Raw genomic sequence first — 57184 nt, 5'->3', positions numbered from 1 at the left:
TCGATCAGCTTGCCGGCGACGAACCGCCCGATGTCGTACTGCGCCTCCTGGGTCGATCCACCGACGTGCGGCGTGAGGATGACGTTGGGCAGCCCGCGCAGCACGGAGTGGAAGGCGTCGCCCTGCTCCTTGGGCTCGTCCGGGAACACGTCGACGGCGGCGCCGGCGATGTGGCCGCCCTCGATGTGGTCGCGCAGCGCCTCGTGGTCGACGACGAACCCGCGGGAGAGGTTGAGGAACAGGCTGCGCCGGCGCATGCGGGAGAACTGCTCGGCGCCGAACAGACCGGCGTTGCCGGCGCGCCCGTCGACGTGCAGCGTCACCGTCTCCGCGCGTTCGAGCAGCTCCTCCAGGCTGCCGCAGGCCTCGGCGTTGCCGAGGGCGAGCTTGTCCTCCAGGTCGTAGAACAGCACGCGCATGCCCAGTGCCTCGGCCAGCACCGACAGCTGGCTGCCGATGTTGCCGTAGCCGACGATGCCCAGCGTCCGGCCCCGGATCTCGTGGCTGCCCTTCGCGGACTTGTCCCAGATCCCGGCGTGCAGCGCGCGGTCCCGGTCGTTCAGCCGCCGGGCCAGGCTGATGATCTCGGCGATCGCCAGCTCGACGACGCTGCGGGTGTTGGAGTACGGCGCGTTGAACACCGCCACCCCGGCCGCGGCTGCCGCGACAAGGTCGATCTGGTTGGTGCCGATGCAGAAGGCGCCCACCGCCGCCAGACCCGGACTCCGCTTCACGACCTCCGCGGTCACCTGGGTCTTCGACCGGATGCCCAGCAGGTCGACCCCGTCCAGCGCGGCGGTCAGGTCGTCCTCGTCCAGCGCTCCCCGCCGGCAGTCCACCTCGTAGCCGGCCGCGGACAGCAGCTCCACCGCTACCGGGTCGATGTTCTCCAGCAGCAGGGCTCGGCGCATGTCCGACGATTCTCCTCACCGCCTCTGCCGGCCGAGTCACCGGTCCACGGCGGCTCAATCGACGTTGACGTCAACCGACAGCTCGGGCCATCCTGCGACGGCGGGCCCGCACAGCCGCGGTCCCCCGCTCGACCACCGCCCCGGGAGGCAATCGTGAGCGACCGCGCCGTCCGGATCGCCAACTTCTCCGGCTACCTCGGCGACCGGTTCACCGCCATCGAGGAGGCCCTCGCCGGCGATCCGGTCGACGTCCTCATGGGTGACTACCTGGCCGAGGTCACGCTGGCCGGCTTGGCGACCGGCTTCCGCCAGCATCCGGAGCGCGGCGGCTACGTCGGCTACTTCCTCCGGCAACTCGAGCCGCACCTGGCCACGATCGCCGAGCGCGGGATCAAGGTGATCAGCAACGCCGGCGGCTTCGCCCCCGACCGCATGGCCGACGCGGTGCGGGCCATGGTCGCCGCGGCGGGGCTGTCGCTGCGGGTGGCGCACGTGGAGGGCGACAACCTGATCGACCGGCTCGGTGAGCTGCACGCCGAGGGCCACGCGCTGGAGAACCTCGACACCGAGGCCCCGCTGAAGGACTGGGGCATGGAGCCGATCGCGGCGAACGCCTACCTCGGCGGGTTCGGCATCGCGGAGGCGCTGCGGGCCGGCGCCGACATCGTCATCACCGGGCGGGTCACCGACGCGTCGCTGACCGTGGGCCCGGCCGCCTGGTGGCACGGCTGGACTCCCGACGACGTCGACGCGCTCGCCGGCGCGGTCGTCGCGGGGCACGTGATCGAGTGCGGCGCGCACGCCACCGGCGGCAACTTCTCCGGCTTCCTCACCGTGCCCGGGATGGCCCGCCCGGGCTTCCCGATCGCCGAGGTGGCCGCCGACGGCAGCAGCGTGATCACCAAGCACGCCCGGGACGGCGGCATGGTCACGGTGGACACGGTCACCGCCCAGCTGCTGTACGAGATCCAGGGGCCGAGTTACCTCAACCCCGACGCCACCGTGCACCTCGACACCGTGCGGCTGACCCAGGCCGGGCCCGACCGGGTCGCGATCGGCCCGGTCACCGGGTCCCCGCCGCCGCCGACGGCGAAGGTGGCGGTGTTCGCCCAGATCGGCTACGAGATCTCGACGATGCTCTTCTGCACCGCGCCGCACGTGGCGGAGAAGGTGGCGCTGCTGCGCGAGCAGCTGGGGTTGCAGCTCGACGGGGTGGTCGACCAGCTCGACGTCACCCCGCTGGGCACCGCCGCGGTCGACCCGGCGTCGCAGTGGGAGGCCACGGTCCCGATCCGCGTGATCGCGACCGCCCGCAGCCGCGAGCAGCTGCGGGGCTTCCCGGCCGCCGTCGCAGGCCTGTACCTGCAGGGCTTTCCCGGCTTCCACCACGACGGCCATGCCCAGCAGGCGCGCGAGCCCTGGCCGCGGATCGACTACTGGCCCGCGCTGCTGGCCGCGGAGGTGCTTCCCCACCGCGCCGTCCTCGACGACGGCGCGGTGCGCGACGCCCCGCTCCCCTCCCGCTGGGCCACCCCCGAGGAACTGGCGCAGGACCGCTGCCCCGAACCGCCCCCCGCCCGGAGCAGCGGACGACGGATCGAACTGGGCGCCCTCGCGTACGCGCGCGCCGGCGACAAGGGCGGCAACTCCAACGTCGGAGTCTGGGTGCCGGACGCGGCCCACTGGGAGTGGCTGCGCGGCACGCTGTCCACCGACGGGCTGCTGGCCCTGATGCCCGAGGCCAAGGACTGCACCGTGGTCCGGCACGAGTTCCCGCACCTGCGCGCCGTGCACTTCGTCCTCAAGGGGCTGCTGGGCACCGGCGGGTCGTCCAACCTGCGCGTGGACCAGATCGGCAAGTCGGTCGGCGAGTACCTGCGCGCCAAGCACGTGCCGGCGCCGGAGGGTCTGCCCGGCTAGGGCACCAGGACGACCTTGCCCAGGACGCTCCGGTCGCGCAGCTGCGCCACGGCCTCCCCCGCCTTCTCCAGGGGATACGTCGCGCTGACGGGAGGATCCACGACGCCGGAGTCCAGGTGGGGGCGCAGCCGGTCCCACTCCTCGCGGAGGTAGCCCTTCCGCGGCATCGCGTACGCGCCCCAGCCGACGCCCCGGACGTCGACGTTGTTGAGCAGCAGGCGGTTCACCCGCACCGTCGGGATGTCGCCCGCGGTGAAGCCGAGCACGAGCAGCCGGCCGAGCGGTGCGAGACAGCGGAGGGAATCGGTGAACCGGTCACCGCCCACCGGGTCCACCACCATGTCGACCCCCCTGCCGCCGGTCAGCTGCAGGACGCCGTCCTTGAACCCCTCGGCCAGCACCGCCTCGTGCGAGCCGAGCCGCGTCACGAACTCCGCCTTCTCGGGCGACGACACCACCGAGATGACGCGGGCCCCCATGGCGACGGCCAGCTGGATGGTCGCCGTCCCGATGCCGCCGGCCGCGCCCTGCACCAGCACGGTCTCGCCCTCGCGCAGCTGACCTCGGGTGGTGAGCGCGAAGGTCATCGTCAGGTAGTTCATCGGGAGGCACGCCCCGGCGGGGAAGCCGACGGTATCCGGCAGCGGGAACACGTGGTCCGCCGCAGCGCTGACCCGTTCCGCGAAGGCGCCGATGGTGCTGGTCCCGGCGACGCGGTCCCCGGGACGGAACCCGGAGTCCGTCGGCGCCTCGAGCACGACCCCGGCGAACTCGCCACCGAGGACGAACGGCCGCTCGGGCTTGTACTGGTACTTGTCCTGGCTGAGCAGCAGGTCCGGGAAGTTGACGCCGGCCGCCCGAACCTCGACCAGCACCTCGTCCGGGCCCGGGGCGGGGTCCGGGATCTCTCCGACCTCGAGCGCCTCCGGCCCGTCCGCTCGCGTCACCCGCACTGCTCGCATCCGCTGCTGTCCTCTCGTTCCTCGGTGTCGGGGCCCTCTGGTGCGCCGGTGAGCGCAACCGTCGGCTCAGACCAGGTCCGTCGCAAGGGCGAGCGCGTGCTCGGCCGCGCCTCGCATGGCGCTCGCCACCGCTTCGGTGTCGATCTGCCCTCCCATGTGCCCGCCGGCGTAGCGATCCAGGACGCCGACGCTGATGCACGCCGAACGCCAGAAGGCGAACGCGCGGTAGTACGGCAGATCGGACAGGTCCCGGCCGGTGACCTCGGCGTACCGGGCCGCCAGGTCGACGCGCGGCGGGAAACCGGCGGAGCCGCTGGCGTTCATGTTCGGCAGCAGCAACGGCTCCCCGGGCTCGGCCCATCCCATGAGCAGCCACCCGAGGTCGGCCAGCTCGTCGCCGAGCGTCGTGAGCTCCCAGTCGAGGACGGCCCGCACCCGCCCGGCGGGCGAGGCGAGCACGTTGCCCAGGCGGAGGTCCCCGTGCACGATGCCGGTCCACCGCTGGGGCGGGATCGCCGCGGCGAGCATGCCCGCGACGCGGTCCAGCAGCGGCCGGTCGGCGCTGCCGGAGGTCTCGTACTGCCGTCGCCACCGGCGCAGCTGCCGCTCGATGTAGCCGTCGCGGCGCCCCAGGTCGCCCAGGCCGACCTCGTCCGGATCGACGGCATGCAGCGCGGCCATGACCTCGACGAGGTGCAGGCCGAGTGGGACCTTGGCCTCGCGCGGATAGCCGTCCGCGGCCTGCACCGAGCTGAGCACGGCGCCCTCGACGAAGTCCATGACGAAGAACGGCGCACCGATGACGTCCGGGTCCGCGCAGGCCCCGTGGATCGCCGGGACCGGGACGGCGGAGTGCTGCAGCGCCGCGTAGATCCGGTGCTCGCGGAGCACGTCGTGCGCGGTGGACAGGGCCTGACCCAGCGGCGGCCGCCGCAGGACGAAGGCGTGACCGTGGCAGTCGCTCACGCGATAGGTGAGGTTCGATCGGCCGCCGGCGATCAGCGTGGCGTCGTAGGGGCCGATCGCGCCGGGAACGTGCTCGTCGAGCCACCTCCGGAGAGCCGGAGCCCGCGGATCCAGACCCGCCGGTGCGAGCAACCCGCTCACGCCGGGACGGCCTGCGGGCCGCGGATCAGCCGGCCGGGCAGCTCGCCGGTCTCCGCGCCGTCGGTGTAGGTCTCGACGCCCCGGACGACGGTGTGCCGGTAGCCCTCGGCCCGCTGCAGCAGCCGTCGTCCTCCGCCGGGCAGGTCGTGGTGCACCTCCGGCCGCCGCAGCCGCAGCCGGTCGAGGTCGATGACGTTGAGGTCGGCGCGGTAGCCCGGCGCGAGCACGCCGCGGTCGGTCAGCCCGACGGCGGCGGCGGTGTCGCGGCTCTGCCGCCGCACGAGGAACTCCAGGCCGAGCGTGCCGTGCGCGCGGTCACGGGCCCAGTGCTGCAGCAGCGTCGTCGGGAACGAGCCGTCGCAGATCGAGCCGACGTGCGCGCCGCCGTCGGAGAGACCGGGCAGCGTGCACGGGTGCTCGAGCATCTCGCGCACCGGCTCGAGGCTGCGGTCCTCCCAGTTCGCCGTCATGACGTAGATCAGGCCGCGGCCGCCGTCGGCCAGCAGCACGTCGTAGGCGAGGTCGGCGGGCTCGCGGCCCTCGCGCCGGGCGCGCTCGGCGAGGGAGTCGGCCGGGTCCGGCTCGTAGTCCGGCGGGTCGGACAGCTCGTACATCAGGTGGTACTTGTCGATGAGCCGGCCGCCGATCAGGGCGGTCCTCTTCTCGCCGGTCTGTGCGGCCAGCACGGCCGCCCTCGTGTCCGGCCGGGCCAGCCGGGCGGCCTGCTCGGCGAGCGGGAGGGCGGCCATCTCCTGCCAGACCGGGTTGGTCATGAACGGGTGCAGGGTGAGCTCCAGCCCCATGACCAACCCGACGCCGCGCGCGGCCACCTGGGCCCGCATCGCCAGGCCGTCCGCCTGGGCCTCGGCGAGCCGCTCGAGCACCTTGCGGTAACCGGAGGGGTCGAAGTGGCTCTGCACCAGCGACGCCGACAGCGGCCGGCCGGACGCCTGCACCATCCGCCGCATGATGTCGACGTCCACGTCGACGTCGAGGAAGTCGGTGACCAGCTGCAGCACGCCGCGGCCGGTGGCGCCGACCGCGGTCGCGATCGCGATCAGCTCGTCGACGCCGGCGTCGTAGGACGGCGTCAGCTCGCCGTCCACGCTCTTGTGGTTCAGCGTCCGCGACGTGGAGAACCCCAGCGCGCCGGCCTCGACCGCGGCCGCCGCGAGGCGGGCCATCTCGGCGACCTCCTCGCCCGTCGCCGCGCCGCCGGCCACCGCCCGCTCCCCCATGACGTGCACGCGCAGCGCCGCGTGCGGCACCTGGGTGCCGATGTCCAGGTCGAAGCGCCGTCCGCCGAGGACGTCGAGGTACTCCGCGTAGGACTCCCAGTTCCACGGCAGCCCCTCGTGCAGGGCGGTCCCGGGGATGTCCTCGATGCCCTCCATGAGGTCGATCAGCCGCTGGTGGTGGGCCGGCACGACCGGGGCGAACCCGACCCCGCAGTTGCCGGCCACCACCGAGGTGACCCCGTGCCACGCCGAGGGCTGCAGCCGCGAGTCCCAGGTCGCCTGGCCGTCGTAGTGGGTGTGGATGTCGACGAAGCCGGGCGCGACCACGGCGCCCTCGGCGTCGATCTCGCGCCGCCCGCGGCCGGCCACCCGCCCCACCTCGGTGATGCGGTCGCCGGTGATCGCGACGTCCGCCGTGCGGCGCGGCGCCCCGGTCCCGTCCACCACCGTGCCGCCCCGGACCACCACGTCGTGCTCGGGCATGCGCCGTCTTCTCCCCGTGACCGGGCCACCCCGACGATGCGGGCTCTGGTCTCGGACAGTAGGGCCTCCCACAGCCCAGGTCACGCCGCGGCGTGGAGCACCCCGACCAGCTCCGCCGCGGTGAGCCGCACGGGGTTGCCCTGCATGCTGCTGGAGCGGGCCGCCTTCTCGGCGACCTCGGCGTACCGCTCCGGCCGCAGGCCCACCTCCGCCAGGGGCGGCACGTCCAGCGCGACGACGGTCGCGCGCAGCCAGGCCACGCCGTCCTCGACCGTGGCGTCGTCCCGTCCGGTCAGCAGCCGGGCGACCTGCGCGTAGCGGCGCAGTCCGGCGGAGCCCGGCGCACGCTCGCGCAGCGCGCGCAGGTTCGCCTCGACCACCGGTGCCAGGAGGACGGCGCAGACCGCGCCGTGCGGTGCGTCGACCATGCCACCGACGACGCCCGCGACGCCGTGCACCGCGCCCAGTTTGGCGTTGGCCAGCGCGATGCCGCCGAAGAGGCTGCACAGCGCCATCTCCTCGCGGGCCTCGGCGTCCTCGCCGTGCTCGTAGGCGCGCCGCAGGGCCCCGGCACCCCGCCGCAGCCCCTCGGCCGCCACGGCGTCGGTCGCCGGGTTGGCCCGTGGCGAGACGTACGGCTCCAGGCACTGGGTCAGCGCGTCGAGCCCGCTGCTCGCGGTCACCGCCGGCGGGCAGCTGAGCGTGAGCAGCGGGTCCACGAGGGCGACCGCCGCCAGCAGATGGGGGCTGCGGATGCTCGCCTTGAGGCCGTGCTCGGGTGAGCTGAGCACGGCGTTGGCGGTCGCCTCGGCACCGGTGCCCGCCGTGGTGGGCACCGCGACGTACGGCACGGCCGGGCGCTCGACGGGCATCCCGCGGCCCACCACCTCCAGGTGGTCGAGCGGATCGGTCCCGTTGCCGAGCAGCACCGCGACCGCCTTGCCCAGGTCCAGCACGCTGCCCCCGCCGATCGCGACGACCACGTCGGCGCCGGCGCGGCGCGCCTCCGCGGTCGCGGCACGGACGTCGCCGACCGTCGGCTCGTGCGGCACGGTCACCACGGCGACCGGGTCGACCCCGCCCAGCAGGTGGCGGTGGCGCGCCGGGTCCGCCCCCGTGCACAGCAGCACCCTCCGGCCCAGGGCGGGCAGCAGCCCCGGGAGCTCGGCGGCACGGCCCGGCCCGAACAGCACCCTCCGCGGAACGGCGAGGTCGAACCCGCTCACCAGCCGTCGTCCCCGGGAAAGACGGCGGTGAAGCGCGTCGAGGCGCGCGGCTCGGCCATCAGGCCGGCGACCGCGTCGCGCCAGCGCGCGTAGTGCGCCGTCCGCTTGTGCGCGTCGGCCGCCGCCTGGTCCACGTACACCTCGGTGAGGACGACGTGCCCGGCGTCGGCCTCGTCGTGCAGCACGTCGAAACGGCGGACGCCGGGCTCCTGCAGCGAGGCCGACGCGTTGCGCCGGGTCTCCGCCAGGAACGCCTCGGCGTCCTCCGGCCTGATCCGGACGTGCACGTGGACGACGAGCATCGGACGGTGTCAGCCCATCGTCTTCTGGCCGTCGATCGACTCCCGCAGGATGTCGGCGTGACCGGCGTGCTGAGCGGTCTCGGCGATGACGTGCAGGAAGACCCGTCGGGCCGACCAGCGCGCGCCCGGCTCGAACCACGGGGCCTCGGGCAGCTCGTGCTCGGCGTCGAGGTCCGGAAGGGTGGCGACCAGCTCATCGGTGTGCCTGGCCACCGCCTCGTAGTCGGACAGCACCCCCGCCAGCGTCTCCCCGGGCGCGAGGTGCCAGTGCCGGGCCAGGGCATCCGGACCCCAGTTGCGGTGCATCGCGTCCGCTCCGCCCTCGGCGAACCGCACCCATCCGGCCTCCGTGGCCGCCACGTGCTTGATCAGCCCGGCCAGGTTGAGTGCGCTGGCGGTCGGCCGCCGCAGCGCCTGCTCGTCGGTCAGGCCGCGGACGGTGAAGCGCAGGAAGGCCCGGTGCCGCCGCAGCGACTCGATCAGGTCGGCCCGCTCGCGCGTGAGTGTGGTCGTGCCGGTCATGGGATCTCCCCTTCCCGTCGTCCTCCGGTAGGACGGTGCCGACGCTAGGGGGAGCGAGTGCCGGATGGGACGCCGATCGGCGTCCGCAGATCGCAGACGATCAACCGCTCGCGTCGTGGGGGTTCAGGCGGACGGCGAGCACGGCGACGTCGTCGACCGGGTGGCCCGGGACGAGGCGGTGCAGGAGTTCGTCGCACAGCTGCGCCGGCGGCCGGTCCGCGAGCCCGGACAGCGCCTCCTGCAGCCGGGCCAGCGCGGCGTCGAGACCGATGTGGCGGCGCTCGACGAGCCCGTCGGTGTAGAGCAGCACGGTGCTGCCGGGCTCGACCGCCGCGGCGCCGTCCTGCCGGGGATGGCCCAGGCCGGGGCCGAGCATCGGTCCGGAGGCGCCGGTCAGCCAGCGGGAGTCCCCGGCCGGGCTCAGGACGGCGGGCGGCAGGTGCCCGGCCGACGACCAGCGCACCACGAACCCGCCGTCCGGCGCCCGCTCGAGCCGGACGACGGCCGCGGTGGCCAGCGTGTCGATGCCGAGCAGCCGCATCGCCCGGTCGAGCCTGGTCAGCACCGCGGCCGGCGTCGCGTCGTCGTGCGTGGTCGCGATCCCGCGCAGCAGGCTGCGCAGCTGGCCCATCGTGGCCGCCGCCGCGGTGTCGTGGCCGGTGACGTCCCCGATGACCAGCATCGTCGAGCCGTCGGCCTGCGGGAACGCGTCGTACCAGTCCCCGCCGACGGCGGCGGCCTCGGCCGCCGGCAGGTAGCGGACGGCGATCTCGGCGCCGTCGGGCTGCCGCGGAGCCGTGAGCATGCTGCGCTGCAGCTGCTCGGCGAGCTGGTGCTGCAGGTCGTACTGCCGGGCCATGCCCAGCGACAGCCCGGCGCGGTCGGCGATCTCCTGCGCTGTCGCCGTGTCCTCGGCGTCCGGTTCGCCGCCGTCGTAGAACAGGGTCAGGACGCCCAGGATGCGGCCGCCCGCGCGCATCGGCACGACCATCACCCAGGCCGGGGCCAGCGGGGCGAACAGCTCCCGCGCCCGGCCCGGCGGGAGGTCCTCGAGCGCGTCGGCGAAGCTCGTCTGCGCGCGGCCGCCGGTCTTCCAGGCCCCCTGCAGACCGGAGATGCCCGCGAGGACGGCACGTCGCTCCCTCGCGTACGCCTCCAGCGGGCCGCGGCGGGCGGGGTCGGCGTGCCAGCTGCCCAGGGCGTCGGGGACGCCCCGGCTGTCGATGACGGTCACGACGCAACCGTCGGCGAGCGCCGGGACGAGGAGGCGCGGCAGCCGTTCGGCGACCACGGACGCGTCCAGCGTGCCGGCGAGCTCGGCTCCGACCTGCAGGATCAGGCGCAGCCGGGCGGTCGCGGCGTCGACGGCGATGCTCCCCGGCACGCGCCTGAGGACTGGCTCGCGGGTCCGCTCGGCGGTGACGTCCCGGGCCGCGGCGAGCAGCCGCGTCGCCCGGCCGTGCGGGCCGCAGAGCGCGCGGCCGCGTGCCGAGATCCACCGCGTGTCGCCGTGCACTCCCTGGATCCGGCACAGCGTGTCGAAGTCGCCGCAGGTGTCGATCGCCGTCCGCGCCAGGAGCCGGAGCCGGGTGAGGTCCTCGGGGTCCAGGCGGGACTCGAAGGTCCCGACGTCCTGGGACCCGTGGATCCGCCGGTCGTAGCCGAACAGCGCGAGCAGCCGGTCGTCCCAGTCGAACTCGCCGGTGTCGAGGTCCCAGGTGAAGGTTCCGACCCCGGCCGACGCGACCGCCAGCTCCGCGGCCAGCGAGGTGGCCGGCCGCCGGTCCTCGCCGGTGCCGTCGGGATCGAGCGGCCTGGCTCCCACCTGTCCTCCCTCGCGGGTGCGACACGCGGCTGCGCCGGTCGTCCGACGGCTCCACGGCACCGGTACACACGCTACGGCGTGATTCCGGCCGAGTGCGCCTAGTCATCCACACCGCGCTGGACACGGGGAGCATGACCGCGACGACGGGGACGGTGCGGAACGGAGACGACATGAAGATCCGGATCGGGCTGGGCCTGAGCCCGCTGCACCCGGCGGACGACTTCGCGACCGTGGTCGGACGGATCGAGGAAGCCGGCATCGACTCGCTGTGGCTGTCCGAGCAGACCCAGTCGGCGCAGGTGGAGCCGATGATCGGGCTCGCGCACGCCGCGGCCCGGACCACCCGTCTGAAGGTGGGGACGTCGGTGACCGTCCTCCCGGGCCGGCACCCCGCCCTGGTCGCCAAGCAGGTCGCCTCGCTCGCGTGGCTGGCGCCGCGCCGGATCCTGCCGGTCTTCGGGTTGCAGCCGTTCCGCCCCGCCGACCGGGTGCTGTTCCCCGTTCCGGGCGGGCGTCGCGGCGCGGTCCTCGACGAGGCGATGCAGCTCGTCCGGCTCCTGCTGGAGCAGCCCACCGTGACCTTCCACGGCGAGTTCTTCGACGTTGACGGGATCGGCATCGGGCCGTTGCCGTCGCGCCCGCCGGACCTCTGGCTCGGCGGGTCGGCCGCCGGTGCGCTGCGCCGGGCAGGGCGGCTCGCGGACGGATGGCTCGGCAGCCTGCTCACGCCGAGCGAGTCCTCCGCCGCAGTGGCGACCATCGCCGCGGCGGCCGCGGAGGCGGGCAGGGCGATCGAGCCCGACCACTACGGGATGTCGCTGCGCGTCGTCCTCGACGATGCCGCGGACGCGGTGCTCGCGGAGACCCTCGCCCGGCGCCCGGACGCCGATCCGCTCGAGCTGGTCGCGCTGGGATGGGCCGGCGCGCGGGAGCTGGTGTCCCGCTACGTGGACGCGGGCGTCAGCAAGTTCGTGGTGCGCCCGGCCGCCCATCCCGGCTCGTGGGAGCGCCTCGCGACCGACTTCGCCGCGCAGTTGTCGAGCCTGGAGAACTGATCGGGCTGACCCGCGGTCACCGGTCGCCGGCCCATCCCGTCACGCCGACGACCCGGAGCACCAGCACCCGCGTGAAGGGCTGGTCCCGGTACTGCGGGTAGGCGCGCTCCAGCCGGGCGGCGAGCTCCGCCGTCCGGGCGGCCGCGGCGTCGCCCTGGCCCCGCAGCTCGGCGCGCACCCACCACAGCCGGGACCAGTCGGCGCGGTCCCAGTGCTCCACCAGCAGCGCGGCCCGCGGATCGGCCTCCAGGTTCCGCTCCCGCTGCAGCCGCGACGACGACTTCGGCTTGACCCGGTCGATGGGGACCCCGACCCAGCCGTCGTCGTCCACCACGTACACGACGGGCACCGCGTCGACGCCGCGCTCGGCGTGCACCGTGCACAGGACGCCGTGGTCGTGCGAGGCGAGTCGCGCACGCGCCTCGGTCTCGGTGAGCCTCATCGGGCCTACGCTTACCCGGGCGCCTGGGCGTCCGTTACTCGCTGTCACCTCAGCAGGTGGGTGTGCGATGAACGTAGCAGCGTGGGTGGAGCGCCACGGCCGACGGCGCCCGGACGCCCCGGCCCTGGCGGACGGCGACCGGGTGCACGCGAGCTGGCGGGCGTTCGCCGGCCGGACGGCCGCCGCGGCCGGCGGCCTGCGGGAGAGCTTCGGGCTGTCGCCGGGCGACCGGGTGGCCATCGTGATGCGCAACCGGCCCGAGTACCTCGAGGCGCTGTTCGCCGTCTGGCACGCCGGTCTCGTGGCCGTGCCGGTCAACGCCCGGCTGCACCGCGACGAGATCGGCTACATCCTCGGCCACAGCGGGTCGGCGGTCGTCGTGACCGACGACGAGCACGCCGAGGACGTCGAGTCGCTGGTCGGCGCCGTCGACGGGCTGCGGGCGGCGGTGCTCGCGCCCGGACCGCGGTGGAACCGGCTCACGGGGTCGCCGCCGGCGCCGCTGGCCGACCGGCAGCCGGGGGATGCGGCCTGGCTCTTCTACACGAGCGGCACCACCGGACGGCCCAAGGGAGCGACGCTCACGCAGCGCAACGTGCTCATGGCGTCGCTGAGCTACTTCGCCGACATCGACCAGGTGATGCCGGAGGACTGCATCCTGCACGCCGCGCCGCTGTCGCACGGCTCGGGGCTGTACGCGCTGCCCCACGTGGCGCGCGGAGCGGTCAGCGTCGTGCCGCACTCCGGCGGCGTGGACGGCGACGAGATCGCCGCCCTCCTGGGTCGCTGGCCCGGCATGTCGCTGTTCGCCGCGCCCACCATGGTGAAGCGCCTGGCCGGTGACCGTGCCGTCGCCGCCGCGGACCTGTCCCACCTGAAGACGATCGTCTACGGCGGCGCGCCGATGTACCTGGCCGACCTGGAGGACGCCCTCGGCGTCTTCGGTCCCCGCCTCGCCCAGATCTACGGGCAGGGCGAGGCGCCGATGACGATCACCGGCCTGTCCAAGGCCGACCACGCCGACCGGGACCACCCGCGGTGGCGGGAGCGCCTGCAGAGCGTCGGCTTCCCCCGCACCGACGTCGAGGTCCGCGTCGTCGACGGCGCGGACCGCGATCTCCCCGTCGGCGAGATCGGCGAGGTGGTGGTCCGGGGCGACGTCGTGATGGCCGGCTACTGGAAGCAGCCCGAGGCGACGGCCGAGTCGCTGCGCGGCGGCTGGCTGCACACCGGGGACGTCGGCAGCTTCGACGACGAGGGTTATCTGACACTGCGGGACCGGTCCAAGGACCTGATCATCAGCGGCGGGATGAACATCTACCCCCGCGAGGTGGAGGAGGCACTGCTCCGCCACCCCGGCGTCCGGGCCGTCGCCGTCGTCGGCCGGCCCGACCCGGAGTGGGGCGAGGCGGTGGTCGCCTTCGTCGTGGCCGCCGACGGCGCCGCGCCGCCGCCGACGGAGGACCTCGACCGGACGTGCCTGGAGCACATCGCCCGGTACAAGCGCCCCAAGGACTACCGGTTCGTCGACGCCCTGCCGACGAACAACTACGGCAAGGTCCTCAAGCGCGAGCTGCGCGAGCGGCTCCAGGCGGCCGGCGCCTGAGGGGGGCGACGCCCGCCCGGGGAGCTGTTACGGTCCGCCTCGGCAGGCGAGTCGGATGGCTCGGAGGTGCCACCCGACGACAGCGTCGGCCATCGAGGCCCGTGACCGCTCGGGAAGGACTCCCGCCATGAAGCTCGCCCTCTACCTGCCGAACTTCCGCGACAAGGTGACCGTCCAGGAGCTCGAGGACCTCACGAGCCTGGCCGAACAGCTCGACTTCGACTCGGTCTGGACCCTCGACCGGATCGTCGTCCCGGAGGCCTCCGACCGACAGGAGCTGCAGTACTCGTTCGGCATGATGGAGGAGTTCCCGAAGGCGCTGCCGGTCTCCTCCCGCGGCCAGTGGTACCAGGGCTGGCCGCTCATCCCGTGGCTCGCGGCCAAGACGTCGAAGGTGCGGATCGGGATGAGCATCACCGACACGCCGTACCGGGCTCCCGGCGTCCTCGCCACCGAGCTCGCCACGGTGGACCACCTCTCGAACGGCCGGCTCAACGTCGGCGTCGGGGCGGGCTGGATGCCGGAGGAGTTCGCCGCGGCGAGCGCGTCGCACATCTTCCCGAAGCGGCACACCCACGTGCGCGAAACGATCGAGATCATGCAGGGCATCTGGACGAACGACCTGTTCGAGTACCACGGCGAGTTCGCCGACTTCGACCGGTGCGGCTTCGGCGCCAAGCCCTTGCAGAAGCCGCACCCGCCGATCTACTTCAGCGGGCTCCGGGACCCGAAGCGGGCGGCCAGCCGCGTCGCGAAGTACGGCCTGGCGGGCTGGATCGGCATCCAGGACACGCCCGAGGAGCTCCAGCAGTGGCGGGGCGCCATCGCGCGCGAGCTGGAGGAGCAGCACGGGAAGTCGATCGACGACCTCGAGATCTCCAGCATGATCTGGTTCGTCATCACCGACGAGGAGACCGACCAGACGCCGCGCGGCAAGGGCACCAACCTGCTGGCCGGGACGGTCGCGCAGATCACCGACACGCTCAAGCGCTACCAGGACGTGGGGCTGACGATGCCCCTCCTCTGGCCGCCGTTCGCGGACGTGCCGGTCGCCAAGACCCTCGACGACATGAAGCGTCTCCGGGAAGAGATCATGCCGAAGGTGGACGCCGGGTAGCGAACGCCTCCAGGACCTGGTCGGCATAGGCGAGTGCCGCGTCCGGGTCGACGTCAGGAGACACGACCCGTGACGAGAAGTTGAGGTCGAGGAAGACCTCGGTGACACCCTGCGCGCGCAGCGCCGCGAGGTCGTCGAGCACCTGCTCGCGCGTCCCGTGGAGGGGCGGCCGCTGCCCGCCGGGGTCGTCGTCGACGAGGTCGACGAGGCCGCGGACGACGAAGCGCAGGGCCTCCGGGTCGCGGCCGGCCTCCCGGGCGCCGTCGCGCACCGTCTCGATGTCCGCGCCGATGCGGGTGAGGTCGTGCCGGCTGCTGCTGATCCAGCCCTGGGCGAGCCGCCCGGCGCGGCGCAGGGCGGGCTCGGCCGCGCCGCCGAGCAGCATCGGCGGGTGCGGTCGCTGCACCGGCGGGGGGCTCTGGTGCGAGCGCGGGACCGTGTAGAACTCGCCGGCGAACTCGGCCGGGTCCTGCGTCCAGAGTGCGGTCAGGCAGCGCAGGTACTCGTCCATCCGTGCGCCGCGCCGCTCGAACGGCACGCCGGCGGCGGCGTACTCCTGCCGCAGCCAGCCGATCCCGAGCCCGGCGGTGAGCCGGCCACCGGAGAGCACGTCCAGCGACGTCAGTGCCTTGGCGAGCAGCGCGGGTGCGGTGTACGGGGCGCAGATGGTCGCCGTCCCGAGTCCGATCCGGTCGGTGTGCCCGGCGACGAGCGCGAGCGAGATGAGCGGGTCGTGCACCGTGCGGTACGGCGCGTCGAGCTTGCCACTGGCGGGGTAGAGCACGCGCTGGAAGCTCCACAGCGACGCGTACCCGAGCTCCTCGGCGCGACGGGCGGTGCGCCGCATGTTCTCCGGCGTCGCCCAGCCGCCCGACACCGGCAGGCCGAACCCGAGCAGGGGCAGGTCACGCGTCACGCCGCACGACTCTGCCAGGTTCCGGGGAGTCTCTCAGCTCGTCCGCGGTCCGCCGGCTCACCGGCCGGCGCCGGCCTCTTCCAGTGCCCTGGCGGTGAGCACCCGAGCGAGGTGGGACCGGTAGGCGGCGTCGGCACGCAGGTCCGACGGCGGGCTGGTTCCCTCGGCCGCGACGGTGGCCGCCTGATCGGCGCCGGCGCCGTCGGTCAGCGCGCGTTCCGTGGCGTGCGCCCGCACCGGAACCGGCCCCATGTTGACCAGCCCGACGGCGTGCCCGTCGGCCGTCTGCTGGACGGCGACCCCGACGATCGCCCAGTCGTGGCTGCGCTGCCGGAACTTCTGGAAACTCCACGGCCGACCGGTCTGCACCGGTACGCGGATCTCCACGAGGATCTCCCCGGGCTCGGCGGCCGTCTCCCAGAAGTCGAGGAAGAAGTCGGAGGCAGCGAGCGAGCGCTCGCCGCCCGGGCCGCGCAGCACGAGCGTCGCGCCGAGCGCCAGGAGCACCGCCGGGACGTCGGCCGCCGGGTCGCCGTGCATCACCGCGCCGCCGATGGTCCCGCGGGCGCGCACCTGCCGGTCCCCCACGGTGGCCACCGCGGCGGCCAGCAGCGGCACGTGCTCGCGGACGAGGGACGAGAACTCGACGTCGCGGTAGCGCACGGCGGCACCGAGCCGCAGCACCCCGTCGGACTGCTCCAGGGTGCGCAGTTCGTGCACGCCGCTGATGTCGATCAGCACCTCGGGTGCCGCCAGCCGGAACTTCATCAGCGGGATCAGCGAGTGGCCGCCGGCGAGGAACGTGGCGTCGTCACCGTGCTCGTCCTTGAGCGCCGCGGCGTGCGCGAGCGAGTCGGCGCGCAGGTAGTCGAAGCGGGCGGGGATCATCGCCGACCCACCTCGGCGGCCCGCTGAGCGTGCGCGGTGGCCCGTGGTCCCGGGCCGCCGTGCTGCGCGGCCCACGCCACGGACTCGACGATCATCTGGTAGCCCGTGCAGCGGCACAGGTTGCCCTCGAGGCCCTCACGGATCTCCCCAGGAGTGGGGTCCGGGTTGTCGAGCAGCAGACCGGTGGCGGCGACGACCATGCCGGGCGTGCAGTAGCCGCACTGCAGGCCGTGGCGCTGCCGGAAGCCTTCCTGCACCGGCGACATCTGCCCGTTGGTGGCCAGGCCTTCGACGGTGAGCACCTCGCTGCCGTCCGCTGCCGCGGTGAAGACCGTGCAGGACTTCACCGCGACCCCGTCGAGCAGCACCGTGCAGGCGCCGCAGTTGGAGGAGTCGCAGCCGACGTGCGTCCCGGTCAGGCCGAGTGTCTCGCGCAGGTAGTGCACGAGCAGCTGCCGGGACTCCACGGTGTGCTGGCCGACGACTCCGTTGACGCGGAGCTCGACGTCGTGTCTCACGGGGTCACCTGCCCGTCGTCGGTGGGTCCGGCCGTCGCGTCGCGCATCGTCGTCCAGACCTTGAAGGGGGTCAGTGGCATGTCGATGTGCCGGACGCCGAGGTGCGAGAGGGCGTCGACGACCGCGTTGACCACGGCCTGCGGTGCCGCCGTCGCCCCGGATTCGCCCAGCCCCTTCGCGCCCAGCGGGTTGAAGCTGGTCCTCACCTCGAGGTGGTAGGTCTCCGGCCCGGGCACGTCCGGTGCACCGGGGACGGCGTAGTCGACGAGGGACGACGTGACCGGCTGCCCCTCGTCGTCGTAGACGACCTCCTCCAGCAGGGCCTGCGCGATGCCCTGGATCACGCCCCCCTCGACCTGGCCGCGGGCGGTGAGCGGGTTGATCACCGTGCCGCAGTCGTCCACGGCCACGTAGCGGAGGATGTGCACCTGCCCGGTGTCCCGGTCGATCTCGACGACGCAGGCGTGCGCGCCGCTCGGGAAACTGAGATTGGCCGGCTCGTAGTAGTCGGTGACGTGCAGGCCGACCTCCATGCCGTCCGGGCACCGGTGCGGCTTGTAGGCGGTCAGGGCGACCTCGGCGAGGGTCACCGCTGCTCCCGGGGTTCCCCGGACGCCGAACGTCTCGCCGTCCTGCTCGATGTCTTCCTCGGCGGCCTCCAGCAGGTGCGCGGCGATCTGCACCAGCTTCTGGCGAAGCTTGTCGCTGGAGCGCTGCACCGCCGGACCGCACACCACGACGCCTCGGCTGCCCAGCGTGCCGATGCCCTCCTGCACGGTGTGGGTGTCGCCGTGGAGGACGGTGATCCGGTCCATCGGGATGCCGCCGAGGGCGTCCGAGGCGATCTGCGCGAAGGCCGTCTCGTGGCTCTGGCCGTGCGGGCTCGTGCCCACGGAGACGACGACGGAGCCGTCCGGGTTCATGCGGACGGTGGAGGACTCCCAGCCGCCGATGAAGCCGAACTGCTCGGCGAGCGGGGTCGGTCCGACGCCACCGAGCTCGACGAAGGTGGAGAAGCCGATCCCGAGCAGCGGCCGGCTCGGGTCGTGCCGTCGCTCGTCGGCCTCCGCGCGGAGCCCGTCGTGGTCGAGGTGCCCGAGCAGGGTGTCGAGCAGCCGCGGGAAGTCGCTCTCGTCGTAGACGATCCCCGGCCACTGCGTCGCGTACGGCATCTCCTCGGGCTGGATGAAGTTCACCCGGCGGACCTCGAGCGGATCGCGGCCGAGCTCGTCGGCGACCACGTCGACCACCCGCTCGATGAGGAAGGCCGCCTCCGGCCGCCCTGCCCCTCGGTAGGCCGCGACCGGGGTGGTGTTGGTCGTGGCGCTCCGGAACGACGCCGCGATCGTGCCGATCTTGTAGCAGCCGCCCGACATGAAGCTCGTCAGCGTCGGCAACGTGGCCCCGGTGGGATTCGGCCAGGCCCCGCAGTCCTGGACGATGGCCAGGCGCATGGCCAGCAACCGGCCCTCGTCGTCGTAGCCGACGTCGACGTCCTGCACCTGCGCGCGACCGTGGGTCATGGAGACGAGGTTCTCGCTGCGGGTCTCGACGTACTTCACCGAGCGGCCCAGCCTCCGGGACAGCTCGGCGGTGAGCAGGAACTCCGGGTAGAAGCTCGCCTTGGCCCCGAAGCCGCCGCCCACGTCCGGGGCCACGACCCGGACCTGGTCCTGCCGCAGCCCGAACATCACCGCCAGTGCGTTGCGCAGGGAGTGGGGCGCCTGCACCGTCGCGTACAGCGTCAGGCCCGAGCTGTTCCAGTCGGCCAGGCAGCCGCCGGGCTCGACGGGGACGGGGGCCAGTCGCTGGTTGCGGATGCGCAGCGTGGTGCGGTGCGGGGCAGCGGCGAGTTCCGCCTCGGCGTCGTCCTCGGTCAGGGGCACGGTCATGACGACGTTGCTGGTCTGCCCCGGCAGGATCGGCGCCGCTCCCTCGGCCAGCGCCTGGTCGAGGGTGGCCAGCACCGGGAGGGGGTCGTAGTCCACGGCCACCGCCGCGGCGGCGTCGGCCGCCAGGTACCGGTCGGTCGCGACGACGACGGCGACCGGCTCGCCCACGAAGCGGACGGCGTCGGACGCCAGGCAGGGGCGCTCCATCCCGGGGAGCGAGGGGACCGGCGGCAGCTCCTCGAGGTCGGCCGCCGTCCAGATGCCGAGGACCCCTTGCCGCTCCCCCGCCTCCTTGGTGTCGATCGACAGGACCCGTGCGTGGGCCTGGACGCTGCGCACGAAGGCGAGGTGGACCATGCCCGGCAGGTGGATGTCGTCGACGAAGCGCCCCCGCCCCGTGAGCAGGGCCGGATCCTCCTTGCGGACGACGGCCGCCCCGACCATGGAGGCCATCACCGGGTCACCGGCCCGTGTCCGGGATCCCCGGGCGTCCGGATGGGATCGCAGTGGCGGAACAGTGGCGGCATCACGGCCACCTCCTCGGTTCGGCGTCCTGCCGGAGGTGGGGGTGATGGTGCCGGGTCACGCGGCCGAACAGCCCGGTCAGGACTCCCGGTCCGGGCCGCCCTGTGTGCCGTCACCGACCGCCATCGGGTCCCCGCTCTGGGGCAGGACGGCCGTCCGCGCCCGTCAGGGCCTGCTCACACGCCGGAGAGGTCGATCCGGAACATGCCGCGACCGTGGGTGACCGCCACCAGCGTCTCCCCCATCCAGATCAGGTCGTCGACGGAGCAGTTCGCCGGCCCCTCGTTGCTCGGTGACCACGTCGCCGCGGCATCGTCGCTGGCGAAGACGCCCACCTCGGTGCCCAGGTAGACGTGGTCGGACCGCCTGGGGTGCACGGCGACGGCCCGCACCGGGGCCGGCGGCAGGATCGACGACGGCGGCGCCCAGTCGATGCCGCCGTTCCGGGTGACCCAGACGTTGTCGCTCTGGTAACCGCCGAAGCCCACGTACACCGTGTCCGGATCGGCGGGGTCGACGGTGATGCAGGTGCAGTACCGCTGCGGCGTGAGCCCGGTCGGCCCGGTCGCGCCGATGCGCTGCCAGGTGGGCGTGGCCGACGTGCCGTTCGTCGTGCGGAAGACCATGCCGTTGCGGTGGCCGACCCAGACCGTGTCGGGATCCCCGGGGACGACGGCGATCGCGCTGATCTCCGATCCGGCGCTCGGCTTGATCGAGGCCCAGCGGGGCCCGGAGGTCGGGGTGTTCGGCGTCTTCGCGTCGTTCGTGCGCCACAGTTGCAGCCCGCCGGCCAGCAGCCGATCGGCGTCGTTGGGGTCGAGCACGAACGGGGCGATGAACAGCGCCGATCGCGACTGCGCGTCCGGGATCCGGAACGGCACCGGTTTCCAGTCCCAGTCATTGATGGCCGGGTTCCAGAACTGGCCGCTGATGTAGCGGTCACCGGTGGTGTCGTCCGTCGTGCCGCCGTCGGTGTTGCGGTGGATGTTGAGGAACACGTACTCGCCGTAGAAGACGTCCGGATCGCCGGGGTCGGCGGCGCACCAGCCGCCGTCACCGCCGAAGAACGTGGTCCAGCTCTCGGTGCCCGCCGCGGGGTCGTAGCACAGGCTGCCGTTGTCCTGCGCTCCCCCGACGATCTTCCCGGAGGTCGCGTTGCCGGCGGCGCCGTAGAACTGGGTCACGCCGTAGTTGTTCTCCAGCTCGGTCCAGCCCGTCGTGTACGGCGGCTGGGCCTCCGAACCGACCGAGGCGAGGTCGCCCCGGTAGACCCCTCCGTCGTTGCCGACGAAGACGATCTGGCTGCCCTCGCCGTAGCCCGGGGAACTCACGATCGCGTGGTTGTCGGCGTGGGCCGAGTCCGGTGACGCCCACCAGGTGCTGATCTCCGCCAGGGTGTCGCCGCCGTCCCGGCTGCGCCACAGCTCGATCCCGCCCACGACGACGTGGTCGGCATCGGCGGGGTCGCCCGCCCAGATCGAGTTGTCGTACCAGCCCTGGTCCCCGAGGTAGGGGGCCGGGGCGCCGGTGGCGTCGAGCGTCTTGCGCTGCTCGTAGCTCTCCCCGCCGTCGATCGACCGCCAGACCTGGCCGCTCGTCGCCTCCACGGAGGCGTAGACGGTGTCGTGGTCCGCCTCGGCGTAGGCGAGTTCCACCCGGCCCGACCAGGGCCCGTGCGCGGCGGCGGTCCACGTGGTCCCGCCGTCGCGGCTGTACCAGGCCTCCCCCACCCCGAGCGCGCCCGCGACCGCTCGCGAGCCGTCCTGGGGATCGAACCTGACGTCGCCGGTGGGGACGTCGTGGACCCGGGTCCAGACCGCGCGCGCCGGGTCGCTGCTGCGGAAGATCCCGGTCCCCGTGGCGGCGAGCACGACGTCGCCCGAGGGTGACACGGCGATCCGGTTCACGAAGTGGAAGTCGGTCCCGGTCGTCGACGGGAGCTGCGTCCAGTTCGTGCCGTCGGTGGTCAGGAAGATGCCCGCACCCCGGATGGCGTCGGCGTTGAGGAAGCCCTCCCCGGTGCCGGCATAGATCACCGAGGCGTCGGTGGGGTCCATGGCGAGGCAGGTGCAGGCGAGGTTGTCGAGGAAGTCGTCGACGGGAGTCCAGCTGCCGCCGCCGTCGTCCGTCCGCCACACACCGCCACCGGCGCTCGCCGCCCACATCCGGGACGGGTCGGCCGGGTCGATGACGATGCCGCGCGTCCGGCCACCGATGTTGCCGGGCCCGATCCACTCCCACGTCGCACCCTGCAGGCCTGCGGTCGGAGCTCCGGGGGACGGCGCGGCCGGCGCCACGGGCACCCCGGCGGCGCTCCGCCTGGCCGAGGTGGCCAGCATGAGAGCACGCCGCTGCGCGGCGGTCGCCAGGGCGTTCGGCGGGACCTCGCCGGCGTCGTCCGTCGCCTGCAGGAGCCGGAACTCCGCCCGCGCGCGCGGCAGGTCGGGGTAGCCGATCCGCCGGACGGCCCGTCGCAGCGCGGCCTCCGACAGCCCGTCGAGGGTGTCGTTGGTCGCGCCTCGGGTCGCCCGGAGCAGACCGACCTGCTCGACGCTGATGCCCTTGGCCTGGGCGAGGTCCTCGTCGGAGATGGGCATGGTCACCTCTCAGTGGGCTGGAACCCGGTATCAGGGACGCAGCGGCGGCGGGCGGCGCGGGGCCTGCTCGTCGACGACGACCTGCCACACCTGCGCGTTCGACGCCGCGTCCACCGCGCGGAGCACGACGTGCCCGGTGGCCGGCGGCGTGGCCAGTTCGAGGCGCAACGGCCCGAGCCGTCCGTGCTGGACGACGTCGGGCGCGACGCCGGGCGCAGCGGCCGGGACCGCCTCGGGGACGGCGGCCTCCGCGTCGACGGGCTCCACGGCCTGCACCGTGCGGGCCCGCAGATCGATGCGGACGGCGCCGGACACTCGGTGCGTGGAGTCCTCGAGCACGCGCCGGCTCGGCGCGGCGCCGCCCCCGTAGTGCGTCGCGATGGCCCAGCGGAGCACCACCCCGCCGTCCTCGACGACGCAGCTCAGCTCGACGGACGGCCGGTCGGCCGGCATGGCAGGTTCCGGCAGCCCGGCGGTCCAGAGCTCGTGTCCGTCCGTCGCGTCGAGGACGACGACCTCGGGAGGAGCGGGCGGGAGAGAGCGGAGCGCGACGACCGCGCCGGCCGTGACGGCGCAGGGCCGCAGTCCCCGCCCGGCACGCCAGCGGACGATCCCTCCCCCGGGATCGATGGCGACGAGTTCACCGCTCCGCGTACCGACGACGGCCAGGCGACCGTCGTCGGCCACGCCCAGCGGGATCGGCTGCACCATGCGCGCCTCCCCGTCTCGGCTCGGGCCGGAGCCTGGCAGAGAACCGTCACCCCTGCGTCACCGTTGCGCCTCGTCCGGTCCTGGTCAGGAGCCCTCCGCCGGGCGTCGCCGGGCGGCCCGGTAGTCCCGGCGGGCGAGGAGTCCCGACGCAACGGCCGATCCGGCGAGGACGAGCACGAGCCACCACTCGGTGGCGCCGCTTCCGGCATCCGGTTCGACGCCGAAGAGGGACTCGATCCAGGTCGGCCAGACGAGGGTCACGACGGCGAGAATCCCGGTGACGACCGCGAGAGTCGTCTCGATCCGAGCCTTCAGCATCGGTTCTCCCTCCGACCGTCCGCTCGGCGTCCACCGAACGACGGGGGCACTCCTCGCGGGATCATGCGCGCCGGCCGTCACCCCGGCGTCACCCACCCGCCGTCGATCCCTCTCAATAGCTTCGCGGGAGGCCGAGGACGTGCGAGCCGAGGAAGTTCAGCACCATCTCCTGGCTGATCGGCGCGATCCGGGTCAGCCGCGCCTCCCGGAAGTAGCGGGCCACGTGGTACTCCTCCGAGTAGCCCATGCCCCCGTGCGTCTGCAGCGCCCGGTCGGCGGCTTCGAAGCCGGCGTCCGCGCAGAGGTACTTGGCGGTGTTGGCCTCGCGGCCGCAGGGCAGGCCCTGGTCGTAGAGCCAGGTCGCCTTGCGCAGCATCAGCTCCGCGGCGTCGAGGCGGGCGAGGGAGTCGGCCAGCGGGAACTGGATGCCCTGGTTCATGCCGATCGGCCGGCCGAACACCTCCCGCTCGTTCCCGTACCGGGTGGCCCGGCGCAGGGCGGCCCGGCCGATGCCGAGCGCCTCCGCCGCGATCAGGCACCGCTCCGGGTTGAGGCCGTCGAGGAGGTAGGTGAAGCCCCGTCCCTCCTCCCCCACGCGGTGCTCCTCGGGGATCCGCAGGTCGTCGATGAACAGCTCGTTCGACGTGACCGCGTTGCGCCCCATCTTCGGGATGGGCCGGATGGTGACGTGGTTGCGGTCGAGATCGGTGAAGAACAGCGTCAGGCCGTCGGTCCTGCGCGGTGAGTCCTCGTACCTCGTCGACCGGGTCAGCAGGAGGATCTTCTCGGACTCCATCGCCTTGGAGATCCAGACCTTCGCGCCGTTGACGACGTAGTCGGAGCCGTCCCGGCGGGCGAAGGTGGTGATCCTGGTCGTGTCGAGGCCGGCGCCGGGCTCGGTCACCCCGAAGCACACGTGCAGGTCGCCGCTGGCGATGCGCGGGAGGTTCTCCCTCTTCATCTCCTCCGAGCCGTGCACGATCACCGGGTGCATGCCGAAGATCGACATGTGCATCGAGCTGGCGCCGTTCATGCCGGCACCCGAGGCGGCGACCTCCTCGAGCAGCAGTGAGGCCTCGGTGATGCCGAAACCGTGCCCGCCGTACTCCTCGGGGGTGGTGATGCCGAGCCAGCCCGCCTGGGCGAAGGCGTCGTAGAACTCCGTCGGGAACTCGTGCGCCTGGTCCTTGCGCATCCAGTACTCGTCGTCGAAGCGCGAGGCCAGCTCGGCGACGGCCTTCCGGATGGCCTGCTGGTCCTCCGACAGCGCGAAGTCCATGAGGGTCCCCTCACCGATCAGGCTGTCGCTGGTGGAGCATGGCCAGCTCCCGCAGGGCGGCGGCTCGGATCTTCGTCCCGTTGGTCCCCGACGTCGTCGGCATGCGGTCGATGACGTGCACACGCGTCGGAACCTTGAACGCCGCCAGGCTCGACGCGCACCACTGCCTCAACTCCTCCTCGCCCGGCTCCGAAGAAGGCTCCGGGACGACGAAGGCAACGGCGACGGTGCCCCCGCCTCCGGGGCCCGGCACGCCCACGACCTTCGCGAGCCGGACGGCCGGATGGGTCACGAGCCGACTCTCGATCTCCGCGGGCTCGACGAGGAAACCTCGCAGCCGCAGGACGTCGCCCATCCGGCAGGTGTACTGGAAGGTGCCGGGTGCGACCATCCGGCCCAGGTCCCCGCTGCGGAACCACCCGTCCGCGGTGAACGCCGTCGCGGCGACGTCGGGGGCGCCGAGGTAGTCGTCCACGACGACCGGGCCGCGGAACTGCAGCTCGCCGTCCTCCCCCTGGGGCAGCGGCCGGCCGGTGGCCGGATCGACCACCCGGACATCGATCGAGGACATGACGACCTGCCCACCGCCGGTCCAGCGCAACGGCGAGGGGCGCTCGGCCGGCCAGGAGGCGGTGAGGGCGAACAGCTCCGAGGAGCCGTACAGGCCGGTCGCCGTCGCCCCCAGCTCGGCCTCGGCCCAGGCGCACAGCTCCTGGGAGCGCCCTTCGAAGTCCGCGATGCCGACCCACCGCACGGAGAGCGCCGGCCGGTCCTCCCTCCAGGCGTCGGCCACCCGGCCGAGGAGATCGTCGCCCGCCGCCACGTGGGTCACGCCGTGGTCGGCCATGTCGGCGAGCACCCCGCCGGCATCGAACGTCGGCTCGAGGAGCACCGCGGCGCCGGCGAGAAGTGCCGCCATCGCGGCGTTGAAGCCGAAGACTCCGGAGAGCGGTAGCGCCCCGAGCACCAGATCGCCTGGTTGCATCCCCATGCGCCGGCCCGCGGCCAGGGCGTGCTCGACGAGCGCTGTTTCGCTGTGGGCGGCGAGCTTGGGGCGACCGGTGGAGCCGGACGTGGTGAACGCGGCGGCAAGTGCCGCGGTCTCCGAGGGATCCAGCCGATCATCCGGGGACGCCGACGGGAACGGGGCGGCGCCGCCTCCCACGTCGTAGGCCGATACGTCGGCGAGCGGCTCGGATCCGGGGGCAGCGACGACGAGCGTGCTGGGGGCCTCGGCAGCGGCCGCGTCGACGGCCGCCCGGTAGCGGCCGAGCAGGTCCAGACCGTGGAAGCCGTGCGCGATCACGACCACCCGGGGCCGCGACATCGCCAGGACGTGCGCCACCTCGTCGACGTTGTAGCGGGTGTTGACGCCGATCACGTGCGCCCCGACCGAGAGCGCAGCGAGCTGGACCGCCACCGACTGGGACCAGTTCGGCAGCCAGACGGCGACACAGTCGCCGCCTCCGACCCCCCGGGCACGAAGACCCTGTGCCGCCCCTGCGGCGAGGTCTCTCAGTTGCCGCCGGGTGACCGGAAGGGCCGGCGCGCGGCCGGCGGAAGCATCCAGGAGCGCGGTGGCGGCCGGATCGGCGTCGACGAGCTCGTCGAAGATGGTCAGCAGCCGTCGAGCGGTCATGGCCCCGTCCTTTCGGCCCGAAGAGCCCGCCGAGCCGGTGGGCCCGTGGGGATCCTCCAGCGTTCCGCGGCGGACGCGCACGTCGACCGATGTCGGCCACCGCAGCTGGTTCGACGACCAGCCCGGGCCGCCCGGCGGCTGCTCGGCGAGAGCGAGCTCGACGTCGTCGGCCTGGTGCGCGCCGTGCTGCGGACGGCGCCACCACACGGCTCGTGGCCGAGCGGCCCGCCCCGAGGTCCAGCGCCGTGTCAGGCGACCTTCGCCCTGTCGTCGGCTCGCCGCCGGCCCCGTGACGGCCCAACCGCGCCGATGCCGCCGGATGTCGGATCGTGGTGGTCTCGGGGGCGCGCGACACCACCACGAGTCGACACCCGGTGGCGTCGGCAACCGAGTCCCGCCCCCGTGCCCGGGCAAGGGGTGGAGGTCGCGGTACTAGCCAGCTCCCGTCACCACCGGGCGCGCGAGCTCGGCCGCGGCGCGCGGCCAGGTCCGGTGCAGCGTCGCGTCGCGCCAGCCGCGCAGCGAGCTGACGACCGCCACCGCCTGCGCCCGGTCCAGGTCCGCCGGCCGGAGCACCCGCTCGCGGAGCAGCCCCAGGTCCAGCAGGCGCGCCCGCTCGACGCCGGGGAGGCACCCGGACTCCACCGGCGGCGTCCACCACCGCCCGCCGAGCTGCAGCGCGAGGGTGGCGCGGGTGACCTCCGCCAGCTCTCCCCGCGTGTTCATGATGATCACGTCATCGACGTCGGGGCGCCGCTCACGGCGCCGGTCGTACGGTTCCCGCACGGTCGTCTTGTGGTAGAGAGCCCGGTCCTGCGGATCGACCGGCTCGTCGTCGACGGCGAGCAGGACCCGGCCGGAGAGCTGCGGCGGCAGCGGCTCGACATCCACGGCGAGCGCCCCCCTGCGCGCCAGCCGGAGCCGGACGCGTGCGGCCCGGCCGCCGTCCGACCGGGAGCTCAGGAGCTCGCGCGCGGCCACCGGGTCGAAGCGGAATCCCAGGTGCTCGGCGGACTCGGCCAGGCGCCGCAGATGGCGGTCGCGGTTCCGCAGGCCGCGCTGGGGGTCGTAGCGCATCGTCTCGAGCAACTCGAAGTCCCGTGGCCGGGCCTTCAGGACCGCGGCCTTGGTGAGCACCTCGGCGTGCTCGGCCCCGGCGTCCGAGCTCCACGTGATGCCACCCCCGGTGCCGTACACGGCCTCGCCCGTGGCCGTGTCCACCACGGCGGTCCGGATCGCCACGCTGAAGCGGGCCCGGACCGGCGCGTCCGGCGGCCCGACCAGACCGATGGCGCCGCAGTAGACCCCGCGGGGATCGGTCTCGACGGAGCGGATGATCTCCATGGAGCTCGCCTTGGGCGCTCCGGTGACCGAGCCGCAGGGGAACAGCGCGCGGAACAGCTCCACCAGCCCGGTGCCGGGCCGCAGCCGGGCGGTGACGTCGGAGGTCAGCTGGAGGACCGTCTCGTAGCGCTCGACGGTGAACAGCGCCGGCACGTCGACGCTGCCGATCTCCGCGACGCGGGCGATGTCGTTGCGCATGAGGTCGACGATCATGACGTTCTCGGCTCGCTCCTTCGCGCTGGCACGGAGCTCGTCGGCCAGCCGGCGGTCCTCGTCCCGGTGCCGTCCCCGCGGCGCCGTCCCCTTCATGGGGCGCAGCAGCACGTGGTCGCCGCGGCGCTCGAAGAACAGCTCAGGGCTGGCGCTGGCCACGACGAAGCTGCCGAGGTCGAGGTAGGCGTTGTGGGCCCCGCGCTGGCCGAGCGCGAGGCCCCGGTACACGGCGAAGGGGTCGCCGGGCACGTGCCCGGCCATGCGCACGGTGAGGTTGCACTGGAAGGTGTCCCCGGCGGCGATCCGCTCCCGGATCACGGCGACGTCGGCAGCGTGCTCCTCCGCCGTCCACGTGGGCTGCCACCGGACGCCGGTCGGCGGCTCCGTCTGCGCCGCGTCGAGCGGCGGCACCGGGATCGGCTCGTCGCAGATGCCGAACCAGGCCAGCGGCATCCCCATGGGCGTTGACGGGTGCACGGCGAGCTGCGGATCGAGCCCGGCGGCCGCCTCGTAGGCGACGTACCCGAACGCCCACCGGCCGGCGTCGGTGGCCCGCTCGACCTCGGCCAGCACGCCGACGACCTCACCGGGATGGTCGGCCACCAGGATCCGGTCCGGCGCGGGGCACCGCACGGCCGTTCCGGTGCGGAGGTCGTCGAAGCGGGCCCAGGTCGCTGTCCCGGTCGCCATCGGACCCACGGCGGCCGGATCAGCGGAAGACGACCGTGCTGTGGCCGTTGAGCAGCACCCGCCGCTCGCTGTGCCAGCGCACGGCCCGGGACAGCGCGAGCGCCTCGGCGTCCTGGCCGACGGTGGCCAGCGCACGGGGATCGAAGGTGTGGTCGATGCGGATGACCTCCTGCTCGATGATCGGCCCCTCGTCCAGGTCGGGGGTCACGTAGTGCGCGGTCGCGCCGACCAGCTTCACGCCGCGGTCGAAGGCCTGGTGGTAGGGCTTGGCGCCCTTGAACCCCGGCAGGAAGGAGTGGTGGATGTTGATCGCCCGGCCGTGGAGCGCGGCGCACGCCTCGTCGGAGAGCACCTGCATGTAGCGGGCCAGGACGACGAGGTCCGCCCGGTGCTCGTCGGCCAGCTCGAGCAGCCGCTGCTCCGCCTCGCGCTTGGTCGCCGGCGTCACCGGCACGTGGACGAACGGCAGCCCGGCGGCCTCCGCCATCGGGCGCAGGTCCTCGTGGTTGGAGACGACCGCGACGAGCTCGGCGCCGAGGCTGCCGGCGCGCCAGCGGAAGATCAGGTCGTTGAGGCAGTGCCCCAGCTTGGACACCATGACCAGCACCCGCTGCGGCTGGCCGCCGGTGACCTGGTAGCTCATGCCGAACTCGTCGGCCACCGGGCGGAACGCCGCCGAGAGGCGGTCGTCGTCGGTGTCCTCGGTGGAGACGAACGCGGTCCGGAGGAAGAGCTGGCCGCGGACGGCGTCGTCGAACTGCTGGTGCTCGACGATGTCGCAGCCGTGCTCGAACAGGAACGAGCTGACCGCGTGCACGATGCCCGGGCGCTCCTGACAGCTCAGCGTGAGGGTGTACGGGTGGGTCACGGGTGCCTCCTCAGCACTCGACGATGTTGAGCGCCAGCCCGCCCCGGGCGGTCTCCTTGTACTTGTCCTTCATGTCCGCGCCGGTCTCCCGCATGGTCTTGATCGCCTTGTCCAGCGGGACGTGGTGCCGGCCGTCGCCGCGGACGGCCATGCGGGCCGCGGTGATGGCCTTGACCGAGCCGACGGCGTTGCGCTCGATGCACGGGATCTGCACCAGTCCCCCGACCGGGTCGCAGGTGAGGCCGAGGTTGTGCTCGATGCCGATCTCGGCGGCGTTCTCCACCTGTTCCGGCGTCCCTCCGAGGACCTCGGCCAGGCCGGCGGCGGCCATGGAGCAGGCGGAGCCGACCTCCCCCTGGCAGCCGACCTCCGCTCCGGAGATGGAGGCGTTCTCCTTGAACAGCAGCCCGATCGCCGCGGCGGTGAGCAGGAAGCGCACCACCCCGTCCTCGGAGCAGGAGTCGACGAAGTCCCGGTAGTAGTGCAGGACGGCCGGCACGATGCCCGCGGCCCCGTTGGTCGGCGCGGTGACCACCCGACCGCCGGCCGCGTTCTCCTCGTTGACCGCGAGCGCGTACAGGGTGACCCACTCCATGGCGCGCAGCGGGTCGGTGTCGTCCGGGTGCTCCTCCAGCTGGGCGCGCAGCGCGGCCGCACGCCGGCGGACCCTGAGCCCACCGGGGAGGACGCCGGCGGTCCGGGTGCCACGCTCGACGCACTCCTGCATCACCGACCAGATGTGCAGCAGCCCGGCGCGCACCTCGGCCTCGCTGCGCCAGGCCAGCTCGTTGGCCAGCATCACGTCGCTGATCCGCAGTCCCGTCCCGCGGGTCCGGGCCAGCAGCTCCTCGCCGGTCCGGAACGGATACCGCACGGGAGTGGGGTCCTCGACGATGACCGGGTTGCCGGCCTCGTCCTCGTCCAGCACGAAGCCGCCGCCGACCGAGTAGTACTCGCGGCGGCGGAGTTCCTGCCCGTCGGGCCCGAGCGCCACGAAGAGCATCCCGTTGGTGTGGAAGTCGAGTCGCTTGCGCCGGTGCAGGACGACGTCGTCGTCCACGGAGAACGAGACGACGTGCTCGCCCGCCAGCCGGAGCTTGCCTTCGGTGCGGACGGCGTCGACCCGTGGTTGCGCGGCCACCGGGTCGACCAGATCGGGCTGCTCCCCCTCGAGCCCGAGGACGACGGCCTTGACGCTGCCGTGCCCGTGCCCGGTCGCACCCAGCGATCCGAACAGCTCGCAGCGCACCCCGGCGACGCGTCCGAGCAGGCCTTCGTCGCGCAGCCGGGTCGCGAAGGTGCAGGCCGCCCGCATCGGGCCGACGGTGTGCGAGCTCGACGGCCCGATCCCCACCTTGAACAGGTCGAACGCGCTGATGGTCATGCGTGGCCCCTCACCGGTCCGTGGTCCGCATGGAATCAGGTACACTACTGATATACCAATAGCAAACAAAGAGTATGTCTTTCCCCACAAGGAGGCAAGCCTTGTTGGCCGTCAGCGCCTACGATCCGAGCGTGACCGCCGTCCCGCTGGATCTCGACCCCGCAGCCACCACGTCCCTGGCGGACAAGGCCTACGTGGCGATCAGGGACCGGCTCATCATGCTCGCCATCCGGCCGGGCGATCCGATCGACGACGACGCACTGGCCGCGGACCTGGGCGTGGGCCGGACCCCGGTACGCGAGGCGCTGAAGCGGCTCGAGGGCGACCGGCTCGTCGTGTCCTATCCGCGGCGCGGAACCTTCGCGACCGGGATGGACATCTCCGATCTGGCGCACATCTCCGAGATCCGCGCGCAGCTCGAGCCGCTGGCTGCCCGGCGCGCCGCCGAGCGAGCCCTCCGCGCGGCACCCGGCGAGCTCGCGGAGCTGGCCGACCGGATCGAGCAGCTCGACGTCGCCCGGGTCGATCCGGGCGAGCTGATGCGGTGGGACCTGGCCGTGCACCGGGCCATCTACCGGGCGTCCGGCAATCCGCACCTCGAGGACGTCCTGATCCGCTACGACAACCTGGCGACCCGGATCTTCTGCCTGTTCCTCGACCGGCTGCCCACGGTGGACGAGCACGTCGGGGAGCACGTGCAGCTGCTGCGCGCCATCGCCGCCGGCGACGCCGACCGGGCCGACGACCTCGCCCGCGAGCACGTCCTGGGCTTCGAGCAGGCCATCCGCGCCGTGATCTGAGAAAGGGCCACCCTTCCCCCCACGCCTCGCACGCTCGGCGCGGGTCCCTGAAGGGTGGCCGTTCCCTCACGTCACCAGGCCGACCGCGTCGAGGATCGTCAGCGCGTCCCGGGTGGCCGCGACGTCGTGCACGCGCAGCACCGTGGCCCCGCGCTGGGCGGCGATGAGAGCTGCCGCCAGGGAACCGGACAGCCGGTCCCCCGTCGCCCGTCCGGTGAGCTGCCCGAGCATCGACTTGCGGGACAGCCCGACCATGATCGGCGCCCCGAGGCTGCGCAGGCTGCCGAGCGACGCCAGCAGCGCGACGTTGTGCGACAGCGTCTTGCCGAACCCGAATCCGGGGTCGAGCACGAGGTGCTCGGCCCGGATGCCGGCGTGGAGGCAGGCCCGTTTCCGGTCGGCGAGGAAGGTGCGCACCTCGGCGACGACGTCGGAGTACCGGGGTTCCTGCTGCATGGTCTCCGGCGAGCGCTGCATGTGCATGAGGCACACCGGCACCCCCAGCTCCGCGGCGGCCTCCGGCGCGCCCGGCAGCCGCAGCGCACGGACGTCGTTGATCATGCTCGCGCCGGAGGCGACGGCCGCCCGCATGACCTCGGGCCGCGAGGTGTCCACGGACAGCGGCACGCCGACCTCGCGGACCAGCGCCTCGACCACCGGAACGACGCGGTCCAGCTCCTCGGCGACCGACGGCGGCCGGGAGCCGGGCCGGGTCGACTCCCCGCCGATGTCGATGAGGTCCGCCGCCTCGGCCGCCAGCCGGTGGCCGTGCTCGACCGCCCGGTCGAGGCTGTCGAAGCGGCCTCCGTCGGAGAAGGAGTCGGGGGTGACGTTGAGGATCCCGCAGACCAGCGGCCGGCCCTCGCCGAGCACTCGGCTGAGCGGGTGCGACGCGGTGGCGCTGTCCGCCACGGCGATGACGGTCATGACCGGCTCCGATCTCGCGGGGTCGGCGGGCGGGGCGGCAGGGGCAGGACCGCCCCGCCCGGACGGACGGGCAGGGGCTAGGAACGCGCCGCCCGGATCGTGTGCTGCCGGAGGAACGCGGTGGTGACCGGGCCGACACCGCCGGGCACCGGGGGGCCCGGCGACCCGGCCGGTGACCGAGGCGGCGTCGACGTCCCCGACCAGGCCGCCGCCGGACGTCGGAGCGGTGCCGACGTCGATCACGATCGGGTCCTCGGCGACGTGCTCGGCCGTGAGGAGGTTCGGTCGGCCGACGGCCGCGACCAGCACGACCGCGGCCCGGGTGAGTCCGCTCAGCCGCGGATGCGGGTCATGTCCGGGTCGACGAGCGGCTCGGCGGCCACGGTCGCGCCGATGCGGGTGCCGAAGTACTCGATCTCGACGGCCGTGCCGACGGTCGCGGAGGCCGGCAGCCAGGCGTAGGCGATCGGCCGGCCGACGGTGTGGCCGAAGGCCGCGCTGGTCACGTAGCCGGCGGGGCGGCCGTCGACGAGGACCGGCTCGTGGCCGAGGACGACGCTGTGGCCGTCGTCGACGGTCAGGCAGGTCAGCCGGCGGCCGACCGAGTCGTTCCCGATGCCGGCGAGGGCCTGGCGGCCGACGAAGTCGTCCTTCTTCTGGGTGCGGACGGCGAACCCGAGACCGGCCTCGTAGGGGTTGTGCTCGGTGGTCATGTCGTGGCCCCAGGCGCGGTAGCCCTTCTCCAGCCGCAGGCTGTTGAAGGCGGCGCGGCCCGCGGCGATGACGCCGAGGTCCTGGCCGGCGGTCCACAGCACCTCCCACAGCCGCCGGCCGTTGTCGGCGCTGGTGTAGATCTCCCAGCCGAGCTCGCCGACGTAGGACAGCCGCATCGCCGTGACGGGCACTCCCCCGATCCGCGCCTTCTTGGCGCGGAAGTACTTCAGCCCCGCGTCGGAGAAGTCGTCGGAGCTGAGCCGCTGGACCAAGTCGCGGGCCTTCGGGCCCCACAGCCCGATGCAGCAGGTGCCGCCGGTGATGTCGCGGATCTGCACGCTGCCGTCGTCCGGCGCCTGGCGCTGCAGGTAGTCGTGGTCGAGGGGACCGTTGGCGCCCACCTGGAACAGCTGCTCGCCCAGCCGGGCGACGGTGAGGTCGCTGCGGATGCCGCCGGCGTCGTCGAGGGCGAGCGCATAGGTCACCGACCCCACCGACTTGTCCATCTCGCCGGTGGTCAGCCGCTGCAGGAGACCGAGGGCGCCGGGGCCGCTGACCTCGAGCCGCTTGAGCGGGGTCATGTCGTACATCGCCACGGCGGTGCGGGTCTTCCACGCCTCGGCCGCCGCGATCGGCGAGTGGAACCGCGCGCTCCACGGGTCGCGCGCCGGCGGGACCCACTCCGCCGGTAGCTCCGCCACCAGCCCGGCGTTGGCCTCGTACCAGTGCGGCCGCTCCCAGCCGGCCGCCTCGAGGAAGACCGCGCCGAGCTCCTGCTGCTGGGCGTGGAACGGGCTGACCCGCAGATCGCGCGGGGACAGCCGCGGCTCCAGCGGGTGGATCACGTCGTAGATCTCGACGAAGTTCTGCTGCGAGGTCTCGCTGACGTACTCCGGCGCGAGCTGGAACTGCTCGAAGCGGTGCACGTCGCAGCCGTGCAGGTCGATCTCCGACCGCCCGTCGACGAGGAGCTGGGCCACCGCGCGGCCTACCCCGGCGGAGTGGGTGACCCAGACCGCCTCGGCGATCCAGAAGCCCTTGACGTCGGCGGACTCGCCGATGAGGGGGCCGCCGTCCGGGGTGAAGGAGAAGACCCCGTTGAAGCCGGAGTCGATCTTCGACGTGCGCAGCGAGGGCAGCAGCAGCTGGCTCTGCTCCCACACCGGGGCGAAGTCCTCGTCGGTGAACGGCAGCATCGAGGGCATGGCCGACTCGCCGACGCCGTCCCCCTGGGGCAGCTCGCGCAGGTCCACCGGCATCGGCCGGTGCGCGTAGGAGCCGATGCCGAGGCGGTCGACGCGCTCGCGGTAGTAGAGGTCCTGGTCCTGGTGGCGCAGGATCGGCAGGCTCGCCTCGCTGAGGTCGTCGTTGCGGCCGACCAGATCGGGCACCTGCCCGGTCCAGACGAACTGGTGGGCCAGCGGCAGCAGCGGCACGTCCATCCCCACCATGCCGCCGAGCTCCACACCCCAGAAGCCGGCGCAGGACACCACGACGTCAGCGGGGATCACGCCGTCCGGGGTCCGGACGCCGGTCACCCGGCCGCCGGCCTGCTCGATGCCGGTCACGCGGGTCGAGCCCTGGAAGCGGGCGCCCCGGGCCTCGGCCCGGCGGGCCAGCGCGACGACCGCCCGGGTGGCCTTGGCCAGGCCGTCTTTGGGGATGTGCAGTCCGCCGACGATGCGCTCGGGGTCGACCAGCGGGTGCAGCCGCACGCACTCGTCCACGTCGACCACCTGCGCCTCGACGCCCCACGAGGTGGCCCAGCCCTGCCTGCGGTGCAGGTCGGCGAGCCGCTCCGGCGTGGTGGCCACCTCGAGGCCGCCGACCTGGTTGAAGCACCAGGCGCCGTCGACGTCGATGGCCTTGAGCTTCTCGACGGTGTAGCTGGCGAACGCCGTCATCGTCTTCGACGCGTTGGTCTGGAAGACCAGCCCGGGGGCGTGCGAGGTGGAGCCCCCGGTCAGCGGGAGGGGTCCCTGATCGACGACGGTGACGCGGTCCCAGCCACGGGCGGTCAGCTCGTCGGCGAGGTTGGCCCCGACGATCCCCGCTCCGATGATGACCACACGAGGGGTGGTGGACATTGCTTCGCTCCTGACGTGCCGGTGGATCCGGGGACTGCGGTCAGTTGTTGGTGGGGGTGAACTCGAGGGCCGCGTCGAGCAGCCAGTCGGCGAGGTAGCCGGCGAAGGAGGACCGGACGAGGACCACGTAGTCGTCGCCGGCGTCGGAGAGCGCGAGCAGCACGACGCCGGCCTGGCCGAGCGTCGTCTGGGCGCTGCTGCCCCGGCCGAAGACCCGCGGGTGCAGGTCGATGGAGCAGCCCTTGGCCAGCACGTCGCGCACCCGGGCGCCGGTCAGCCGCAGGCCGATCCGCTGGGCCGAGACGTCGGTCGCGGACCCGCCGAGCGGGTGGACGGCGGCGCGGACCCGGGTCTCCAGGTCCTCCGGTGCCTCCGCCGTGCTGCTGAGCAGCCACTCGTCGGGGCCCAGCCAGACCGCGCGACCGGCGTCTGTGGCCACCCAGGTGTTCGCGGTCGTCGGCAGCTCCACGCGGAGTGCGTCCCCCGACTCGGGGCCGACCTCGCCGAGCCGGACGTCGACCATCGCGACGTACGGCTCGGCGGTGATGCCGACGGTGCCGGGCAGGCGCTCGAAGGCGGCGGTCCACGCCTCGAGCGGGGAGGTGCGCAGCAGCTCAGCCATCGCGACGGGCTCCTTCGGGATCGACCAGCACCGAGCCGGTGACCTCGACCGGGACGAGGGTGCCGTTGACGGGGACGTGGACGGTCTCGCCGATGCGTTCCCGGCCGCCCTTGACCAGCGCGAGGGCGAAGGGCCGGGCCAGCTCGGCGCTGCGGTAGCTGGAGGTGACGTGGCCGAGCATCGGCACCGGCGGGGGCGGCAGCTGGCCGTCGGCGGCGAACTCCACGATCTGCGAGCCCTCCGGCAGCACGGTCTGCCGGTCGACCGGCAGCAGCCCGACCAGCTGCTTGCGCAGCGGGTCCTGGTTGGCCTGGCGGGCGAAGGAGCGCTTGCCGACGAAGTCGGGCTTCTTCTTCGACACCGCCCAGGCCATGCCCAGGTCCTGCGGCGTGACGGTGCCGTCGGTGTCCTGGCCGATGATCGGGTAGCCCTTCTCGGCGCGGAGCACGTGCATGGTCTCCGTGCCGTACGGCGTGATGCCGTAGGGGCGGCCGGCCTCGAGCAGGCGTTCCCAGACCGCGACCGCGTACCAGGGATTGACGTAGACCTCGAAGGCCAGCTCGCCGGAGAAGCTGATCCGGGCCAGCCGGACCGGCACCCCGTCGAGGCTGGTGTCCCGCCAGGTCATGAACGGGAACGCCTCGTTGGCGACGTCCACGCCGGGGAAGACGGCGCCGACGACGTCGCGGGAACGCGGGCCGACGACCGGGAAGGTGACGTACTGCTCGGTGACCGAGGTGCAGTGCACGCGCAGGTCCGGCCACTCGGTCTGGCCCCACTCCTCCATCCAGTCGAGGATCTTCGCCGCGCCGCCGGTGGTGGTGAGGACGAGGAAGCGGTCCTCGGCCAGGCGCAGCACCGTGCCGTCGTCGATGACCATGCCGTCGACACCGCACATGACGCCGTAGCGAACCGAGCCGACCTTCAGGCTGCTCATCAGGTTGGTGTAGAGCCGGTCGAGGAGGGCGGCGGCGTCCGGGCCCTGGACGTCGATCTTGCCGAGCGTGGAGCCGTCGAGGATCCCGACGCCGGTGCGGGCGGCGGCGCACTCCCGCAGGACGGCGGCCTCCATGTCCTCGCCGGGCCGCGGGTAGTAGCGGGGGCGCTTCCACTGACCGACGTCCTCGAACACCGCTCCGGCCGACACGTGCCACTCGTGCAGCGCGGTGACCCGCTCGGGGTCGAACAGCCGCCCGCGGTCGCGGCCGGCCAGCGCGGCGAAGGCGACCGGGGTGTAGGGCGGCCGGAACGTCGTGGTGCCGGTGTCCTGCACCGGGATCCCGAGCAGCTCCGCGACGATCCCCGAGGTGAGGACGCCGGAGGTCTTGCCCTGGTCGTGCGCGGTCCCGATGGTCGTGTAGCGCTTGATGTGCTCGATGGAGCGCAGGCCGGCGTCCACCGCCCGTGCGATGTCGGCGACCGTCGCGTCCCGCTGCAGGTCGACGAACGAGGTGCTCCCCTCGGCGCCGGAGGTGTCCGGCACCCGCCACAGCACCAGGGGCGCCGCGGGGGCGACGGGCTCCGGTGCGGCGGGCAGCCGGTCCTCGCCCGCCGGCGCGATGGCCAGCGCGGTCAGCGCGGCGCGAGCCGCCCGCTGCCCGTCGGCCAGGCATCCGGCCAGGTCGAGCACGCCGGCGGCCGAGCCCGAGACAGCCAGGCCGTCGAGCTCCTCCCCCGGGAGGAAGGCGCCGAGGCCCTCGTCGTAGCGGAGCCGGCCGCGGGCCTGGCTGAACAGGTGCACCGCGGGGTTCCAGCCCCCGCTGACCAGGAGCAGGTCGCAGGCGATCGCGCTGCCGGCGCCGACCTCGCCGCCGGCGAACGGGGCGACGAGGGCGTGCGTGACGCGCTCGACGCCCTGCGTGCCGGTGACGACGGAACCGGGGAGCACCCGGATCCCGGCGCGCTCGCACTCCGCGCGCCGGAGCGGGGAGCCCTCGGGCCGTGCGTCGACCACCGCCTGCACGCGCACCCCCGCGCGGTGCAGGTCGAGGGCGGCGTCGTAGGCGCTGTCGTTGGTGGTGAAGACGACGGCCTCGCGGCCGGCCAGCACGCCGTAGCGGTGCAGGAACGTGCGGGCGGCGCCGGCGAGCATGATGCCCGGGCGGTCGTTGTCGCCGAACACGACCGGACGCTCGTGCGCCCCGGTGGCGACGACGATGCGGCGGGCCCGGATGCGCCACACCCGCTGGCGGGGCAGGTGCCTGGGCGCGGCGGCGCCGAGGTGGTCGGTGCGCCGCTCGAGCGCGAGGACGAAGCCGTCGTCGTAGCTGCCGAACGCGGTCGTGCGTTGCAGGTGCAGCACCTCCGGGTGAGCGGCCAGCTCGGCCACCGCCGCGGCGACCCAGGCCGGCGTCGGGGCGTCGTCGAGCTGGTCGGTGCCCGACAGCAGGGAGCCGCCGGCCTCGGCCTGCTCGTCGACCAGCGCGACCCGGGCGCCGGCCCGGGCGGCGGTGAGCGCGGCGGTCAGCCCGGCCGGCCCTGCCCCGACGACCAGCACGTCGACGTGGTGGTGGACCGCGTCGTAGCGGGCGGAGTCGGGGATCTCGGCGAGGCGGCCCTGCCCCGGCAGGCCGTGGGCGACCAGCCCGTCGAAGAGCTCGACGGTGGTGGCCAGCAGCATCGGCTCGGGGAAGGGCTCCTCGATCTGCACGAGGCCGCCCGGGTCCTCCGCCCAGGCCGCGGCGATGCCGCGTGGGCGGCCGAGCTTGATGCTCGTCGCGATCGAGTGTCGGCCGGCGGCGAGCAGCGCCGAGGCGAGGGTGTCGCCGGGATGGCCGGTGTAGGTCTGCCCGTCGAAGGTGAACTCGAGGGTGGTGGCGCGGTCGATGCGGCCACCCTCGGCGGTGCGGAAGCTGCTCGTCATGAGATCACCGGCTTCGGGTTCTCGAGGCGGTGGACGCGCTCGAAGCGGTAGGTGGTGGTGTCGCGGATCGCGTTGAACCAGCGGCGGCAGCCGGCGCTGTGCGACCAGCGCTCGGCGAAGCGGCCCTTGGTGTTGTCGCGGAAGAAGACGTAGTGCGCCCACTCCTCGTCGGAGAGCTCGGCGGGGTTGTCCGGATAGGGGACGTGGGCCTGGCCGCCGTAGTGGAACTCGATCTCCTCGCGGGGGCCGCACCACGGGCACTCGATGAGCTGCATCGCAAGAACTCCCTGAGTCAGTGGGCGACGGCGGCGGCGCCGTGCTCGTCGACGAGCGCGCCGGTGACGAAGCGGTCGAGGCTGAACGGCGCCACGGTGGGGTGGGGCTCGCCGTCGGCGATGGTGGCGGCCAGGCACCAGCCGATGCCCGGCGTGGCCTTGAAGCCGCCGGTCCCCCAGCCGCAGTTGAGGTAGAGGTTGTCGTACGGGGTCCGCCCGACGATCGGCGAGGCGTCCGGGCTGACGTCGACGATGCCGCCCCAGCTGCGCAGCAGGTGCGCCCGGGCGAACACCGGGAACAGCTCCACCGCGGCGGCCATCTGCCGCTCGATGATGTGGAAGGCGCCGCGCTGCCCGTAGCCGTTGTAGGAGTCGACGCCGGCGCCCATGACCAGCTCGCCCTTGTGCGCCTGGGAGACGTACACGTGCACCGCGTTGGACATCACGATGGTCGGGTGCACGGGCTCGAGCAGCTCGGAGACCAGGGCCTGCAGCGGGTGGCTCTGCACCGGCACGCGGAAGCCGAGCATGTCGGTGAGCACCGTGGTGTGCCCGGCGGCGCACAGGGCGACCTGACCGGCGGCGATGTCGCCGCGCGTCGTCCGCACGCCGGTGACCCGGTTCCCCTCGGTGGTGAACCCGGTGACCTCGCAGTCCTGGATGAGGTCGATCCCGGCCTCGCTGGCCCGCCGGGCGAAACCCCAGGCGACGTAGTCGTGCTTCGCGATGCCGGCGCGGGGCTGGTACGTGGCGCCGAGGACCGGGTAGCGGATGTCGGTCGAGGTGTTGACGATCGGGCAGATCTTGCGGACCTCGTCCGGCTCCACCCATTCGGCGTCGATGCCGTTGAGCTTGTTCGCCTCGACCCGCCGCACGCTGTCGCGGACGTCCTGCAGGGTGTGCGCGAGGTTCAGCACGCCGCGCTGGCTGAACAGGATGGGGTAGCCGAAGTCTTCCTCCAGTCCCTCCCAGAGCTTGAGCGACTGCTCGTAGATGGCCGCGCTCTCGTCCCACAGGTAGTTGGAGCGGATCAGCGTGGTGTTGCGGGCCATGTTGCCGCCGGCCAGCCACCCCTTCTCGAGCACCGCGACGTTGGTGATGCCGTGGTTCTTGGCCAGGTAGTGCGCGGTGGCCAGGCCGTGCCCGCCGCCGCCGACGATGACCACGTCGTAGGAGCGCTTGGGCTCGGGGTTGCGCCACAGGAAGTCGGGGTGCTCGGGCATGTCGGCGCCCGGGGTGCGGGGGCTCATCGGGAGACCTCCGTCAGGTCGGGGTAGAGGGGGTGCCGGTCGGCCAGCCGGGTGACCCGGGTGCGCAGCTCGGCGAGCTGCTCCTCCCCCACCGAGGGCCGCAGCGCGGTCGCGATCACGTCCGCGACCTCGGCGAAGTCGTCGAGGCCGAAGCCGCGGGCGGCCAGCGCCGGGGTGCCGATGCGGACGCCGGAGCTGACCATCGGCGGGCGGGGGTCGAAGGGCACCGCGTTGCGGTTGACCGTGATGCCGATCGCGTGCAGCCGGTCCTCGGCCTGGCGGCCGTCCAGCTCGGACTCGCGCAGGTCCACCAGGACCAGGTGGACGTCGGTGCCGCCGCTGACCACGTTGATGCCGGCCGCGCGGGAGTCGGCGGCGAGCAGCCGCTCCGCGAGCAGCCGGGCGCCGGCGAGGGTGCGCTCCTGGCGCTCCCGGAACGCGGGCTCGCCGGCGAGCTTGAAGGCGACGGCCTTGGCGGCGATCACGTGCTCGAGCGGGCCGCCCTGCTGGCCGGGGAAGACCGAGGAGTTGAACTTCTTGGCCAGCTCCGCCGTCGCCAGGATGACGCCGCCGCGCGGGCCGCCGAGGGTCTTGTGGGTGGTCGAGGTGACCACGTGCGCGTGCGGGACGGGCGAGGGGTGCAGCCCGGCGGCCACCAGCCCGGCGAAGTGGGCCATGTCGACCATCAGGTAGGCGCCGACCTCGTCGGCGATCCGGCGGAACCCGGCGAAGTCCAGCTGCCGCGGGTAGGCCGACCAGCCGGCGACGATGAGCCTGGGCCGCCGCTCGTGGGCCAGCCGCTCGACCTCGGCCATGTCCACGCGGTGGTCGTCGGCCCGCACGTGGTAGGCCGCGACGTCGTAGAGCTTGCCGGAGAAGTTCAGCTTCATGCCGTGGGTCAGGTGGCCGCCGTGGGCCAGGTCCAGCCCCAGGATGGTGTCGCCGGGCTGCAGGAGCGCGGACATCGCCGCGGCATTGGCCTGCGCCCCCGAGTGCGGCTGCACGTTGGCGTACTCGGCGCCGAACAGCTCCTTCAGCCGGTCGATGGCCAGCTGCTCGACCACGTCGACGTGCTCGCAGCCGCCGTAGTACCGCCGGCCCGGATAGCCCTCGGCGTACTTGTTGGTCAGCACCGAGCCCTGGGCCTGCATCACCGCGACCGGAGCGAAGTTCTCGCTGGCGATCATCTCCAGCGTCGTCTGCTGCCGGGTCAGCTCGGCGGAGATCGCCGCGAAGACCTCCGGGTCGGTGTCGGCCAACGGGCGGTCGAGCACCTGATCCGTGACGGCCGGCTGCGCTTGTTCAACCTGGACGACCATGCCGGGGGTTCCTCCTGCCATGAAAGATTGGCGAGGACTGGTATATCAGTCGTCCAACACCGTAGGGTGGCCGCCGGGCGGGGTCAAGAGCTGTCGGAGAACGGGCCCGCCCGCACATCCCCGAGAGGAGATCGAACCGCCATGGCATACGAGGTGAAGGGCGTCGTCGCCCGCAGCAAGGGTGCCCCGGTGACCGTCGAGACGATCGTCGTGCCCGATCCCGGCCCCGGTGAGGCGGTGGTCGACGTCCAGGCGTGCGGCGTCTGCGCCACCGACCTGCACTACCGGGAAGGCAACATCAACGACGAGTTCCCGTTCCTGCTCGGCCACGAGGCCGCCGGCGTCGTCTCCGCGGTCGGCGAGGGCGTGACGAACGTGGCCGTCGGCGACTACGTGATCCTCAACTGGCGGGCGGTGTGCGGGCAGTGCCGCGCCTGCCTCAAGGGCCGGCCGCAGTACTGCTTCAACACCCACAACGCCGCGCAGAAGATGACGCTGACCGACGGCACCGAGCTGTCCCCCGCGCTGGGCATCGGCGCGTTCGCCGAGAAGACCCTGGTGCACTCGGGCCAGTGCACGAAGGTCGACCCCGCCGCACCCGCGACCGCCGCGGGCCTGCTCGGCTGCGGCGTGATGGCCGGCGTCGGCGCGGCCATGAACACCGGCGCGGTCCAGCGCGGGGAGAGCGTGGCGGTCTTCGGCTGCGGCGGCGTCGGTGACGCGGCGATCGCCGGCGCACGGCTCGCCGGGGCGACGACGATCGTCGCCGTCGACATCGACGACCGGAAGCTGGAGTGGGCCAGGAAGCTCGGTGCCACCCACACCGTGAACTCGAAGGACACCGACGCGGTCGAGGCGGTCAAGGCGGCGACCGGCGGCTTCGGCGTCGATGTCGCCATCGACGCGGTCGGCCACCCCAAGGTCTTCGAGCAGGCCTTCTACGCCCGCGACCTGGCCGGCCGGGTGGTGATGGTCGGCGTCCCCGCCCCGGACATGACGATCGAGCTGCCCGCGATCGAGATCTTCGGCCGGGGCGGCGCGATCAAGTCCTCCTGGTACGGCGACTGCCTGCCCTCGCGCGACTTCCCGATGCTGATCGACCTGTACCTGCAGGGCCGCTTCCCGCTCGACGAGTTCGTCACCGAGGCGATCGGCCTGGACGACGTCGAGGAGGCCTTCGACAACCTGCGCCAGGGCGAGGTGCTCCGCTCGGTCGTGGTGCTGGACAAGTGATCACCCCGCGCATCGAGAAGGCGGTGGTCCCTGGGGTCGTCGGCCTCGACGGGCGGAGCTTCGACGTCGACAGCACGCCGTCGCGCAGCGCCGTGGAGACGGCGCTGCGCGGGGCGAGCTACGAGGTCCTGCCGCTGCGGAACGCCGAGGAGGCGGTCGTCGAGCACGTTCCGCGCACCGTGCCGCTGAGCATCACGACGACGGAGGCGAAGGGGCTGACCCCGACCATCGAGCTGGCCGAGCGGTTGGCCGGTCACGGGTTCACCGCCACACCGCATCTGGCCGCCCGGCTGGTCCGCGACAGGGCCCAGCTGACCGACCTCGTGGCCCGCCTGCGGGCGGCCGGCGTCAACGGCGTGTTCGTCGTCGCGGGCGACGCCGCCGAGCCCGCGGGGCGGTTCCCCGACGCGCTCTCCCTCCTCGAGGAGCTGGCGGCCGTCGGCCACCACTTCGAGCACGTCGGGATCGGCGGCTACCCCGAGGGGCACGGGCACATCAGCGCGGAGCTGATCGAGCGCGCCCTCGAGCGCAAGGCCCCGCACGCCACTCACGTCATCACCCAGCTGTGCTTCCACCCGCGCACGACGACGGCCTGGGCCCGGCAGGTCCGGCGGCGAGGCGTCGACCTGCCGATCCGGGTCGGGCTCCCCGGCGCGGTGACGCGCCAGAAGCTGGTGCGCATCTCGGCCGGCCTCGGGCTCGGCCCCTCGGCCCGGTTCCTGGCGAAGCAGCACAGCATGTTCTGGCGCTTCTTCCTGCCCCACGGCTATCGACCGGACCGGCTCGTCGAACGCCTCGCGCCGGCGCTCGGGCGTCCCGGGACCACCCTCCGGGGCCTCCACCTGTTCACGTTCAACGAGGTGGCGCGCACGGAGGCGTGGCGGCAGGCGTGGCTGGCCCGGCTCTCCGACCCCGTAACGAGGTAGCGGGATGCCGGCGGACGTGCGGTACGGCGGAGTCACGCTGCTCGCCTCGCCGGAAGGCGGCCGCTACCCGTGCGGCAACTCCCTGCTGATCAGCGGGACGGAGAGCAGCGTCCCAGTGGACACCGTCGACGACGGCGCGGTGCTCGACCCCGGCGGGCGCTCCGTGACGGTCGTCCACCTCCCCGGGCACACCGCCGGCCACTGCGGCCTGCTCGTCGAGCCGGACGGATTCCTCTTCCTCGGGGACGTCGACCTCACGTCGTTCGGCCCCTACTACGGCGACCGCTCCAGCAGCCTCGACGACTTCATCAGCTCGATCGAGCGCCTCCGCGACATCGACGCTCGCTGATACGGGACGTCCCACCGCAGGGACGAGACGCTGCCGCAGCTGCTACGGCAGCCACGAACGCTGGAGGGCGTCCTCGCCCATCGCCTGGTGTACCGGCCGCGCGTCCGGTTGCCGTTCGTCGAGGCGGTCGAACGCCGGACCGCGCTCCTGCACCTGGAACGGCTCGCTCGCCGGGGCCTCGTCGTCCCCACCGACGACGGCTATCTCGCCGTGTGACCCGGACGGACGTGGGCCGGCGGGGCCGGGAGGACGTCGTCCTCCCGGCCCCGCGCGACGGACGTCGGGCTCAGCGCGACAGGCGCTGCGTCAGCCACTCGTGGAACTCACCGATGTGGTGCTCCGAGGGCACCAGGACGCCGCCGTTGGCGTAGGCCCGCGAGGACATCGCGGGCTGGGTCCGCTCGCAGGCGGCGAAGTCCTGCTCGTTGACCCGGTGGAACAGCTCCACCGACCGCGTCACGTCCCTGCCCGACCCGACCACGTCGTGCGAGTACAGCCAGTCGCACTCCACGATCGTCCGGTCGGCCGAGACCGGGAACATGCGGTGGAAGATGACGTGGTCGGGGACCAGGTTGATGAAGACCGTCGGCCGGACCGTGATGGCGTAGTAGCGACGGTCCTGGTCCTCGTCGACGCCCGGGAGCCGGTCGAAGCCCTCGGTGCCGTCGACGGTGAACCCCTGGACGTCGCCCCCGAACTCCGCGCCGTGCCCGACGAAGTACTGCGCTGCGTAGCCCTCGGCGAACTCCGGGAGCACCTCGGTGAGCTCCGGGTGGATCGTCGCGCAGTGGTAGCACTCCATGAAGTTCTCGATGATGAGCTTCCAGTTCGCCTTGACGTCGTAGGTGATCCGGCGTCCCACCGACAGCGAGTCGAGCTCGTAGTGCTCGATCGCCTCCACGCTCCCGAGACGCTCCACGACGGAGGCCACGACCTCGTCCTCGAAGGACGGCGGGTCCTTCGCCAGGCACACCCACGCGTAGCCCAGCCATTCGCGCAGCGCCACCGGCACCAGGCCGTACTCGACCCGGTCGATGTCGGGCATCTTCGTCAGGTTGGGGGCCGCGACGAGCTTGCCCTCGAGGTCGTAGGTCCAGGCGTGGTACGGACACTGGAAGGCCCGCTTGACCGCCCCGGAGTCCTCCGTGCAGATCTGCGCACCCCGGTGCCGGCAGATGTTGAGGAACGACCGCAGCTGCCCGTCCCGGCTGCGGACGACGAGCACGCTCTCCGTGCCCACCTGGACCTTCTTGAAGGAGCCGGGCGTCGGCAGGTCGCTCGAGCGCACGGCGCAGAACCACATGCTCTCGAAGAGGTGGGACTGCTCCAGCCCGAAGACGGCCGGATCCGTGTAGTACTGGCCCGGCAGCGTGGAGATCAGGCTCGCGGGCAGGTCGGTGGTGGTCATGCGGCACCTCGGGATTCCGTCGGGCGATGCGAACGCGCCGGAAGTCGGAGAACGCGGGTCTGTGGCAACCACGGTCGTCGTCCGCCTGCGACCTCGATGACGACCGCTATGTGTTGCACATTACACATTGCGGTGCGTCCTGCGCAACAGTCATCCCGCGCGCAACGGCACCCAGGCAGCGTCGATCCGGCCCGCCTCGCTACCGGCGGAGCGGCTCGCCGCTCCCGGCGACACGAACCACGCCGGGGCGCACCGATCAGCTGAAGAAGCCCAGCCTTCTGCTCAGCTCGTCGGCGGCCGACACCACCCGCCGGGCGATCCTCGGGTACTCCTCGACGTCCATGCGGAAGGACGGGCCCGAGACGCTGAGGGCGGCGACCACGTCGCCGTGCGCGTCGCGCACGGGCGCGGCGACGGCGTTGAGCCCGACCTCGTACTCCTCGGCGGTCGACCCCCAGCCCCGCTCGACGATCCGGTCGAGCTCCCGGTGCAGCGCGTCGGGATCGGTGATCGTGGCGGGCGTGTAGCGCTGCAGCTCCCGGGACAGCACGCCCTTGCGGACGGCGTCGGCAGCGTGGGCCAGGAGCACCTTGCCGCTCGAGGTCGCGTGCAAGGGGGTGCCCTGTCCCACCCAGTTGTGCGTGCTGAGCGCCGCCGGCCCGCGGACCTGGCTGACGTTCACCGCGCGGTCGCTGTCCAGGATGGCGATGTTCACGGTCTCCTCGAGATCCGCGGCCAGCGCCTCGCAGATCCGCCGCCCCTGCTGGGCGATGTCCAGCTGTGCGGCAGCGGCGCCGGCCAGCCGCACGACACCGAAACCCAGCCGGTACTTGCCTCGATCGGCCAGCTGCTCGACGAAGCCTCGGCTCTCGAGCGCCGCGATCAGCCGGAAGGCCGTGGACTTGTGCACGCCCAGCTCGGCGGCCACCTCCGTGACGCCGGCCTCGCCCTGTGCCGCCAGGATCTCGAGGACGCTCAACGCGCGGTCCACGGACTGGACCGCAGCGACCGAGTTCCGCTCGCCGTTCTCCTCCTGCGGCCCACTCATGACCTCAGCGTAGGTCGCGGCCCGCGCAGTTCGGTCGCCGCTCTTGACGGCGCCGGCGTGCGCGACCATGCTGTTGCGCTATCGGCTAAGAGTTTTGATAGACGCAACACTCTCACCAGCCTGGAGCACCCATGATCCCGGTCTGCCCCATCACTGCGCTGCCGCCCGGCGAGGCGACCCGCGTCGAAGCCGACGAGCCCATCGCGGTCTTCAACGTCGACGGCACCCTCTATGCGATCGACGACACCTGCACCCACCAGGACGCCTCGCTTGCCGACGGTTGGCTGGACGGCTGCGCCGTGGAGTGCCCCCTGCACGCGTCCTGCTTCGACCTGCGCACCGGAAAGGTCTCCGGTCCCCCGGCGAAGACGCCGGTCCACACGCACCGGGTCGTCGTGCAGGACGGCATGATCTACGTGCAGGCCGCGGCCGACGCCGAGGACGTCGCATGAGCCCCACGGTCGCCGTTGTCGGGGCCTCCCTCGCCGGCCTCTCCGCGGCACGCGCGCTCCGGGAGCAGTCTTACGAGGGCCGCATCGTGGTCGTCGGCGACGAGGTCCACGCCCCCTACGACAGGCCGCCCCTGTCCAAGGAGTTCCTCGCGGGCACGGCCTCGCTGGAGGACATCGTCCTGGGCACGGAGGACGACGCGGACCTCGGACTCGAGTGGCGGCTGGGGGTCACCGCGGTCGGCCTGGATCGCCTCGGCCGCTCGGTGCTGCTGGGCGACGGCAGCGAGATCCGGGCCGACGGCGTGGTCCTCGCCACGGGTGCCCGCGCGCGACGCCTGCCCGGCAGCGAGGGGCTCGACGGCGTGCACGTGCTGCGCTCGCTGGACGACGCCCTCGCCCTGCGGGAGGACCTGGCCACCGCCGGACGTCTCGTCGTGATCGGCGCCGGCTTCATCGGCGCGGAAGTCGCCGCCACGGCCCGCTCGCTCGGGCTCGAGGTCACCGTCGTCGAGGCCCAGCCCGTCCCGCTCGCCGGCCCGCTGGGCGCCGAGATGGGCGGGGTCTGTGCCGGGTTGCACGCTGACCACGGCACCCGCCTGCTGGCCGGCACGGGGGTCGCCGGCCTGGTGGGCACCGGCCGGGTCGAGGCCGTGGAGCTGACCGACGGCACCCGCCTCCCCGCCGACGTGGTGCTCGTCGGGATCGGCGCCGTCCCGAACGTCGAGTGGCTGGCCGATTCCGGCGTGGCCCTCGGCAACGGCGTCCTCACCGACGAGCGCGGCGCCACCAACCTCCCCGGGGTGGTCGCCGTCGGCGACTGCGCCGCGGCGTGGTCGCGCTCCGCGGAGCGGCACGTCCGCATCGAGCACTGGACCAACGCGCTCGAGCAGCCGGCCACCGCCGTCGCCACCCTGCTCGGTACCGGAGCGACGGCGCCGGCGACGGTCCCGTACTTCTGGTCCGACCAGTACGGCGCCCGCATCCAGTTCGCCGGCTCGCGCCGCGAGGGCGACGTCGCACGGGTGGTGGAGGGCGACTGCGCCGACCGCAGTTTCCTGGTCGTCTACGAGCGGGACGGCGACCCCGTGGCCGTGCTCGGCATGAACCAGCCCCGCCTGTTCACGCGGTGGCGCCGACAGCTGCGCTCGGCCGTGCCGGCGTCGTCCTGACCCGCTGAGCCGGTCCCCTCGTCATCCCCGAACCGGACCGCCGCGGGTGCCGCTCGACACCCGCGGCGGCTGCCGTGCGTACTGCTCGCAGACGACGCGCAGGAACGCGTCGAGGTTCGGCGGCGGGCTGTCGGCCCACCAGGCCAGCCACACCGGGATGGGCGGGGCGTCCCGGACGAGCCGGTAGGCGACGCCGGGCCGGGGGTGCTGGGCGGCGGTGGCCTCGGCGGAGATGCCCACGGCCTCACCGGCGGCGATGACGGTGAGCCAGTCCTCCATCCCGCGGACGGTTCGGATGGCGGCGGGCGCCGCCGGCGGTGACCACAGCTCCTCGCTCGTGGTGCCGGTCAACGGATCGACGGCGACGGTCCGGCCGGCGAGGTCGTTCAGGCTCAGGCCGCGACGGCGGGCCAGCGGGTCGTCGGCTGCCAGGGCGGCGAACCGGCGTTCGACGCCGATCAGCGCGGTCCGCAGCCGCGGGTCGTCGACCGGACGGCGGAGCACGCTGACGTCGGCGGTGCCCTCCGCGAGGCCGGCGGTCGGGGTGTTGGCGTGGACGAACGCCAGCGCCGAGCCCGGGTGCTCCAGCGACCACCGGCGCTGCACCGCGGTGGTGTGCCGGCCGAGCGCCGACCAGGCGTAGCCGACGCGCAGGCCGCCGCCGGCCTGGTCGGCGGCGCGGCGGATCGCGGCGACCTCCTCCAGCACGCGGCGCGCGTGCCCGACGATCCCTGCCCCCGCCGGGGTCAGCGACACCTCGCGGGTGGTCCGCTGCAGGACCCGGGCACCCAGGGCGCGCTCCAGCGCGGCGACGGTGCGGGACACCGACGCCTGGGACGTGCCGAGGACGTCGGCGGCGCCGGTGAAGGTTCCGGCGTCGACCACGGCGAGCAGGGCCCGCAGCTGGCGCACCTCCGGATCCATACGGTCAGCGTATCGGTCCGTACGTGTCCGACATTTCCCTCGTGAGCCGTCCGTGCCCACACTCGGGCAGGTGATCAGCCAGGGAGGAACGGGCGGCGGACGGGCGTCGTCCCTGCTGCGCGGCGTCGGAACGGTGCTCGGCAGCGCGTCGAGCAACCAGGTGGGGGCCGCTCTCGGTGCGCACGCGTTCGCGTCGATCGGGCCGGCGGGCGTCGTGGCGACCCGGCAGGTGGTCGCGGCGGCCGTGCTCCTGCCGGTCGCGCGGCCGCCCTGGCGGCGGATGACCTGGGCGCAGTGGTGGCCGGTGCTGCTGCTGGCGGTCGTGTTCGGCTGCATGAACCTGTCGCTGTACACGGCGATCGACCGGATCGGGCTCGGCCTGGCCGTGACGCTGGAGTTCCTCGGCCCGCTCGCCGTGGCCCTCGCCGGCTCCCGCTCGCCGCGGGACCTGCTGATCGCCGTGGCGGCCGCGGCCGGCGTCTACGTCCTCGTCCTGCCCGGACCGTCGAGCGACTACCTCGGCGTCGGGCTCGGCCTGCTGGCCGCCGGCTGCTGGGCGGCCTACATCGTGCTCAACCGGGTCGCGGGAGCCCGGCTGCCGGGTCTGCAGGCGCCCGCGGTGGCCACGGCGCTGTGCGCGCTCGCCTATCTGCCGGTGCTCGTGCTCCTCGCCGGCTCCGGGCGGCTGGGCTTGGCGCCGCTGGGTTACGCCGTCGCGGCGGGCGTGCTCGCGTCGGTGGTCCCGTACGCGGTCGACCTGATGGCCCTGCGGGTGGTGCCGCAGCGCCTGTTCGGGGTGTTCATGAGCGTCCACCCGGTGATGGCCGCACTCGCCGGCATGGTCATGCTCGGCCAGCTGCTGGCCGGGCACGAGTGGCTCGGCATCGCCGTCGTGGTCCTGGCCAACGCCGCCGCCGTCGTCCTGTCCCGTCACGACGGCGGCCCGTCGACCGCCGTGGACGGCGCGGCAGAGGCGCCGAGGCCCGTGCCGGCCGGTGCTGGGGCGAGCCCCTGAGCCCGGCGCTCGGCGCGCGGCCGCCCGGCACCGGAGTCGGTTGTCGCTCCGGTGCCGGGCAGCCCGCCGGGCGGTGCGCTAGTCGCGCGGATCCAGGGGGCGGCCGACGACCTCGGGGGCGGCCTGACCCTGCTCGGGGATGGCGGGCCGTTCGGCCGACACGAAGTTGCCGCTCAGACCCACCGACCGCTGGCCGTCCTCCTCCGGGCTCGAGGGGGACACCCGCGCTGCCGGCGGGCCGGGAGTCCGCTCCACGACGAGTACGAAGTCGTCCCCGTGGCGGCTGATCCCGTCGACCACGGCCTGCTCGATCGCCACGGTGGCGTAGTTGCCGCGCAGGACCATGGGATCGCGGCGCAGGTCCTTGACCAGGCTCACCGCCATCGCGGCCATGACCAGTGCGAACGGCAGGGCCACGATGATCGTCAGGTTCTGCAGCCCCGTCAGCGCGGCGCCGTCCTCACCCAGCAGCAGCATGATCGCCGCGACCGAGCCCATGACCACGCCCCAGAAGATGACGACCCAGCGGCTCGGCTCCAGGGTGCCGCGCTGCGACAGCGATCCCATGACGATCGAGGCGGCGTCCGCACCGGACACGAAGAAGATGCCGACGAGCAGCATGACGACCACGGTCGCGGCGGTGGCCCAGGGGTACTGCTCCAGCACCGCGAACAGCTGCCCCTCCGTGGTGCCCTGCCCGGCGACGTCCAGCCCGCCGCGCTGGGCGGCGATGCCCGCACCGCCGAAGACGGCGAACCACAGCAGGCTGACCAGACTGGGCACCAGGAGCACGCCGGTGACGAACTGGCGGATGGTCCGGCCGCGGCTGATCCGCGCGATGAACAGCCCGACGAACGGCGTCCAGCTGATCCACCACGCCCAGTAGAAGACCGTCCAGCCGCGCAGCCAGGTGGCCATCGCGTCACCGCCGGTGGCCTCCGTGCGCGCCGCCATCTCGCCCAGGTCGGAGAAGTAGCTGCCGACCGCATCGGGGATGAGGTTGAGGATGAAGATCGTCGGGCCGAGGACGAAGACGAACAGCGCGAGCGCCAGCGCCAGGACCATGTTGATGTTGGACAGCCACTGGATGCCCTTGGCGACGCCGGAGACGGCCGAGGCGACGAACGCGGCAGTCAGCACCGCGATGATCCCGACCAGCACCGCGTTGCCGACGTCGCCGGCCCAGCCCAGGATCTCGACCCCGCTGCCGATCTGCAGCGCGCCCAGCCCGAGGGAGGCGGCCGACCCGAACAGCGTGGCGAAGATGGCGAGGACGTCGATGACCCGGCCGGCCGGACCGGTGGCCCGCCGCTCGCCGAGCAGCGGGATGAAAGCGGAGCTGATCAGCTGACGGCGGCCCCGCCGGAAGGTGCCGTAGGCGATGGCCAGCCCCACGACGGCGTACAGCGCCCACGGGTGCAGGGTCCAGTGGAACAGCGTCGTGGCCATCGCCGTCTGGATCGCCTCGGCCGACTCGGCCTGGCTCGTCAGCGGCGGCGGGGAGACATAGTGCGAGAGCGGTTCGGCGACGCCGAAGAACATCAGCCCGATGCCCATACCCGCGCTGAACATCATCGCGATCCACGAGATCGTGCGGAACTCCGGCCGCTCGTCGTCGCGCCCCAGCGGGATCCGCCCGTACTTGCTGGCCGCGAGCCAGATCACGTAGACCACGAAGGCCGACGCCAGCAGCACGAACAGCCAGCCGAGGTTGCCCGTGATCCAGCCGAGGACCGTGCTGCTCGCGGTGCCCAGCCCCGTGGGGCTGGCGAAGCCCCACGCCACGAAGCCCAGGGCCATGGCCGCGGCGACCGCGAACAGCACCCTGTCGACGGCCCAGTGCCGGTCGGCCACACAGGGCGGTGGCTTCGCGATCGCCGGGTGGGTCCCCGTCCCGGACTCCTCGACAGCGGGCTGCTCGTCCCGCTCCCGATGAATGGCCGTGCCGAGCGCCGGGTCCTCGCCGGCGTCGTGTGGTCGGCCGTTCAGCGGGGTGGAGGACGAGGCTGGCTCGCGACGCGGTCGCTCCATGGCAATCCCCAATCGTGTTGCGTCATGTGAGACTCGCTTCGCATGAGGGAACCAGAGGGGTCGCCGCAGGGCAAGGGTCTGCAGTGATTTTCCGCACAGTCGCCGCCGGTGGGCACCGACCGTGCGGGCGACGTGACCCTCCTCGCCGGTGATCTCTCGGCATCCAGCGGCCGCCCGGCGCTCGACGGTGGCAGGGACCGATCGCCCGACAGTGCGCTGAGCCATTCGACGATCCGGTCCGCTGCCTCCTCGGCGGTGTCGCCTGCTGCGCCGGGGTCAGGTGGTCGCCCCGTCGTCGTCGGCGTGGTGCGGATCGCGCAGCACGCCGGTGAGGGCGGCGCCGAGCAGAGTCGACGCCCACCCGATCTGCGCGTCCGGGGCCGTCGGGCCATGCCTGGTCCTCGATCTGTAGCGCTGACGGTGGCGGGACTGTGCACCTTCGTCAGCGCAGGCGGCCCAGCAGCCCGCGCAGGCGCTCGAGAGCCGCCTCGGTCGCCGCGGTCTCGCCCAGGCACACCTGCTGGAACACCAGGCCGTCGAGAGCCGCGAAGACCAGGTGCACCAGGTCCGGATCGTCGGGCAGACCGCAGGCCTCGAGTTCCGTGCGCAAGGCTTTCCTGTAGGCCTCGTAGAGGCGCTCCACGTGGGGCCGCAGCTCGGGTTGCCGGCGGGATTCCAGGATCAGCTCGTACTGGAAGACCGCGTCGTCGGTGTCCTGCTCGAACCAGGCGGGGACGCCGACGAACAGCGCCTCGACGTCGCCGCTGCCGGGTGCCGAGCTGAGCGATGCGATGCCGTGGTCGAGGGAGAACTGCAGAGCCGCCTCGATCAGTGCATCCCGCGTACCGAAGTGGTGGGCGACGAGCCCGTGCGCGACGCCGGCTTCCGCGGCCACCGAGCGATACGTCAGGTGCCGCAGCCCCTTCCGGGCGCCGACGCGCACGGCCGCAGCCAGCAGCGCGGCCCGACCCTCTCCGTACCTGGGGCCCGCACCCTGCGAGCGGGTCTCGACGGCGGTCACTGTCCTCGTACCTCCTGACGGTGAAGCCCCTGGCGAGAGCCGGTCGCGGCCGTACGGCCTGCCGGGACAGCCTCGCGGCCCGCGGGGGCATCGCCAAGCATGCCTGAAGAAAGTGCCGCTGTCCACTTGACCAGTTTCTCGGGTTGGTGCATCTTGTGTGCCACCGATCACAACTGTCCAGATGGTCAGCGCCGCTCCGGAACGCCGGAGCTGACCGCCGGCACCGACGCCGCATCCGCCCGCAGGCCGCCTGCAGAGGAGAACCCGTGACCACCAGCCACGACGCCGACGTGATCATCGTCGGCGCCGGCTTCGCCGGCGTCGCCGCGGCCCGCGAACTGCGCCGCCAGGGACACCGCGTCCTCGTCCTCGAGGCCCGGGACCGCATCGGCGGCCGGACCTGGACGGACTCCCGCCTGGGTCGCGACCTCGAGCTCGGCGGCACCTGGGTCCACTGGATCCAGCCGCACGTCTGGGCGGAGCTGACGCGCTACGGCCTCGAGACCGTCCCCTCCCCCACCCCGGTCGACGGCTACTGGCTCACCCGCGGCCGGCTGCACACCGGCAGCGCGGACGAGCTGCTCGAGCTCCTCGACCGCGGCATGACCGCGAGCACCGAGGAGGCGCTCACCTACTTCCCCCGCCCCTACGAGCCGCTGCTGCTCGGGGACCGGCTCGCGCAGGTGGATCGACTGACGATCCGGGACGCGCTGGACCGGCTCGGTCTCGACAATGACGAGTTCGACGCCGTCGAAGGCATGTGGGCCACGAACTTCAATGGTGACACCGCCGACGGCGGGTACGCGCAGGCGCTGCGCTGGTGCGCCCTCGCCGGCGGCAGCTGGCAGCTCATGTTCGAGGCCTGCGCGACCTACAAGATCCAGGGCGGTACCCGGCGGCTCATCGAGGCCATGCTCGCCGACGCGGACGCCGACGTCCGGCTCGACGCCCAGGTCACCCGGGTGACCCAGGACGCCGACACAGCGACCGTGACGCTGTCCGGCGGCGAGCAGCTCACCGCCGCCTCCGTGCTGGTGACACTGCCGCTCAACGTCCTGGACAGCCTCACCTTCGACCCGCCCCTGTCCGACACGAAGCGGCACGCCTCCCGCCAGGGGCAGACCTCGAAGGGCACGAAGGTCTGGGCGCGGGTGCGCGGCGAGCTCCAGCCGTTCGTGGCCCTGGCCCCGGGCTCGGCGCCCTTCACGCTCTGCCAGGTCGAGTACGTGCAGGACGGCACGACGACCGTCGTGGCCTTCGGTTCGGACAGCACCCGCATCGACGGGACCGACCGCGCCGCCGTCGAGGAGGCCCTGCGCAGGTGGCTGCCGGACGTCGAGGTCATCGACGTCGCCTGCCACGACTGGGTCGCCGACCCCCTGGCCGGCGAGACCTGGCCCATGCAGCGCGCCGGTCAGCTCACCGGGGCCCTCGCCGAGCTGCAGCGCCCGGAGGGCCGGGTCGCCCTCGCCGGCGCCGACTACGCCGACGGCTGGGCGGGCTTCATCGACGGCGCCATCGAGAGCGGGATGCGCGCCGCGCGCGCGGTCCACGACCTGCTGACCTCCGACATCACCACCGCCGCCGGCGTCCTGCCCGCGCCGGCGATCGCCCGCTCCTGACCCGACCACGCAGACCCCGGGAGACCACCGTGACCCAGCACCTCGTCGAGTTCGTCCACATCCGCGTGCACGAGGGCCAGGAGGCGGAGTTCCTCGCCAGCCGGCCCGGCGCCGTGGCCGCGGTGGCGGCCGCCATCCCCGGCTTCGTCGGCGCCCCGGTCATCGCCAAGGGCGAGGACGGCCTCTGGACCGACGTGTGGATCTACGACGGCGTCGAGCAGGCCGAGGCGGCCAACGCCAAGGCCGTCGACATGCCCGAGTTCGGCCGCATGGCCGCGGTCAGCGAGGTCGTGTCGATCGACATGGCCTGGATGCCCGTCCCCTGACCCGATCGACCACACCCATCCGAACCCGACCTCACCGAGGAATCGTCATGAACCACGCGCACGACGAGGTGGAGACCACCACCCCGCACCTGCACAAGACGCTGTCCTGGAAGGACGGCCTGGCGCTGTCCATCGTCAGCGTCAACGGCCTGTTCGTCGCCCTCGGCTTCGCGGTCGGGATCCTCGGCGCCTGGACGGCGATCACGATCTGGGTCGCCGCCACCATCGTCGGCCTGATGCAGAACCGTCTGTTCGCCGAACTGGCCTCCATGTTCCCCGGCAAGTCCGGCGGCGTCGCCCGCTACGCCATCGAGGGGTGGAAGCGCTACTTCGCTCCGCTGGGGGCCATCGCCTCGTTCGGCTACTGGATCGGCTGGTCGCTGTCGATCGCGGTCACTGCGTCGGCGCTGGGCGGCATCATCCAGGCCGAGTGGTTCGCCGACTCGACAGCCACGGTGGACTTCCTCGGCAACACCCTCGGCGTCGGCCACCTGTTCGCCCTGGTCGCCATCTGGGCCGCGTGGGCGGTCAACTACGTCGGCATCCGTCTCGCGGCCACGATCAACAAGATCGTCGGCGTGATGGTGACCGTCGCGCTCGCCGTCGTCGTCATCGTGGCCCTCGCGAAGGGCCAGTGGCAGGCGAGCAACCTCACCTGGGGCCCGGGCGTCACGTTCAGCGCGGTGATCGTCTGGTACTACATCACCGCCTGGACCACCTACGGCGTCGAGATCGCCGCGTCCTTCGCCCCGGAGTACAAGGACACCATCCGGGACACCGCCAAGGCGCTGAAGGCCACCGCGACGTTCATGCTGATCGCCTTCATCGCGATCCCCGTCGGCGTCACCGGGGTTCTCGGCGAGCAGACGCTCACCGAGAACCCCGTCGGCTACATCACCGTCGCCTTCGACAGCCTCTTCGGCGGCCAGGGCTGGATCGGCACCGTCGTCCTCGTCCTCTCCCTGTGGCTTGCCATGGTCTCCACCACCGCCGACGGCGGGCGGGCGCTCTACGGCCTGGCCCAGGAGGGCATGACCATCCGCCAGCTCGACTGGCTCAACCGCTGGGGAGTTCCGGGGCGGTCGCTGACCCTGGACGCGGTCATCAACAGCGCGCACATCCTGCTGCTGTCCAGCCCCGTGGCGATCCTGCTGGCCAGCAACCTCGGGTACATGACGGCGATCACCCTCGGCGTCGGCGCCTTCCTGCTGCTCCGCAAGGACCGGCCCGGCTGGCCGCGGCCCATCAAGAACGGGCGAGTCTGGATGCCCATCGCCGCGGCGATCTTCGTGCTCAACGTCTTCGTGACCCTCTGGGGAGCGACCCACCCCTCCGACGCCGGCTACGGCGGCATCAAGGAGACCCTGATCGGCGTCGGGATCCTGGTGCTCTCGGTGGTGCTGTTCGTCTACCGCCAGGTCGTCCAGGACGAGCGGAAGCTGCAGTGGCGGGACCGGGCTGAGGAGACCCCGGACCCCGAGGCGATCGCCCTGGCGGCACCCGCCCCACCGCCGGCTGCCGCCGCGCACTCCTGACACCCGCACCGGGATCCGCTGGACGGTGCCCGCATCCGTCCGGCGGATCCCCCGCCGGCAGCCCACGACACAAGCCCCGGAAAGAACCATGTCGACGTCCGAGGAACCTGGCTCGAGCGCTGCCGCACCGGTGGCCCTGGTCACCGGCGGGGGCAGCGGGATCGGCGCGGCCACCACGGCCGTACTGCGCGCGGCCGGCTGGTCGGTGGTGGTCTGCGGACGCCGGTCCTCGGCCCTGCGGGCGACCGCCGACACCACCGGTGCGCATCCGATCGCCACCGACGTGACCGATCCCGGGAGGGCGCGGGACCTGGTCACCGAGACCGTGCGGCGATTCGGCCGGCTCGACGGGCTCGTGCTCAACGCCGGCATCGTCCGGCCCGGAGCGGTCGGCGACCTGGCGGACGCCGATTGGGAGGCGATGGTCTCCACCAATCTCACGGCGCCCTACCGGCTGCTGCGCGAGGCCCTGCCCCACCTGATCGACAGCCAGGGCTCGGTGGTCGGCATCGCCTCGACCAGCGCTGTCCGCGCGTCCGGCGGGATCGCCGGCTACAGCGCCACGAAGGCCGGTCTGACCATGCTGCTGCAGTCGGTCGCCGTGGGGGCGCCGTGCTGATGCTCACCCGGTCGTTGGCGGTCGACCACCCCGGCATCCGGGTCAACTGCCTCTGCCCGGGGGTCGTCGACACGCCGATGTCCCGAGGCGATCTCGGCCGCCCTCATGGCTTCTCGGGGACGGGACTGCCGGTCATGCAGCCCGAGCACCG

Annotated in this window: 49 protein-coding genes and 1 pseudogene (1 of these 50 cut by a window edge); 16 read left to right on the top strand and 34 right to left on the bottom strand. The window is 73.2% G+C overall.

Annotation, left to right across the window (positions count from 1 at the left end; genetic code table 11):
- Positions 1-911: the 5' portion of a phosphoglycerate dehydrogenase gene (serA, locus tag AB3388_RS08790; RefSeq protein WP_495410379.1), read on the bottom strand. The gene continues 295 nt to the left of window position 1, outside the view; only the first 911 of its 1206 coding nucleotides appear in the window; it begins with the start codon at positions 909-911; the stop codon falls past the left edge of the window.
- A gap of 153 nt (positions 912-1064) precedes the next feature.
- Here serA and AB3388_RS08785 point away from each other — a divergent pair, with 153 nt between their 5' ends.
- Entirely contained in the window at positions 1065-2831 is a 1767-nt protein-coding gene (locus AB3388_RS08785) for an acyclic terpene utilization AtuA family protein (RefSeq protein WP_495410378.1), read from the top strand.
- Here the strand turns inward: AB3388_RS08785 and AB3388_RS08780 are convergent.
- The 7 genes from AB3388_RS08780 to AB3388_RS08750 form a co-directional block, all read right to left on the bottom strand.
- On the bottom strand, positions 2828-3778 hold the full coding sequence (locus AB3388_RS08780; RefSeq protein ID WP_495410377.1) for an NADPH:quinone oxidoreductase family protein: 951 nt from the start codon (positions 3776-3778) through the stop codon (positions 2828-2830). The genes AB3388_RS08785 and AB3388_RS08780 overlap by 4 nt on opposite strands.
- 81 nt (positions 3779-3859) lie before the next feature.
- On the bottom strand, positions 3860-4900 hold the full coding sequence (locus AB3388_RS08775; protein WP_495410376.1) for a phosphotransferase family protein: 1041 nt from the start codon (positions 4898-4900) through the stop codon (positions 3860-3862).
- On the bottom strand, positions 4897-6621 hold the full coding sequence (locus AB3388_RS08770) for an N-acyl-D-amino-acid deacylase family protein (RefSeq protein ID WP_495410375.1): 1725 nt from the start codon (positions 6619-6621) through the stop codon (positions 4897-4899). Before AB3388_RS08770 ends, AB3388_RS08775 begins: the two co-directional genes overlap by 4 nt.
- An 80-nt stretch (positions 6622-6701) precedes the next feature.
- Positions 6702-7847, bottom strand: a complete 1146-nt coding sequence (locus AB3388_RS08765) for an iron-containing alcohol dehydrogenase (protein WP_495410374.1) — start codon at positions 7845-7847, stop codon at positions 6702-6704.
- A complete protein-coding gene (locus AB3388_RS08760) occupies positions 7844-8149 on the bottom strand; it encodes a putative quinol monooxygenase (RefSeq protein WP_495410373.1) in 306 nt (101 codons plus the stop codon). Before AB3388_RS08760 ends, AB3388_RS08765 begins: the two co-directional genes overlap by 4 nt.
- 9 nt (positions 8150-8158) lie before the next feature.
- Positions 8159-8671: a DinB family protein gene (locus tag AB3388_RS08755; protein ID WP_495410372.1), complete on the bottom strand. Its 513-nt coding sequence runs from the start codon at positions 8669-8671 to the stop codon at positions 8159-8161.
- A gap of 100 nt (positions 8672-8771) precedes the next feature.
- Positions 8772-10496, bottom strand: a complete 1725-nt coding sequence (locus tag AB3388_RS08750) for a PP2C family protein-serine/threonine phosphatase (RefSeq protein WP_495410371.1) — start codon at positions 10494-10496, stop codon at positions 8772-8774.
- A 170-nt stretch (positions 10497-10666) separates the two neighbouring features.
- On the opposite strand from AB3388_RS08750, the gene AB3388_RS08745 reads away from it, so the two are divergent.
- The gene (locus tag AB3388_RS08745; protein ID WP_495410370.1) at positions 10667-11551 is read left to right on the top strand and encodes a TIGR03854 family LLM class F420-dependent oxidoreductase; all 885 of its coding nucleotides are present in this window, start codon (positions 10667-10669) and stop codon (positions 11549-11551) included.
- 16 nt (positions 11552-11567) lie between these two features.
- Here the strand turns inward: AB3388_RS08745 and AB3388_RS08740 are convergent, their stop codons facing one another.
- Positions 11568-11993 carry a pyridoxamine 5'-phosphate oxidase family protein gene (locus AB3388_RS08740; RefSeq protein ID WP_495410369.1) on the bottom strand — a complete coding sequence of 142 codons (426 nt, stop codon included), beginning with the start codon at positions 11991-11993 and terminating at the stop codon, positions 11568-11570.
- A gap of 67 nt (positions 11994-12060) precedes the next feature.
- Here AB3388_RS08740 and AB3388_RS08735 point away from each other — a divergent pair, with 67 nt between their 5' ends.
- Complete coding sequence (locus AB3388_RS08735; RefSeq protein ID WP_495410368.1) at positions 12061-13599, top strand: AMP-binding protein; 1539 nt, start codon at positions 12061-12063, stop codon at positions 13597-13599.
- A gap of 127 nt (positions 13600-13726) precedes the next feature.
- Positions 13727-14716 (top strand): LLM class flavin-dependent oxidoreductase, encoded by a 990-nt coding sequence (locus AB3388_RS08730; protein ID WP_495410367.1) that lies wholly within the window; start codon positions 13727-13729, stop codon positions 14714-14716.
- Here the strand turns inward: AB3388_RS08730 and AB3388_RS08725 are convergent.
- The 12 genes from AB3388_RS08725 to AB3388_RS08670 form a co-directional block, all read right to left on the bottom strand.
- Positions 14691-15632, bottom strand: coding sequence for a TIGR03619 family F420-dependent LLM class oxidoreductase (locus tag AB3388_RS08725; protein WP_495410366.1), 942 nt, complete (start codon positions 15630-15632; stop codon positions 14691-14693). The genes AB3388_RS08730 and AB3388_RS08725 overlap by 26 nt on opposite strands.
- Before the next feature lie 57 nt (positions 15633-15689).
- A complete protein-coding gene (locus AB3388_RS08720; RefSeq protein WP_495410365.1) occupies positions 15690-16520 on the bottom strand; it encodes an FAD binding domain-containing protein in 831 nt (276 codons plus the stop codon).
- Positions 16517-17038, bottom strand: a complete 522-nt coding sequence (locus AB3388_RS08715; protein ID WP_495410364.1) for a (2Fe-2S)-binding protein — start codon at positions 17036-17038, stop codon at positions 16517-16519. The genes AB3388_RS08720 and AB3388_RS08715 overlap by 4 nt, the downstream gene beginning before the upstream one ends.
- On the bottom strand, positions 17035-19383 hold the full coding sequence (locus tag AB3388_RS08710; RefSeq protein ID WP_495410363.1) for a xanthine dehydrogenase family protein molybdopterin-binding subunit: 2349 nt from the start codon (positions 19381-19383) through the stop codon (positions 17035-17037). Before AB3388_RS08710 ends, AB3388_RS08715 begins: the two co-directional genes overlap by 4 nt.
- Before the next feature lie 248 nt (positions 19384-19631).
- The gene (locus AB3388_RS08705; RefSeq protein WP_495410362.1) at positions 19632-22052 is read right to left on the bottom strand and encodes a WD40/YVTN/BNR-like repeat-containing protein; all 2421 of its coding nucleotides are present in this window, start codon (positions 22050-22052) and stop codon (positions 19632-19634) included.
- A gap of 30 nt (positions 22053-22082) precedes the next feature.
- Positions 22083-22763 carry an outer membrane protein assembly factor BamB family protein gene (locus tag AB3388_RS08700; protein ID WP_495410361.1) on the bottom strand — a complete coding sequence of 227 codons (681 nt, stop codon included), beginning with the start codon at positions 22761-22763 and terminating at the stop codon, positions 22083-22085.
- 84 nt (positions 22764-22847) lie between these two features.
- On the bottom strand, positions 22848-23081 hold the full coding sequence (locus AB3388_RS08695; protein WP_495410360.1) for a hypothetical protein: 234 nt from the start codon (positions 23079-23081) through the stop codon (positions 22848-22850).
- Positions 23082-23193: 112 nt separating this feature from the next.
- A complete protein-coding gene (locus tag AB3388_RS08690) occupies positions 23194-24360 on the bottom strand; it encodes an acyl-CoA dehydrogenase family protein (protein ID WP_495410359.1) in 1167 nt (388 codons plus the stop codon).
- A gap of 10 nt (positions 24361-24370) precedes the next feature.
- A complete protein-coding gene (locus AB3388_RS08685; protein ID WP_495410358.1) occupies positions 24371-25999 on the bottom strand; it encodes an AMP-binding protein in 1629 nt (542 codons plus the stop codon).
- 432 nt (positions 26000-26431) lie between these two features.
- Positions 26432-28246: an aminodeoxychorismate synthase component I gene (gene pabB, locus AB3388_RS08680; protein ID WP_495410357.1), complete on the bottom strand. Its 1815-nt coding sequence runs from the start codon at positions 28244-28246 to the stop codon at positions 26432-26434.
- 19 nt (positions 28247-28265) lie between these two features.
- On the bottom strand, positions 28266-29114 hold the full coding sequence (gene purU, locus AB3388_RS08675) for a formyltetrahydrofolate deformylase (protein ID WP_495410356.1): 849 nt from the start codon (positions 29112-29114) through the stop codon (positions 28266-28268).
- Positions 29115-29124: 10 nt separating this feature from the next.
- Positions 29125-30498 (bottom strand): L-serine ammonia-lyase, encoded by a 1374-nt coding sequence (locus tag AB3388_RS08670; RefSeq protein WP_495410355.1) that lies wholly within the window; start codon positions 30496-30498, stop codon positions 29125-29127.
- Positions 30499-30629: 131 nt separating this feature from the next.
- On the opposite strand from AB3388_RS08670, the gene AB3388_RS08665 reads away from it, so the two are divergent.
- Complete coding sequence (locus AB3388_RS08665) at positions 30630-31298, top strand: GntR family transcriptional regulator (RefSeq protein WP_495410354.1); 669 nt, start codon at positions 30630-30632, stop codon at positions 31296-31298.
- 66 nt (positions 31299-31364) lie between these two features.
- Here AB3388_RS08665 and folP read toward each other — a convergent pair whose 3' ends face one another.
- From folP to glyA, 8 genes and pseudogenes are all read right to left on the bottom strand, one after another.
- A complete protein-coding gene (gene folP / locus AB3388_RS08660; RefSeq protein WP_495411446.1) occupies positions 31365-32225 on the bottom strand; it encodes a dihydropteroate synthase in 861 nt (286 codons plus the stop codon).
- Between the two features lie 228 nt (positions 32226-32453).
- Positions 32454-32534 (bottom strand): annotated as a pseudogene (locus tag AB3388_RS08655) (hypothetical protein); the annotation flags it as partial.
- Positions 32535-32557: 23 nt separating this feature from the next.
- Positions 32558-35026, bottom strand: a complete 2469-nt coding sequence (locus AB3388_RS08650) for a GcvT family protein (RefSeq protein WP_495410353.1) — start codon at positions 35024-35026, stop codon at positions 32558-32560.
- A gap of 40 nt (positions 35027-35066) precedes the next feature.
- A complete protein-coding gene (locus tag AB3388_RS08645) occupies positions 35067-35648 on the bottom strand; it encodes a sarcosine oxidase subunit gamma (RefSeq protein ID WP_495410352.1) in 582 nt (193 codons plus the stop codon).
- Entirely contained in the window at positions 35641-38511 is a 2871-nt protein-coding gene (locus tag AB3388_RS08640; RefSeq protein ID WP_495410351.1) for a 2Fe-2S iron-sulfur cluster-binding protein, read from the bottom strand. The genes AB3388_RS08645 and AB3388_RS08640 overlap by 8 nt, the downstream gene beginning before the upstream one ends.
- Entirely contained in the window at positions 38508-38786 is a 279-nt protein-coding gene (locus AB3388_RS08635) for a sarcosine oxidase subunit delta (RefSeq protein WP_495410350.1), read from the bottom strand. Before AB3388_RS08635 ends, AB3388_RS08640 begins: the two co-directional genes overlap by 4 nt.
- Before the next feature lie 17 nt (positions 38787-38803).
- Positions 38804-40036 carry a sarcosine oxidase subunit beta family protein gene (locus tag AB3388_RS08630; protein WP_495410349.1) on the bottom strand — a complete coding sequence of 411 codons (1233 nt, stop codon included), beginning with the start codon at positions 40034-40036 and terminating at the stop codon, positions 38804-38806.
- Positions 40033-41355: a serine hydroxymethyltransferase gene (gene glyA, locus AB3388_RS08625; RefSeq protein WP_495410348.1), complete on the bottom strand. Its 1323-nt coding sequence runs from the start codon at positions 41353-41355 to the stop codon at positions 40033-40035. Before glyA ends, AB3388_RS08630 begins: the two co-directional genes overlap by 4 nt.
- 141 nt (positions 41356-41496) lie before the next feature.
- Here glyA and AB3388_RS08620 point away from each other — a divergent pair, with 141 nt between their 5' ends.
- The 4 genes from AB3388_RS08620 (at position 41497) to AB3388_RS08605 (ending at position 44079) form a co-directional block, all read left to right on the top strand.
- Positions 41497-42588 carry an S-(hydroxymethyl)mycothiol dehydrogenase gene (locus AB3388_RS08620; RefSeq protein WP_495410347.1) on the top strand — a complete coding sequence of 364 codons (1092 nt, stop codon included), beginning with the start codon at positions 41497-41499 and terminating at the stop codon, positions 42586-42588.
- Entirely contained in the window at positions 42585-43514 is a 930-nt protein-coding gene (locus AB3388_RS08615) for a methylenetetrahydrofolate reductase (protein ID WP_495410346.1), read from the top strand. The genes AB3388_RS08620 and AB3388_RS08615 overlap by 4 nt, the downstream gene beginning before the upstream one ends.
- Positions 43515-43518: 4 nt before the next feature.
- On the top strand, positions 43519-43863 hold the full coding sequence (locus tag AB3388_RS08610) for an MBL fold metallo-hydrolase (RefSeq protein ID WP_495410345.1): 345 nt from the start codon (positions 43519-43521) through the stop codon (positions 43861-43863).
- Between the two features lie 87 nt (positions 43864-43950).
- Entirely contained in the window at positions 43951-44079 is a 129-nt protein-coding gene (locus AB3388_RS08605; RefSeq protein ID WP_495410344.1) for a hypothetical protein, read from the top strand.
- 70 nt (positions 44080-44149) lie between these two features.
- On the opposite strand, the gene AB3388_RS08600 is transcribed toward AB3388_RS08605, so the two are convergent.
- Complete coding sequence (locus AB3388_RS08600; RefSeq protein WP_495410343.1) at positions 44150-45271, bottom strand: aromatic ring-hydroxylating oxygenase subunit alpha; 1122 nt, start codon at positions 45269-45271, stop codon at positions 44150-44152.
- A 256-nt stretch (positions 45272-45527) separates the two neighbouring features.
- Positions 45528-46319: an IclR family transcriptional regulator gene (locus tag AB3388_RS08595; protein WP_495410342.1), complete on the bottom strand. Its 792-nt coding sequence runs from the start codon at positions 46317-46319 to the stop codon at positions 45528-45530.
- Between the two features lie 131 nt (positions 46320-46450).
- Here AB3388_RS08595 and AB3388_RS08590 point away from each other — a divergent pair, with 131 nt between their 5' ends.
- Complete coding sequence (locus AB3388_RS08590) at positions 46451-46771, top strand: bifunctional 3-phenylpropionate/cinnamic acid dioxygenase ferredoxin subunit (RefSeq protein WP_495410341.1); 321 nt, start codon at positions 46451-46453, stop codon at positions 46769-46771.
- A complete protein-coding gene (locus AB3388_RS08585; RefSeq protein ID WP_495410340.1) occupies positions 46768-47940 on the top strand; it encodes an NAD(P)/FAD-dependent oxidoreductase in 1173 nt (390 codons plus the stop codon). The genes AB3388_RS08590 and AB3388_RS08585 overlap by 4 nt, the downstream gene beginning before the upstream one ends.
- 21 nt (positions 47941-47961) lie before the next feature.
- Here the strand turns inward: AB3388_RS08585 and AB3388_RS08580 are convergent, their stop codons facing one another.
- Positions 47962-48864, bottom strand: coding sequence for a LysR family transcriptional regulator (locus tag AB3388_RS08580; RefSeq protein WP_495410339.1), 903 nt, complete (start codon positions 48862-48864; stop codon positions 47962-47964).
- A gap of 70 nt (positions 48865-48934) precedes the next feature.
- Between AB3388_RS08580 and AB3388_RS08575 the strand changes: the two genes are divergently transcribed.
- Complete coding sequence (locus AB3388_RS08575) at positions 48935-49879, top strand: EamA family transporter (RefSeq protein ID WP_495410338.1); 945 nt, start codon at positions 48935-48937, stop codon at positions 49877-49879.
- A gap of 78 nt (positions 49880-49957) precedes the next feature.
- Here AB3388_RS08575 and AB3388_RS08570 read toward each other — a convergent pair whose 3' ends face one another.
- Together AB3388_RS08570 and AB3388_RS08565 are read right to left on the bottom strand one after the other, a co-directional pair.
- Complete coding sequence (locus tag AB3388_RS08570) at positions 49958-51910, bottom strand: BCCT family transporter (RefSeq protein WP_495410337.1); 1953 nt, start codon at positions 51908-51910, stop codon at positions 49958-49960.
- A gap of 442 nt (positions 51911-52352) precedes the next feature.
- On the bottom strand, positions 52353-52931 hold the full coding sequence (locus AB3388_RS08565; RefSeq protein ID WP_495410336.1) for a TetR/AcrR family transcriptional regulator: 579 nt from the start codon (positions 52929-52931) through the stop codon (positions 52353-52355).
- 266 nt (positions 52932-53197) lie between these two features.
- On the opposite strand from AB3388_RS08565, the gene AB3388_RS08560 reads away from it, so the two are divergent.
- The 4 genes from AB3388_RS08560 to AB3388_RS08545 all read left to right on the top strand — a co-directional run bounded on the left by AB3388_RS08560 (position 53198) and on the right by AB3388_RS08545 (position 57033).
- Positions 53198-54553, top strand: coding sequence for a flavin monoamine oxidase family protein (locus AB3388_RS08560; protein WP_495410335.1), 1356 nt, complete (start codon positions 53198-53200; stop codon positions 54551-54553).
- Between the two features lie 29 nt (positions 54554-54582).
- Positions 54583-54879 (top strand): hypothetical protein, encoded by a 297-nt coding sequence (locus tag AB3388_RS08555; RefSeq protein WP_495410334.1) that lies wholly within the window; start codon positions 54583-54585, stop codon positions 54877-54879.
- A gap of 47 nt (positions 54880-54926) precedes the next feature.
- Positions 54927-56414, top strand: a complete 1488-nt coding sequence (locus tag AB3388_RS08550) for an APC family permease (RefSeq protein WP_495410333.1) — start codon at positions 54927-54929, stop codon at positions 56412-56414.
- Positions 56415-56502: 88 nt separating this feature from the next.
- The gene (locus AB3388_RS08545) at positions 56503-57033 is read left to right on the top strand and encodes an SDR family oxidoreductase (RefSeq protein ID WP_495410332.1); all 531 of its coding nucleotides are present in this window, start codon (positions 56503-56505) and stop codon (positions 57031-57033) included.
- The last annotated feature ends 151 nt before the right edge of the window (positions 57034-57184 follow it).

It is taken from the genome of Geodermatophilus sp. SMS 5-13 (assembly GCF_059428245.1).
The sequence above is the reverse complement of the archived record's forward strand: the minus strand, read 5'-3'. Positions and strand labels throughout refer to the sequence as shown.

Bases quoted from the DNA above. Each gene is read 5' to 3' on its own strand.
- AB3388_RS08770 (WP_495410375.1), bottom strand. From the start codon at position 6,621: ATGCCCGAGCACGACGTGGTGGTCCGGGGCGGCACGGTGGTGGACGGG.
- AB3388_RS08760 (WP_495410373.1), bottom strand. From the start codon at position 8,149: ATGCTCGTCGTCCACGTGCACGTCCGGATCAGGCCGGAGGACGCCGAG.
- AB3388_RS08755 (WP_495410372.1), bottom strand. From the start codon at position 8,671: ATGACCGGCACGACCACACTCACGCGCGAGCGGGCCGACCTGATCGAG.
- AB3388_RS08745 (WP_495410370.1), top strand. From the start codon at position 10,667: ATGAAGATCCGGATCGGGCTGGGCCTGAGCCCGCTGCACCCGGCGGAC.
- AB3388_RS08740 (WP_495410369.1), bottom strand. From the start codon at position 11,993: ATGAGGCTCACCGAGACCGAGGCGCGTGCGCGACTCGCCTCGCACGAC.
- AB3388_RS08735 (WP_495410368.1), top strand. From the start codon at position 12,061: ATGAACGTAGCAGCGTGGGTGGAGCGCCACGGCCGACGGCGCCCGGAC.
- AB3388_RS08730 (WP_495410367.1), top strand. From the start codon at position 13,727: ATGAAGCTCGCCCTCTACCTGCCGAACTTCCGCGACAAGGTGACCGTC.
- AB3388_RS08720 (WP_495410365.1), bottom strand. From the start codon at position 16,520: ATGATCCCCGCCCGCTTCGACTACCTGCGCGCCGACTCGCTCGCGCAC.
- AB3388_RS08710 (WP_495410363.1), bottom strand. From the start codon at position 19,383: ATGGCCTCCATGGTCGGGGCGGCCGTCGTCCGCAAGGAGGATCCGGCC.
- AB3388_RS08705 (WP_495410362.1), bottom strand. From the start codon at position 22,052: ATGCCCATCTCCGACGAGGACCTCGCCCAGGCCAAGGGCATCAGCGTC.
- AB3388_RS08700 (WP_495410361.1), bottom strand. From the start codon at position 22,763: ATGGTGCAGCCGATCCCGCTGGGCGTGGCCGACGACGGTCGCCTGGCC.
- AB3388_RS08695 (WP_495410360.1), bottom strand. From the start codon at position 23,081: ATGCTGAAGGCTCGGATCGAGACGACTCTCGCGGTCGTCACCGGGATT.
- AB3388_RS08690 (WP_495410359.1), bottom strand. From the start codon at position 24,360: ATGGACTTCGCGCTGTCGGAGGACCAGCAGGCCATCCGGAAGGCCGTC.
- AB3388_RS08685 (WP_495410358.1), bottom strand. From the start codon at position 25,999: ATGACCGCTCGACGGCTGCTGACCATCTTCGACGAGCTCGTCGACGCC.
- pabB (WP_495410357.1), bottom strand. From the start codon at position 28,246: ATGGCGACCGGGACAGCGACCTGGGCCCGCTTCGACGACCTCCGCACC.
- AB3388_RS08670 (WP_495410355.1), bottom strand. From the start codon at position 30,498: ATGACCATCAGCGCGTTCGACCTGTTCAAGGTGGGGATCGGGCCGTCG.
- folP (WP_495411446.1), bottom strand. From the start codon at position 32,225: ATGACCGTCATCGCCGTGGCGGACAGCGCCACCGCGTCGCACCCGCTC.
- AB3388_RS08650 (WP_495410353.1), bottom strand. From the start codon at position 35,026: ATGTCCACCACCCCTCGTGTGGTCATCATCGGAGCGGGGATCGTCGGG.
- AB3388_RS08645 (WP_495410352.1), bottom strand. From the start codon at position 35,648: ATGGCTGAGCTGCTGCGCACCTCCCCGCTCGAGGCGTGGACCGCCGCC.
- AB3388_RS08640 (WP_495410351.1), bottom strand. From the start codon at position 38,511: ATGACGAGCAGCTTCCGCACCGCCGAGGGTGGCCGCATCGACCGCGCC.
- AB3388_RS08635 (WP_495410350.1), bottom strand. From the start codon at position 38,786: ATGCAGCTCATCGAGTGCCCGTGGTGCGGCCCCCGCGAGGAGATCGAG.
- AB3388_RS08630 (WP_495410349.1), bottom strand. From the start codon at position 40,036: ATGAGCCCCCGCACCCCGGGCGCCGACATGCCCGAGCACCCCGACTTC.
- glyA (WP_495410348.1), bottom strand. From the start codon at position 41,355: ATGGTCGTCCAGGTTGAACAAGCGCAGCCGGCCGTCACGGATCAGGTG.
- AB3388_RS08620 (WP_495410347.1), top strand. From the start codon at position 41,497: ATGGCATACGAGGTGAAGGGCGTCGTCGCCCGCAGCAAGGGTGCCCCG.
- AB3388_RS08610 (WP_495410345.1), top strand. From the start codon at position 43,519: ATGCCGGCGGACGTGCGGTACGGCGGAGTCACGCTGCTCGCCTCGCCG.
- AB3388_RS08600 (WP_495410343.1), bottom strand. From the start codon at position 45,271: ATGACCACCACCGACCTGCCCGCGAGCCTGATCTCCACGCTGCCGGGC.
- AB3388_RS08595 (WP_495410342.1), bottom strand. From the start codon at position 46,319: ATGAGTGGGCCGCAGGAGGAGAACGGCGAGCGGAACTCGGTCGCTGCG.
- AB3388_RS08590 (WP_495410341.1), top strand. From the start codon at position 46,451: ATGATCCCGGTCTGCCCCATCACTGCGCTGCCGCCCGGCGAGGCGACC.
- AB3388_RS08585 (WP_495410340.1), top strand. From the start codon at position 46,768: ATGAGCCCCACGGTCGCCGTTGTCGGGGCCTCCCTCGCCGGCCTCTCC.
- AB3388_RS08580 (WP_495410339.1), bottom strand. From the start codon at position 48,864: ATGGATCCGGAGGTGCGCCAGCTGCGGGCCCTGCTCGCCGTGGTCGAC.
- AB3388_RS08570 (WP_495410337.1), bottom strand. From the start codon at position 51,910: ATGGAGCGACCGCGTCGCGAGCCAGCCTCGTCCTCCACCCCGCTGAAC.
- AB3388_RS08550 (WP_495410333.1), top strand. From the start codon at position 54,927: ATGAACCACGCGCACGACGAGGTGGAGACCACCACCCCGCACCTGCAC.
- AB3388_RS08545 (WP_495410332.1), top strand. From the start codon at position 56,503: ATGTCGACGTCCGAGGAACCTGGCTCGAGCGCTGCCGCACCGGTGGCC.